This is a genomic window from Polyangium jinanense (assembly GCF_028435265.1).
GTDB classification, from domain to species: Bacteria; Myxococcota_A; Polyangia; order Polyangiales; family Polyangiaceae; genus Polyangium; species Polyangium jinanense.
Window position 1 is genome coordinate 1 of the sequence record NZ_JAGTJK010000032.1, and the last position, 57,671, is coordinate 57,671.

General features: G+C 68.5%; 38 protein-coding genes and 1 pseudogene (1 of these 39 running past the window's edge). 14 read left to right on the top strand and 25 right to left on the bottom strand.

All coding sequences use genetic code 11. The features are described from left to right. Positions 1 to 107 precede the first annotated feature (107 nt). A complete protein-coding gene (gene serA / locus KEG38_RS37370) occupies positions 108 to 1,355 on the bottom strand; it encodes a phosphoglycerate dehydrogenase (protein ID WP_272425197.1) in 1,248 nt (415 codons plus the stop codon). Between the two features lie 152 nt (positions 1,356 to 1,507). Between serA and KEG38_RS37375 the strand changes: the two genes are divergently transcribed. After that, a complete protein-coding gene (locus KEG38_RS37375) occupies positions 1,508 to 2,128 on the top strand; it encodes a hypothetical protein (protein ID WP_272425198.1) in 621 nt (206 codons plus the stop codon). Between the two features lie 195 nt (positions 2,129 to 2,323). Here KEG38_RS37375 and KEG38_RS37380 read toward each other — a convergent pair whose 3' ends face one another. The 7 genes from KEG38_RS37380 to KEG38_RS37410 form a co-directional block, all read right to left on the bottom strand. Continuing rightward, positions 2,324 to 4,276: an OmpA family protein gene (locus KEG38_RS37380; protein ID WP_272425199.1), complete on the bottom strand. Its 1,953-nt coding sequence runs from the start codon at positions 4,274 to 4,276 to the stop codon at positions 2,324 to 2,326. Continuing rightward, entirely contained in the window at positions 4,273 to 6,273 is a 2,001-nt protein-coding gene (gene traA / locus KEG38_RS37385) for an outer membrane exchange protein TraA family protein (protein WP_272425200.1), read from the bottom strand. The genes KEG38_RS37380 and traA overlap by 4 nt, the downstream gene beginning before the upstream one ends. Positions 6,274 to 6,465: 192 nt before the next feature. Next, positions 6,466 to 8,277, bottom strand: coding sequence for an acyl-CoA dehydrogenase (locus KEG38_RS37390; protein WP_272425201.1), 1,812 nt, complete (start codon positions 8,275 to 8,277; stop codon positions 6,466 to 6,468). A 33-nt stretch (positions 8,278 to 8,310) separates the two neighbouring features. Further along, entirely contained in the window at positions 8,311 to 9,414 is a 1,104-nt protein-coding gene (locus KEG38_RS37395; RefSeq protein ID WP_272425203.1) for a terpene synthase family protein, read from the bottom strand. 22 nt (positions 9,415 to 9,436) lie between these two features. Then, on the bottom strand, positions 9,437 to 9,877 hold the full coding sequence (locus KEG38_RS37400) for a SpoIIAA family protein (protein WP_272425204.1): 441 nt from the start codon (positions 9,875 to 9,877) through the stop codon (positions 9,437 to 9,439). Positions 9,878 to 10,220: 343 nt separating this feature from the next. After that, positions 10,221 to 10,721: a hypothetical protein gene (locus tag KEG38_RS37405; protein ID WP_272425206.1), complete on the bottom strand. Its 501-nt coding sequence runs from the start codon at positions 10,719 to 10,721 to the stop codon at positions 10,221 to 10,223. 48 nt (positions 10,722 to 10,769) lie between these two features. After that, complete coding sequence (locus KEG38_RS37410) at positions 10,770 to 14,636, bottom strand: serine/threonine-protein kinase (RefSeq protein ID WP_272425207.1); 3,867 nt, start codon at positions 14,634 to 14,636, stop codon at positions 10,770 to 10,772. A gap of 113 nt (positions 14,637 to 14,749) precedes the next feature. Here KEG38_RS37410 and KEG38_RS37415 point away from each other — a divergent pair, with 113 nt between their 5' ends. Further along, positions 14,750 to 18,952, top strand: coding sequence for a DUF2339 domain-containing protein (locus KEG38_RS37415; RefSeq protein WP_272425209.1), 4,203 nt, complete (start codon positions 14,750 to 14,752; stop codon positions 18,950 to 18,952). A 44-nt stretch (positions 18,953 to 18,996) separates the two neighbouring features. Continuing rightward, positions 18,997 to 19,695, top strand: coding sequence for a hypothetical protein (locus KEG38_RS37420; protein WP_272425210.1), 699 nt, complete (start codon positions 18,997 to 18,999; stop codon positions 19,693 to 19,695). On the opposite strand, the gene KEG38_RS37425 is transcribed toward KEG38_RS37420, so the two are convergent. Further along, entirely contained in the window at positions 19,686 to 19,907 is a 222-nt protein-coding gene (locus KEG38_RS37425; protein WP_272425211.1) for a hypothetical protein, read from the bottom strand. The genes KEG38_RS37420 and KEG38_RS37425 overlap by 10 nt on opposite strands. 436 nt (positions 19,908 to 20,343) lie before the next feature. Next, entirely contained in the window at positions 20,344 to 21,786 is a 1,443-nt protein-coding gene (locus tag KEG38_RS37430; RefSeq protein ID WP_272425212.1) for a tetratricopeptide repeat protein, read from the bottom strand. Positions 21,787 to 22,513: 727 nt separating this feature from the next. Between KEG38_RS37430 and KEG38_RS37435 the strand changes: the two genes are divergently transcribed. Further along, positions 22,514 to 25,825: a serine/threonine-protein kinase gene (locus KEG38_RS37435; protein WP_272425213.1), complete on the top strand. Its 3,312-nt coding sequence runs from the start codon at positions 22,514 to 22,516 to the stop codon at positions 25,823 to 25,825. A 375-nt stretch (positions 25,826 to 26,200) separates the two neighbouring features. Here the strand turns inward: KEG38_RS37435 and KEG38_RS37440 are convergent, their stop codons facing one another. Beyond that, the gene (locus KEG38_RS37440; protein ID WP_272425215.1) at positions 26,201 to 26,800 is read right to left on the bottom strand and encodes a hypothetical protein; all 600 of its coding nucleotides are present in this window, start codon (positions 26,798 to 26,800) and stop codon (positions 26,201 to 26,203) included. A 117-nt stretch (positions 26,801 to 26,917) separates the two neighbouring features. Here KEG38_RS37440 and KEG38_RS37445 point away from each other — a divergent pair, with 117 nt between their 5' ends. Continuing rightward, positions 26,918 to 28,534, top strand: coding sequence for a DUF8224 domain-containing phage-derived protein (locus tag KEG38_RS37445; protein ID WP_272425216.1), 1,617 nt, complete (start codon positions 26,918 to 26,920; stop codon positions 28,532 to 28,534). A gap of 2 nt (positions 28,535 to 28,536) precedes the next feature. Here KEG38_RS37445 and KEG38_RS37450 read toward each other — a convergent pair whose 3' ends face one another. The 4 genes from KEG38_RS37450 to KEG38_RS37465 form a co-directional block, all read right to left on the bottom strand. Beyond that, the gene (locus tag KEG38_RS37450; protein ID WP_272425217.1) at positions 28,537 to 29,394 is read right to left on the bottom strand and encodes a hypothetical protein; all 858 of its coding nucleotides are present in this window, start codon (positions 29,392 to 29,394) and stop codon (positions 28,537 to 28,539) included. A gap of 10 nt (positions 29,395 to 29,404) precedes the next feature. After that, positions 29,405 to 30,781, bottom strand: a complete 1,377-nt coding sequence (locus KEG38_RS37455) for a TolB-like translocation protein (RefSeq protein WP_272425218.1) — start codon at positions 30,779 to 30,781, stop codon at positions 29,405 to 29,407. Between the two features lie 67 nt (positions 30,782 to 30,848). Next, positions 30,849 to 31,331 carry a DUF1579 domain-containing protein gene (locus tag KEG38_RS37460; RefSeq protein ID WP_272425219.1) on the bottom strand — a complete coding sequence of 161 codons (483 nt, stop codon included), beginning with the start codon at positions 31,329 to 31,331 and terminating at the stop codon, positions 30,849 to 30,851. A gap of 73 nt (positions 31,332 to 31,404) precedes the next feature. Beyond that, positions 31,405 to 31,914: a hypothetical protein gene (locus KEG38_RS37465; protein WP_272425220.1), complete on the bottom strand. Its 510-nt coding sequence runs from the start codon at positions 31,912 to 31,914 to the stop codon at positions 31,405 to 31,407. Between the two features lie 87 nt (positions 31,915 to 32,001). On the opposite strand from KEG38_RS37465, the gene KEG38_RS37470 reads away from it, so the two are divergent. The 7 genes from KEG38_RS37470 (at position 32,002) to cysS (ending at position 38,331) form a co-directional block, all read left to right on the top strand. Then, entirely contained in the window at positions 32,002 to 32,655 is a 654-nt protein-coding gene (locus KEG38_RS37470; RefSeq protein WP_272425221.1) for a methyltransferase family protein, read from the top strand. Positions 32,656 to 32,671: 16 nt separating this feature from the next. Continuing rightward, entirely contained in the window at positions 32,672 to 33,427 is a 756-nt protein-coding gene (locus tag KEG38_RS37475; protein WP_272425222.1) for a glutathione S-transferase family protein, read from the top strand. A gap of 9 nt (positions 33,428 to 33,436) precedes the next feature. Then, positions 33,437 to 33,970, top strand: coding sequence for an HD domain-containing protein (locus KEG38_RS37480; RefSeq protein WP_272425223.1), 534 nt, complete (start codon positions 33,437 to 33,439; stop codon positions 33,968 to 33,970). After that, the gene (locus KEG38_RS37485) at positions 33,945 to 34,313 is read left to right on the top strand and encodes an RNA polymerase sigma factor (protein WP_272425224.1); all 369 of its coding nucleotides are present in this window, start codon (positions 33,945 to 33,947) and stop codon (positions 34,311 to 34,313) included. Before KEG38_RS37480 ends, KEG38_RS37485 begins: the two co-directional genes overlap by 26 nt. After that, on the top strand, positions 34,310 to 35,143 hold the full coding sequence (locus KEG38_RS37490; RefSeq protein ID WP_272425225.1) for a nucleotide-binding enzyme: 834 nt from the start codon (positions 34,310 to 34,312) through the stop codon (positions 35,141 to 35,143). The genes KEG38_RS37485 and KEG38_RS37490 overlap by 4 nt, the downstream gene beginning before the upstream one ends. Before the next feature lie 43 nt (positions 35,144 to 35,186). Further along, entirely contained in the window at positions 35,187 to 36,566 is a 1,380-nt protein-coding gene (locus tag KEG38_RS37495; protein WP_272425226.1) for a cytochrome P450, read from the top strand. Positions 36,567 to 36,888: 322 nt separating this feature from the next. Next, positions 36,889 to 38,331, top strand: a complete 1,443-nt coding sequence (gene cysS / locus KEG38_RS37500) for a cysteine--tRNA ligase (protein ID WP_272425227.1) — start codon at positions 36,889 to 36,891, stop codon at positions 38,329 to 38,331. A gap of 45 nt (positions 38,332 to 38,376) precedes the next feature. On the opposite strand, the gene KEG38_RS37505 is transcribed toward cysS, so the two are convergent. The 7 genes and pseudogenes from KEG38_RS37505 to KEG38_RS37530 form a co-directional block, all read right to left on the bottom strand. Continuing rightward, a complete protein-coding gene (locus tag KEG38_RS37505; RefSeq protein ID WP_272425229.1) occupies positions 38,377 to 38,538 on the bottom strand; it encodes a hypothetical protein in 162 nt (53 codons plus the stop codon). Continuing rightward, positions 38,535 to 40,649 (bottom strand): patatin-like phospholipase family protein, encoded by a 2,115-nt coding sequence (locus KEG38_RS37510; RefSeq protein ID WP_272425231.1) that lies wholly within the window; start codon positions 40,647 to 40,649, stop codon positions 38,535 to 38,537. The genes KEG38_RS37505 and KEG38_RS37510 overlap by 4 nt, the downstream gene beginning before the upstream one ends. Positions 40,650 to 40,660: 11 nt before the next feature. Then, a complete protein-coding gene (locus tag KEG38_RS37515; RefSeq protein ID WP_272425233.1) occupies positions 40,661 to 42,280 on the bottom strand; it encodes an SIR2 family protein in 1,620 nt (539 codons plus the stop codon). After that, complete coding sequence (locus KEG38_RS37520) at positions 42,277 to 46,173, bottom strand: serine/threonine-protein kinase (RefSeq protein WP_272425235.1); 3,897 nt, start codon at positions 46,171 to 46,173, stop codon at positions 42,277 to 42,279. Before KEG38_RS37520 ends, KEG38_RS37515 begins: the two co-directional genes overlap by 4 nt. Positions 46,174 to 46,248: 75 nt before the next feature. Next, positions 46,249 to 48,474 carry a COR domain-containing protein gene (locus KEG38_RS37525; RefSeq protein ID WP_272425237.1) on the bottom strand — a complete coding sequence of 742 codons (2,226 nt, stop codon included), beginning with the start codon at positions 48,472 to 48,474 and terminating at the stop codon, positions 46,249 to 46,251. A 345-nt stretch (positions 48,475 to 48,819) separates the two neighbouring features. Then, positions 48,820 to 49,095, bottom strand: a pseudogene (locus tag KEG38_RS56165) (hypothetical protein); the annotation flags it as partial. Positions 49,096 to 49,556: 461 nt separating this feature from the next. Further along, positions 49,557 to 49,973 carry a hypothetical protein gene (locus tag KEG38_RS37530; RefSeq protein ID WP_272425238.1) on the bottom strand — a complete coding sequence of 139 codons (417 nt, stop codon included), beginning with the start codon at positions 49,971 to 49,973 and terminating at the stop codon, positions 49,557 to 49,559. Between the two features lie 39 nt (positions 49,974 to 50,012). On the opposite strand from KEG38_RS37530, the gene KEG38_RS37535 reads away from it, so the two are divergent. Then, complete coding sequence (locus KEG38_RS37535) at positions 50,013 to 50,459, top strand: hypothetical protein (protein ID WP_272425239.1); 447 nt, start codon at positions 50,013 to 50,015, stop codon at positions 50,457 to 50,459. A 47-nt stretch (positions 50,460 to 50,506) separates the two neighbouring features. Here KEG38_RS37535 and KEG38_RS37540 read toward each other — a convergent pair whose 3' ends face one another. After that, on the bottom strand, positions 50,507 to 52,099 hold the full coding sequence (locus tag KEG38_RS37540; RefSeq protein WP_272425240.1) for an EGF domain-containing protein: 1,593 nt from the start codon (positions 52,097 to 52,099) through the stop codon (positions 50,507 to 50,509). Next, positions 52,093 to 53,661 (bottom strand): hypothetical protein, encoded by a 1,569-nt coding sequence (locus KEG38_RS37545; RefSeq protein ID WP_272425241.1) that lies wholly within the window; start codon positions 53,659 to 53,661, stop codon positions 52,093 to 52,095. The genes KEG38_RS37540 and KEG38_RS37545 overlap by 7 nt, the downstream gene beginning before the upstream one ends. A 371-nt stretch (positions 53,662 to 54,032) precedes the next feature. On the opposite strand from KEG38_RS37545, the gene KEG38_RS37550 reads away from it, so the two are divergent. Then, entirely contained in the window at positions 54,033 to 57,245 is a 3,213-nt protein-coding gene (locus tag KEG38_RS37550) for an LVIVD repeat-containing protein (protein WP_272425242.1), read from the top strand. A 351-nt stretch (positions 57,246 to 57,596) separates the two neighbouring features. Here KEG38_RS37550 and KEG38_RS37555 read toward each other — a convergent pair whose 3' ends face one another. Further along, positions 57,597 to 57,671: the final stretch of a DoxX family protein gene (locus KEG38_RS37555; RefSeq protein WP_272425243.1), read on the bottom strand. It continues 333 nt past the right edge of the window; only the last 75 of its 408 coding nucleotides appear in the window; the start codon falls outside the window, past its right edge; its stop codon occupies positions 57,597 to 57,599.

Here is a 57,671-nt window from a genome sequence, read left to right on the forward strand (position 1 = left end):
ACTGCGCATCGCGCAGTTCTTCCACCCCGAGTCCAGGGCTTGCCCTGGTTCGGGTCGAGGGGCGAATAGCCCCCGCGGGGTCCGGGGCAGCGCCCCGGCTCCACGGTTCAGTACACGACGCGCGTCCGGATGTTCGAGGGCAGGGCCTCGATCCGGCGGCTCACCTCGGCGGAGACGTCCTGCTCGAGGTCCATGATGAGGTAACCAATCGCGCCTTCGGTTGCCAGGAACTGGCTGTCGATGTTCGCGTTGAGATCGGCGACGACGCGGTTCACGTCGCGGAGCACGCCGGGCTCGTTCCTGTGCACGTTCAGGATGCGGTGCGTGCCCTTCACGGGCGGGAGCTCGACCTGCGGGAAGTTCACCGAGCCCGTCGTCGCTCCCATTGCCGCGAATTTGCTGAGCACCGCTGCGACCTCGCGCCCGATGGCCTCCTGCGCCTCCTCCGTCGAGCCGCCGATGTGCGGCGTGAGCAGGACGTTCGGCAAGCCCTGGAGATCGGTCTTGAACTGATCCGTGTTCGACTCGGGCTCCTCGGGGTAGACGTCGATCGCCGCACCCGCGAGATGCCCGCTCTTCAGCGCCGCGACGAGCGCCGCGATGTCCACGACGGTGCCGCGGCTCGCGTTGAGGAGGTAGCTGCCCTTGCGCATCTTTGCGAGCTCGGCCGCGCCGATCATGTTGCGCGTCTCCGGGGTCTCGGGGACGTGCAGCGACACGAAGTCGGACTCGGCGAGCAGAGCCGCGAGCGAGGGGACCGAGCGGTTGTTGCCCATCGGCAGGCGCGCGGCGATGTCGTGGTAGAGCACGCGCATGCCGACGGCCTCCGCGAGCACGCCGAGCTGACGGCCGATGTGCCCGTAGCCGATGATACCGAGGACCTTGCCGCGGACCTCGTAGCAATGCGCGGCGACCTTCTTCCACACGCCGGCGTGGACCTCGCGCGAGCGGTCGCCGAGCTGGCGGGCGAGGAGGATGATCTCGCCGATCATCAGCTCGGCGACGCTGCGCGTGTTGCTGAACGGCGCGTTGAAGACGGGGACGCCGCGGGCGTTGGCGGCGACGAGGTCGACCTGGTTCGTGCCGATGCAGAAGCAGCCGACGGAGAGCAGGTCGCGCGCGTTTTCGAGGACACGGGCCGTGATCCGGGTCTTGCTGCGGATGCCGAGGAGCTGCACGCCCGGCAGGGCCGCGATGAGCTCGTCTTCCTTGAGCGCGCTGCTCTTCCGGGTGATGGCGTAAGAGCGCCCCTCGCGGAAGGTGTTGAACGTCTCCGTGGCGCTCGGGTGGATGTTCTCGAGCAGGAGGACCTGGATCGTGTCGCGGGGGAGCTCGGCCGGGGCAGGCATGGTCATGGCGCGTCCTCGTTCGGGGGCGCCATCTCTACCCCATGGGCGGGCGCAGGCCAGCCGGAAAACCGTCCGACCTCGGACGGACGTTCACGCCGTGTCTTTTGCCTCGACGCGACGTTTGCACGACGCGCATAGAAACTGGTAAGAAAATAGCCATGCAACGTGTCGTTCTCTTCTCGGCCGCGACGGCCGCGATCTTTGTTGCCTGCGCGGCTCCTCCGCGTTTCCAGGACATGCGCACGCCGTCCGGCGAGTTCTGCACGGACATGCCCATCTTCGCGGGCAAGACCCAGCCCGACAGGGAGTTCCACCGCCTGGAGCCGGTGCAGAGCGAGCCCGGGGCGCGCACCGAGCCCGAGCGCCTGCGGTCGCTCCGCAAGGCCGCCTGCATGGCTGGCGGCGACGCCGTGATCGAGGCGATCGAGGAGGAGATTCGCCTGCCCGACGCCTCGTACGGCAAGGTCGCCACGGGGACGGCGATCGTCTGGATCCGGCGCGAAGGCGTCTCGTCCAAGCCGCTCGATCTCGGCGCCAAGACCGAGGCGGACAAGGCCCAGGAACCGGTGCCCGCGGCCGATCCGAACCCGCCGAAGGAGGCGACGCCGCTGAACACGGCGGTCGAGGTGAAGTCGCCGCCGCCGCAGCCGACCGCAGCGGCGACGACGGCGCCGACGCCCACGGCCGCGGCGACGACGACGCCGGCGCCGACGCCCACGACGTCGTCGACGTCGACGACGAAGACGAAGACCACGACGAAGACCACGACGAAGAAGTAGCCCGCCGCGGGGCGTTCCGAGACGAGGTCGCGCGCGAGTCCTCCGCGAGGGGAGGATCGCCCGCGGCCTCGTCTCGTTTGTGCACCAAAGGAAATCGCGGCGGCCGCGGAGACGCGGCGCGCGATGCGTGAGGATGTAGGGGAGGGCGGGGGAGGCGCGGGCCTCGCTCCGTTCGTCGGAGCGAGGCCTCGGGGATCAGCGCGGCGCGGTGGGCTTCGCGGGCGCGGGTGCGGCGCCGGGCTTCTGTGTGGTGGGCGCGGGCGCGGCGCCGGGCTTCTGTGTGGTGGGCGCGGGCGCGGCGCCGGGCTTGGGTTTGTCCTTGCCGTCGGCCGGTTTGTCTGCAGGTTTGTCCTTGCCGTCGGCCGGTTTGTCCGCGCCTTCCTCCTTCGGCGCCTCGGGCTGCAGTTGCTCGCCGGAGCGCGGGAGGGTGCTGCCAGGAAGGGTCGGATCCTTCTTGTCGAGCACGCCGTTCCCCTTCGGCAGAATGCCGCCACTCGGCAAGGTGCTGCCGCCATTCAGCACGCCGCTCCCGTTGATCACGCCCTCTCCGTCGAGCTGCTTGTCGCCTGGCGAGAGGACCGTGTCGCCGCCGCCCACGGCCGCGCCGGGCGCGCTGCCCTGGCCCTTGATGCGGAAGACGACGCGGCGGTTCGTCGCGGTCATGAACTTGCAGTCTTCCGAGAGCTCCTCGTCCTTCCCGAGGCACTGCGAGTCGTCGTAGATGGGTTTGGTGTGACCGTACCCCTTCGCCGTGACGCGCGAGGGATCGATCCCCTTCTGGATCATGTACTCCCGGACGCTCTCGACGCGGCGCTGCGAGAGGTTGTGGTTGTACACGTCGCCCGCGCGCGCGTCCGTGTGGCCCTCGATCTCGACAGAGCGAATCTCGGGGTTGTCCCTGAGGACCGTGACGACCGCGTCGAGCACCTTCTTCGAATCGTCGAGGATGATGTCCTTGTCCGTCGCGAAGTGGACCTGATCGAGGATGACGATCTCGTCGTTCTTGACGTACGCGCCGGGACAACCGCCGCGGCCGCCCGCGATCATCGGGCACTTGTCGTCGCGATCGGGGACGCCGTCCTTGTCGGAGTCCGAGTCGGGGCAGCCCATGTTCTGCGGGACGCCGGGCAGCTCGGGGCAATGATCGGCATCTTCGATGAGGCCGTCGTGATCGGGATCCTCGCTGTCGATCTGCTTCAAGCGATCGATCTCCTGCTGCTCGCGCGACTTCGAAGGCTGCCACGTGAGGCCCGCGAACGCGCGGAAGACGGGCGCGCCGAACCCGCAGTTCGCGCCGAACGTGCCGCCGACCGTGAGCCCGAAGCCGCTCGCCCACTGCCAGCGCATCGCCATGAGCGCCTCGGCCGGCACCTGCGAGGGGCTGTCGGGGAACTTCACGAGCGAGACGCTGCCGTACACGCCGCCGAGCACGGACCAACCCCAGCGCTGCACGACGTACATCTCCGCGCCGATGCCGAAGTTCGCCATGTCGCCGACCTTCGTCCCGGCAAACTGTCGGTCGGGCCGGAACCAGATGCCGGTGTTTGCCGTGACGAGCAGGCCGAAGTTGAAGCGGTAATCCGCGACGAGGCCCATGCCGCCGGAGACGGCGCCGTCGCCGGCGAACGCGTCCTGATCGCCCGTGGGCAGGTTCAAGTTGCCCGTGAGCGCCATGCCGAAGCCCTCTTTGATCTGGGCTTTGCGGTTCAGATACGGGATCGCAATCTTGGTGTTGAAACGAAGATCGCCGAGCGCGTTCGGCGAGATCTCACCCTCGGAGCCGAGCGGCCTCAGGTTGTCGGACATCTGCCAGGCGACGAACGGCATCGCCATCGTGATGTCGAAGACGTCGAAGAAGCCGATGCCCGCGAGGCCCGTGACCTGGAGGCGCGCGCCGACGGCGCGGATCTCCTGGCCCGTCGTGATTGCCGCGACGGCGAGCGGATCGAGGCCGATGTCCGTGTAGATGCCGAACGTCGGCGAGAGGTGGCCGACGACCTCGGACTTCTGGATCATCACGAGATCACGCGGCGCCGCGGAGGGGCGGAAGGTCTGCGCGTCGAAGCGGCCTTCTTCGGCGGCTTCTGCGAGAGCAGGCGCTGCGGCGAGCGTCGCGAGCGAGAGCAAGAACGAGATGGATCGCTTCACGGCTCACCTCGGGAGATTGAACGGAGGCGGCGGCGGCCCAGCAGGCCAAGGACGGAGAGGACGAGCAATGCGGCTCCGGGCGCGCCACCTCCATGTCGACCGGGCCTTGCAGAGCATATCGTGGCCAGTGTGCCACCGCAATCGACGCCGTCGGGCATGGGGCCGAGCGCGCACTCCTTCGCCGTCTCGGCCTCGTTCCAGCGGCAGTGGTCGCTGCCGAGGCAGTCGACATTGGTCTTGCACGAGGGCGTGCACGTGTTCGTGGAGAGGTTGCAGGTGCCGCCGCAGGGGCAGTGCGAGTCGGCGTAACAAGCGACGCAGCTCTCGCCGTTGCAATAAGGCGTGTCGGCGGCGCACGTGATCATGCAGCCCGCGGTGACCGAGCAGGTGTGGGTCGTCGTGTCGCAGGTGGAGCCGTCGCCGCATTGCGAGTCGTCGACGCAGCGCACGCACGCGGCGACGGCCGCATTCTGGCCGAAGCAGAAGGGCGTGTTGCCGCCACAGCTGTCGCAGCGCAGGCCGCAACGTTTGTCGCGGGTGCAGGGGGTGCAGGTGCCGCTCAAGCAGAAGGCGCCTTCGCCGCAATCCATGTCGTGGCGGCACTCGGCGCACGCGGTGCCGACCGGGCCGGGCAAGCAGAACGGATACCGCGGCTGGGCGGTGCCGTTGACGACGATGGTCTCGAGCGCGGTGCAGTTGACGCAGCCGTCGCCGCAACACGTCGGCGAGTTGTTCTCGGGGAGCGTGCCCTGGCAGCGGCCGACGGAGAGGTTGCAGATGCCGCCGCCGCACTCGGCGTCGGTCGTGCACTCGACGCAGCTCGGGTTGCCGTTCGGCTCGAGCGGGGCGCACTTCATCTGCTGACCGCTCGCGCCGTCCGGACAGCAGTTGCAGGAGGCGCCGGCGCACTCGGCGCTCGTCGAGCAAGGCTCACACTTGTTCTCGATGCAGGCCGCGCCCTTGGGGCAGTCGGAGCTGTCGTTGCACTCGTCGCAGGTCTTCGTGTCGGGGTTGCAGGTGAAGCCGCCCTCGCAGTCCGCGTCGGTATCGCATGCGCCGCACTGGACGTTGCCGTTGATGTTCACGCAGAAGGGCGTGTCGCCGCCGCACTGCACGCAGCTCGGGCCGCAGAGATTGTCGGTGTCGCAGGGGGCGCAGAGCGCGGCCTCGTTGCAGTAGTACCCCGGGTCGCAGCCGTTGTTGCCGGGCTGGTTGATGAACTCGCGCTTGCACTGCTTGCAGACGCCGAGGTCCGGGAACGCGGGGGTGCCGCTGAGCGTCTGGAAAAACATGGTCGAGGGGAAGAGCGTGAAGCCCGCGTCGTTGAGCTTCACGATCGGCGGCGCGTTCGCGGGACGCTCGAAGTCAGCGAAGTTGCCGATGAAGTAAGACATCTCGAGTGCGGCGTGCTCGGTGATCTCGACGAAGAGGATCTCGATCGGATAGAGACCGGCCTTCTGGAAGGTGACCTGGTTCGTCAGGCGGTACGTCGGCGCGCCGAACGCCGGAGGACGGAACACCACGGAGTAGCCGGCGGCGCTGCTGTCGTAGATCGTCAGGCTGACGGCATCGTCCGCGTAAAACCCGAAATGGATCGGCTGATTGACCCACTCCGCGGGGACGTTGAGGAAGCCACGCATGCGGCTGCCGAACGACGTCGTGGTGTCGTTCACGAAGAAGTCGCAGCCGCCGGTCTTGCACCCCTGATCGAGCGCGGCATCGAGGAAGTCGCCGTAGCTCAGCGCCTGGTTCGAGGCGTTGTTGTTGGACAGGTCGAGCAGCGTACGGATGGTCTGCTCGACACGATCGACCGCGTGCGCCTCGATGAACGAGTTGACCGCGCCGTTGTAGTTGTCCGGGTTGAGCAGGCCGAAATCGGCGGTGGAGTTCGTCGAGATCGCAGAAGCCGCGCAGAGGCCCGTGCCGAGGCCGGGCAGCGGGTCCGACACGCCTTCCGGGATCGTGACCGGCGCGGCGCTCGCGACCCGAGGAGCCATCGCGGCGAGGAGGGCGACTGAAGCAAGGAGGATTCGTCTGAGTTCCATGGCACCGTCGGCCTTCGCGCCGCACTCCGCGGCACTGCCGCGGACACTACCATGGGCCGCGTGATCCAGACAAGATCCCGGGCTCACCCGAGAGCCCGAGGACGGCCCGGGGCTCACGTACCGTCGTCGTCGAATTCCTGCACGTCAGAACCACTCCGGTCGTACGCGTTCGTATGAATCTTCGCCGGAGCGGCAGAGCTGGGCGAGGTAGCCGACGCGCGGGAGCTCGGTACGAATCCAGTACTGGGCCGCCGACGCGATGCCCTCGTAGAAATCGTGATCCTGCGGGCGATCCGCGCGGTTTTTTTGCGCCGTGGCCGCGAGGCGGAGCCACGTCCAGCCGATGACCATGGTGGACGCGAGGTCGAGGTAATCGGCGCTGTGCAGGAGCATGCCTCGGACGTCACCCTGCGCGCCGAGGGCACCGAGGTGGAGCGTGACCTGCCGCATGGCCATCGCCGCGCCCTCGACGCGCTGGACGAGATCGGGGTTCACGGCCGCGTCCCGCGCGCCGTCGCAGGTGGCCGCGATCTCTTCGAGCAGCGCGCCGAACGCCGCGCCACCCGCGGCCGGGACCTTGCGGCCGAGCAGGTCGAGCGACTGGATGCCCGTCGTGCCCTCATGAATGCTGTTGAGCTTCTGGTCGCGGAGCCACGCCTCGGGCAGGTACTCGCTCGTGTAGCCGTAGCCGCCGAGGACCTGCACGGCGAGCGCGTTGGCCTCGAAGCCACGCTCGGCCGGGAAGCTCTTGGCGATGGGCGTGAGCAGGTCGAGGAGCATGGCGGCGCGCGCGCGGGAGCTCTCGTCCTGGGCATGCTCGGCGAGATCGGAGAGGCGGGCCGTGAGGCCGAGGAGGGCGAGGCTGCCCCACGCGATGGCCTTCTGGCGGAGGAGCATGCGGCGGACGTCGGCGTGCTCGATGATGGGGATCTGCGGGGCGCGCGGGTCCTTGTCGCCGAGCTTGCGGCCCTGGGGCCGGGTCTTGGCGTATTCGAGCGATTCGTGGAACGCGACCGAGGCGGTGGCAGCGCCATTCATGCCGACCATGAGTCGGGCCTCGTTCATCATCTGGAACATGTACGAAATGCCGCGGTGAGGCTCGCCGACGAGGTAACCGTGGCAATCGCCGGCCTCGCCGAAATTGAGGGCGAGGCTCGGCAGGCCGCGCCAGCCGATCTTGTGGATCACGCCCGCGACCTCGACGTCGTTCGGGACGAGCGCGCCGCGCTCGGGGCGAAGCTTGGGGATCGCAAAGAGGCTGACGCCTTTGATGCCGGGCGGCGCGCCGTCGATGCGGGCGAGCGTCAAGTGGACGATGTTCTCGGTGAGGTCGTGATCGCCGCCCGAGATGAAAATCTTCGAGCCCTTGAGGAGGTAATGGCCGCGCTCCGTGGGCGTGGCGCGGGTCTCGACGTCGCTCAGGCTGCTGCCGGCCTGGGGCTCGGTGAGGGCCATGGTGCCGGTCCACTCGCCCCGATAAAGGGGCCCCATGAAGCGCTCCTTGAGCTCGTCCGAGCCGAAGGATTCGAGGAGGCGCGCCGCGCCCGTGGTGAGGCCGATATAACCGTACGCCGAGAGGTTCGCCGCCATGAGATAACTCGTGGCGAGGCTCGCGACGGTGAGCGGAAGCATCTGGCCGTGCGCCTCGGGCGGGCGCGTGGCCGAGAGGACGCCGAGCTCGACGAGGCGCGGATAGATGTCGTGCATGGCGCGGTGGACGCGCACGTGGCCATTTTCGAGGCGCGGCGGGGCCTCGTCCATCGGCTTGTAGGCCGGGAAGAGGAGCTCGCGCGCGAGCCTGCGCGCCGTGCCGAGGTAGATGCCCACGGTCTCGCGCGTGTGCTCGGCAAAATCGGGAAGGGCGAGCAGGCCTTCGAGGTCGAGCACCTCGAAGAGGAGGAAGTCGACGAATCGATCGCTGACGAGGGGGTTCGTGGACGTGGAGGTCGCAGGCATCGCGACGCACGTGATGCCAGCCGCGAAGGGGCGTCAAGGGTGCGGAGCGTAAGCGGACGCGGCCTTTGCGGCGGCGCGCGGGGCGAGCGACGTGGGCACGATGAACGAGGGATCGATCGGCGTGCCATTCACGAGCATCTTGAACGCGGCGTAGCGCGGGGCGCGCGACTCCCAGAGCGTGAAGCCGAGGGAGGCGTGCCGCAGGTCCTGGACCCAGGTCGCGATGTGCGCGTCCCAGTTCGCGCCGAAGCTCGGGAGCGCGCGGGCGATGCGATCGAACTCGGCGATGGCCTCGTCGTGATCGCAGATGATGCGGCGCACGGCCTCCATCATGGAGAGCCCGCGCTCCTCGCGCAGCGCGAGGATGACGTTGACGTAGCCCGAAGCCCAGTCCTTGCCGAGGCTCCAGATCTCGTTGCCGAGGCCGACGATCTTGCCGGAAAGGGTCTTCAAGGCGATCGCGGTCTCGTGCGCGTGGAAGTCGGGCGGGAGCTCGACGCCGCGCGCGTATTCGAGGAGGTAGCCCGTCGCGGCCATTCCGATCGTGTCGATGCGCGAGCGGAGGGCTTCTTCGTACGAGACGCGGGCGAGCCCCGCGCGGCGCTGCTTCGAGGTGCGCGCTTCTTTCAGCGCGGCCGTGCTCCAGGTGTCCATGGCCTCGCAGACGGTCTCCATCCAGCCGGGGCTCATGGTCTCGGCGAGCTCGCGCAGCAGGGCCGACCAGGTGGCGCCGAAGAGGGTGGTGACGCCGGAGGCGCTCGGCTCGAGGACGGCCGGGCCGCGGAACGGGAAGGTGCGCTCGCGGCCCTCGACGTCGACGTCGTCCCAGAGCAGCCAGAGCGAGAGGTACTTGGCGAGGAGCAAGAGCTCGCGCGGCTCCGCGAGCGGGAACGGCATGCCCGCATAATCGGCCGGCGCGAAGGTGCGGACGATCCAGATCGATCGCTCGCCGAAGCCGAGCTCGCGGAACCACGCGAGCGTCTCTTCTTCGATCCGCGCCGCGTGCACGTTCACGAGCGGATCCGGCCACCAGTGGCGCGGGATCCCGAGCGCGAGGTCGGGCGCGCGAGGCGCCGTGATTTCTCTGGCAGGACAAACCGTGATGGTCTCGTCGGGCCGTTCGATCGCTGCAAGCATGACCGCTCTCCCCGAAAAGCGCTCAAGCGCTGCGTTGCATCAGCTCTTTTCGTTTGACATCGGAAAGCCAGGCGCGCGCGTCCATTTCGTGCTCGAAGAACTTGATCTGCCCGCGCAGATCCACGTGGAGCAATCGAATGGCCTTCGTGATCATCGAGACGACCACGCGGAGGTGGAAATCGGCGCCGAACACGGCGGTGGCGCGCGGGTTCAGGGCCAGCATGCCGCCAACGGCGTGGCGCCGGACGAGCTCCGTCACCTGTCCCGTACGAGACAGATCCACGAGCAAATCGACGGACTTCCGCTGCCGCACCGTCTCCTCGAGCGCGGCGTTCATCCGCGCGACGACGTCGGCGTCGAGGTCCCCGACATAGGTCACGAAGCATGTATCCGGCGGCTCGAAGCACATCCGGCTGGAACCAATGTCGTATCGAATCCCTTGTTCCTGCGTGGCTTGAAGCACGTGAGAGCCTTTCGACAACCAGGCAAAGCGTCTAGGTCGCCCACCCCCGCGGGTGCACGCGCCATGCCGGGTAGCGTCGTCGATCAGGACATCAGGAAATCAAGAGACGGACGGGAAATTCGGTGCGAGGCGATTGTCGCCGTGCATGCATTGCATGCGAGCAAGATTCCGTCGGGCGGCGTGGGTACGGCATGCACACCCCATCCAGCCGCGACGTCCCGGAGAGACGGGCATTTTCGGGCATTTGGGTTCGTCCCGGGGCGCGACGTCCCGGGTGCAAGGGCATTTCGAGGTGCGGCGGAGACGTAGAGACGAATTCACCAATCGGAGGGCGGAGCGACGTTCAGAACGTCCACTGGAGCGCGCCGCCGCGCGGAGAGATGAACACCTTCGGGCGCGCCCACGACGGTTCGTCCGGGACCTTTCGCCCGCCAACCGCGGCGATCGGGATGCCGATCAACATGCCGAGTCCGCCGCCGATGAGCAGGCCGAGCGAGGCAGAACGTTTCTCTTCGGCGGGGCAGTTCGTGCATTCGGTCTCCGGGAGATCCGCCCGGATCACGAGGCCCGTGACGATGCCGAGCAGGCCCACGCCGGCGAGGATCGTCCCGACGTAAAACGCCGGCGGGCTCGCCATTTTCGTCGGACCTTCGGAGAGCTCCCTCTGCTCGATCGTGTACGTCGTGGGCCCCGGGCGCGGGGGCGGCGGCGCAGGCGGCGGCGGCGGGAGGTCCTCGGCGGTCTCGCTGGGCACCCAGCCTGGCGGTTCGCCTCCGCGCGCAGCCGGCGAGGCGAGGGAGACGAGGGCAAAAGCAAGGGGTAGGGGCAAGAGATTTCGGCGCATACCACGAAGGTACCGGGCGCCAGTGCGGACGCAATGCGGGCGCCGTTTCTAGACGCCGCACCAAGCCTTCCAGAGGTCGAGGAGCCGCGTGTGCAGCGGGACGGCCTCCAGGAAGGTGCGTGCGTAAGCCGGGTCCGGGATGCGCGCGACGCGGGCGAGGAGCTCGGCGCGGGCGTCTTCGATCGCGGCGCGGGCCTCGCCGTGCTTGCCAGCGGCCCAGAGCGCCTCGGCCCGCGTGAGCAGGATGCGCGCGTGGGCGCTCGTGTGTTTCATGTCGATCTCGGCCGTCCTTGCGAGTGCGCTTCGGCTGAGCTCGAGGGCGCTCTCGAGGCGGCCCTCGGCGAGCGCGACCGCGGCATGGCCCGCGAGCGACCAGATCTGCCCGAGCGGGAGGATCTCGACGAGGGGCGCGACGGCCGTGAGGAGGCGCCGAACCGCGTCGAGGTCGCCGCGACGCAGGTGCGCTTCGAGCACGAAGTACTGCACGCTCACGCCGATCACACCCTCGCTGTGCGCGGCGGCCTCGTCCGCGACGGCCGTGCCGAGCGTGATGGTCTCTTCGAGCCGGCCACGTTCGAGGAAGAGCGCAGCGCGGAAACAGCCGGCGAGGAGCGCGGAGACGCTGTCGGCCGGCGCGGCCGCGAGGGCGAGATCAAATTCGCGTTCCGCCTCGTCGTACGCGCCGAGCAGGACGAGGTCGAGGCCCACGTGGGCGCGGAGCAGCGGCAAGAAGCGGCGATCGTCCGAGACCATGAAGTTCGCGATGGCCTCGCGCTCGATGCCGAGCGCGATGTACGGATCCTGCTCGGCAACCCTGTGCCAGTAGCCGCGGGCGTAGCCGAAGCAGCCGGCGACGGACGGATCGCGGGCGAAGAAGGGGCCGAAGACTTGCTCCATGCGGTGCAAGAAGCGCTCGGCCATGGCGCGCTGGCCCATGACGAGCTGCGAGATGACGGCGGAGCTGTAGGCGAACGAGACCGCGGGGACGGCGTCCTCGACGGGCTCCATGCGGTAGAGCTCGTCCATGAGCGAGGCGAGAGCGTCCTTCTTGCGCAGGAGCAAAGCGCTGCCCAGGGCGGCCCCGAGCGCGCGGGCGTACTCCTTGGTGCCGGGCCTCGCGCTGTCGAGCGCCTCCATGGCCGCCTCGTAGGCCGTCGCGGAGGAGCTCGTCCAGTTCAACGCGTCGGCGCGGATCGCGCGGAGCTGGGCCACGACGTCCGCGCGCGGGCTCGCCACGAGGCCACGCTCCGTGAAGCTCACGGCAGCGGAAAAATCTCCGGCCGAGAGCGCGAGCTCGGCCGCGGCCGCGAAGAACTCGGCCGAGCGCTCCTTGTCGCCGGAGCTCTCGAAGTGATCGGCGAGGATCGTCGGATCCGTCTCGCCCGACGCGAGCAGCCACTCGGCGGCGAGCGCGTGGCCACGGCGGCGATCACGCTCGGTGAGCATCGCGTACGAGCCCTCGCGCACGAGCGCGTGGCGGAAGGCATACTCCTCCTCGCCGAGGAAGCGGCTCTCGCGGCGGCGCACGATGAGCTCGCGCTCGCAGAGGCGATCGAGCAAGCCGACGCGGCCGTTCGGCATGGACGCGTCGCCGATGAGCGCGGCGACGCCGCCCCACCAGAACGACTGGCCGAAGACGCTGGCCGCGCGGAGGACACGCCGCGCCTCGGGGTCGAGCGACATGAGGCGCGCCTCGACCATGCCGAGCACGGTCTCGGGCAGATCACTGCCGCGGCCCTCGGCCACGGCGCGGATGAGCTCTTCGAGGTAGAAGGCGTTGCCCGAGGCGCGATCGACGAGGCGCTGGATCTCCTCCTCGGAGATGATTTCACCCAGGAAATGCTGGACGAGCCGCTCGGCCGCGCGGCGCCCGAGTTCGCCGAGGCGCACTTCGAGCAGCTCCCGATCGGCCCAGATCTTCGGGAAGAGATCGTGCAGCTCCGGCCTCGCGAGCGCGAGCACGGCGAAGCGGCGCTCGCCCTGCATCGCGAGGGCCGCGTCGACGAGCTTGATCGAGGCGCGATCGCCCCAGTGCAGATCCTCGAGGACGACGACGAGCGGGCGCACGACCGAGAGCGCCTCCACGAAGTCGAGCCACGCTTCGCGGATGCGATCGGCCATGAGCGCGGCGTTCTGGCGCGCGGCGCGGAGGTCGGGACGGTCGTCGCTGGCGGGCGCGCCGACCATCTCGCCGAGGAACGCCGTGACGCGGGGGAGATCATCGCCGGCGAGGTACGTCGCGATCAGCGCTTCGAGCTTGTGCCTGCGCGAGGCGACGGGCTCGCCGATGCCGATCTGGGCCATCGTGCGGATGGCGGAGCCGAGGATGGAGAAGGCCGAGCCCGCGCCGATCGGATCGCCGCGGCCGATGGCGACCGCGGGCTCCACGGCGCCGCGGCGGAGTTGCTCGACGAGCTCGTGCCGCAGGCGTGACTTGCCCATGCCCGGGAGGCCGAGCACGAGGGCGACGCGTGGCTTGCCTTCGTCGAGGCCCTCTTCGAGGAAGTCGCGCACGCTGCGGAGCTCGCGTTCGCGGCCGAGGTAGGGACTCGGCTTGCCGAGCAGCGTGCGCGTGCCCGAGCCGACTTCGCGCTCGCCGCGGAGGAAGATGCCGTCCGCGCCCGCGCTCACGTCGAAGCGCACGTCGAGCAGGGCCTGCGTCGAGGCGTCGATCCGCACGGCGCCGGCCTCTTCGCCGAGGTCGAGCAGCGCGGCGGCGCGTTTCGAGATCGAGCCGAGCGCGAGCCCTTGCGAGGTCTCCTCGCGCCCGGTGACGAGCACGATGCGGGCCTCGGGGGCGAGGGTGCGCAGGCGGAGCGCGGCGCGGGCCGCGCGGGCGGCTTGATCGGTGGGGTTGCCGCGACCGACGAGGCCGATGAGCAGCGCGCCGCCTTCGATCTCCTCCACGCGGGCGCCGAGCGGCGCGATCTCCTGCTCGATGGCCGCGATGCGGTCGCGCGGCAAAAACCGCGACGGCGCCTCCTTGCCATCGGGCAGCGAGGGCGGGAGCGCGGCGACGATGCTGAGGAGCTGCCGTTCGCTGTCGGTGATGACCTCCGCCGACGTCGCGTGGACAACCGTGGCGTTGCCTTCCATGGGCCCGAGCGAGAGCAGCGCGCGCGCGACCGCGCTTGCGTCGGAGGGCCGGCTCTGCACGTCCTTCGCGAGCATCCGGGCCACGAGATCGTCGAGGGCCTCGGGCACGTCGGGACGGAGGTCACGCACGCGCGGGGCCTCGGTGAGCAGGAGGCTTGCCAGGATCGCGAACGCGTGCTCGCCATCGAATGCGGGCTGCCCGGTGAGGCACTCGAAGAGCACGGTGCCCAGGGAGAACACGTCCGCGCGCGCGTCGACGCCGGCCTTGTCGGCGCGCGCTTGCTCGGGCGCCATGTAGCCCGGCGTGCCCACGATGGTCCCTGTGAGGGTCAAGCGGCCGCGCCCTCGGTCTCGCGCCACGCCGAAGTCGAGCACTTTTACGCGATCGATCTCGCCGCGCTCGAGGAAGAGGTTGCTCGGCTTGATGTCGCGGTGCACGACGCCGCGCGCGTGGGCCGTGGCGAGGGCGTCGGCGACCCGCACGGCGAGGGTGATGCACTCTTCGAGGCGCAGACCTTTGCGGCCGAGGCGCGCGGCGAGGCTCTCGCCTTCGAGCCACTCCATGGCGAGCCAGGGGGCGCCCGTGTCGGCGACGCCGTGGTCGACATAACGCACGATGTGCGGGTGGCCGAGGGTCTCGAGCACGCGGGCTTCTTGCGCGAGCCGTTCGGCGTTCGAGCGCTCCGACGCACGGAGGAGCTTCACGGCGACGACGTTTCCGGTCTGGAGATCCTCGGCGCGATACACTTCCCCCATGCCGCCCACGCCGGCCAGGCGCTCGACACGGAAGCGCTCACCGATGATGTCCCCAGGGCGCATGCGCGAACTTGGATTCTGACCCGGGAGCCTCCGGGATCCAAGCGGAGGCTCGTGAAGCGCGTGTGAAGGTGACCGTGGACCCGCGCGCGCCGGGGGCGTGGTAGGGACATTTCATGGAGGCGCTCCTCGTCCTGCTCGGCCTGGGCTTGGTGGGGTTGTTCCTGGCCACACCGATCCTCGCGTTGCTCCTGGCCACGCAGGCGAAGGCGCGCGTGAAGGACCTCGAAGAGAGGCTCGACGCACGGGAGGCGCGCGTCGCGGAGCTGGAGAGGCGGCTCGCGCGGGTGGAAACGGTCGAGCACCGGGTCGCAGCCCACCCGTCAGAACTGCCGGACGCCTTGCGAGAAGCCGCAGCCCACCCGTCAGGACTGACGGATGCCTCGCGGGAAGCCGCAGCCCACCCGTCAGAACTGACGGATGCCTTGCGGGAAGCCGCAGCCCACCCGTCAGAACTAACGGACGCCTTGCGGGAAGCCGCAGCCCACCCGTCAGGACTGACGGATGCCTCGCGGGAAGCCGCAGCCCACCCGTCAGGACTGACGGATGCCTCGCGGGAAGCCGCCTCCGCTCCTGCTCCCGCCTCCGCACCTCCCACGGAGCCCGCGCCCTCCCTCGAAGAACAACTCGGCCTCACATGGCTCACGCGTATCGGCGCAGCGGCCTTCCTCCTCGGCGCCCTGTTCTTCTTCAAGTACGCCGTCGACAACGCCTGGATCGGGCCTACTGGCCGCGTCGTTCTAGGCGCCGTCCTCGGCGTCGTGCTCCTCGCCTCCGCGGAGCTTCTCCGGCCGAAGACCCGCCCGGCCTTTGTGCACGCCCTCTCCGGCATCGGCCTCGCCACGCTCGTCGCGTCGCTCTGGGCGAGCGTCGCGCTTTACCAGCTCGCCCCGCCGGTCGCGGCGTTCGTCGCCGTGGCCCTCGTGCTCGCGCTCGGCGCTGGGCTTTCGCTCCGCCATCGCGCGGAATCGCTGCTCGTCCTCGTCCTCGTCGCCGGCCTCGCCAACCCCGTCGTGCTCTCGACCGGACAGGACCGACCCGCGGCGCTCTTCGGCTACCTGCTCCTCCTCGGCTTCATGGCCCTCGGGGTCGCGCTGCGCGGCGGCTTCCGCCTCGTGCCCGCGCTCGTCGTGCCGGGATCGGCCGCGCTTTTCCTCGGCTGGTACGCGAAATACTTTGACATCCACGGTTCGGCGCCCGCGTGGAGCGACGTGCCGCCCGAAGCGCGCCTCGGGCCCTATCACAGTCTGACCGCGCGTCTCGCGCCGCTCGTCTTCGTTGGACTCGCGTCCGCGCAGTGGTCGGCCGTCGCGCTCTACCTCGACCGCCGCACGCAGCGATTGCTCGATGCGAAGCTCTTCGCGCTCGCCGCGCTCACGCTCTCGCACGCGGGGGCGGCGATGTTGCTCCACGATCACGTGTGGGTGCTCTCCGTCCTCGCGATTGGGCTCGGGATCGCGGCGATCGCGCTCCTCGGCGCGCTCCGCGCGACCGAGCTGCTCGCCGTGCCCATGGCCGCGGCGTTCGTGGTCTTCCTCGTCGTGAGCCAGGATGTCCCCGCGGATCAAAGGCTCGGGCTCGTCGCGCTCTTCGGCGGGTGGACGGCCGTGTACGTCGTGGGCTTCGTGCGCAAGGTCCTCCGACAGGATCCGCTGCCGGCCGGCGCGGCGATCGCGGGCAGCGTCGCCGCGGGGCTGTTCGTCGTGCTCGCCGCGGTGCAGCTCTTGCCCGCGAAGCCCGCGATCTTCGTCGTGCTCGTCTCGATCGGAAGCGCCGCCGCCGCCGCGCTCGCGCTGCGGGCTCGCCTCGGCGCGCTGCACCTCGCCGCCGTGGGCTTCGCGTCGCTCATGATCGCGATCGCCGCAGGAGTCGTGCGAGAGGCGGTGCCCGCGCTGCCCTTGTCTCCGGCGTTCCTCGGCGCGCTCGTGGTCTTCGGGCTCGTGCACCTCGTGGCCGTCGGGGTCGCCGCGCTCCGCGCCGCCGAGCCCGTCCGCTGGAGTTCCGTGTTGGCGGGGTCGCTCGCCACGCTTGCGTTCGTCGCGGCCACGCTCGCTTCGACGAGCGATGAGGTGCCGACGTTCCGCGCGCTGATCACGGCGGCCGCGGGCGCCGCGGATCTCGCGCTCGCCGCGTGGATCATGCGCCGAAGGCCCGAGGCGAGCGTGCGCCTGTCCGTGCTCGCGGGGCTCGCGCTCGGCCTCTTCGCAGCGGCACTCGCGTTCGGGCTCGAAGGCGCCACGATCACCGTGCTGTGGGCCGCGCTCGGCTGCGTCGCGGCGGCGATCGCGGCGCGCTCGCGAGAGTGGGGGTGGCTCGTGGTCGCGTCGCTCCTGTTCTTCGCGACCTTCGTTCGCCTCGTCGCCCTCGACGTGTGGGGCACGCACGCGCTCATGGAGCGGTTCCTCGAGACGCAGGGCAGGGAAGGGGTGCTCTCCGTGCCCTTGCTCCGGAGCCCGCGCGCCACGGGCCTCGCGGGCACGAGCCTCTCGCTGCTCGTCGCGGCGTACCTGCTCGCCGCGGGGGTCAAGCGTGCAGCGGCCGCAAACGATGAGGCGCGTGCGTCGCTCAACCTCGCCGCCGGGATCGCCGCGATCGGGGGCCATGCGCTCTGGATCGCACTCGCCGTGCTGGAGGTGCGCACTGCCGTGACCACGCTCCCCGCGCCTCCGCCCGTGCCTCTCGACGCGCCCGAGTGGGCGGCCTTTGCCGCGCGCCTCACGGCCATGCTGGAGTCTCAGCAGGGCAGGCTCGCCATGACGACCACGCTCGTGCTCTCGGTCGCGGCCGCGGCGCTGCTCGCGCTCGGCTTCGCGGCCCGCAGCGCGCTTCATCGATACCTGGGGCTCGCCTTGTTTTTCCTCGCCGTCGCCAAGCTCGTGGTCTGGGACGTCTGGAGCGTCGAGCGCATCTACCAGATCCTCCTGCTCACCGGCGTCGGCGCGCTCCTCGTCGCCGGCGGCTTTCTCTACGCGCGTTTCAGCGATCGCCTGATCGCGCTGATGCGCACGGGCAGCTCCGCGCTTGTGATCCTGCTCGTCGCCTCACGCGTGGACGCAGAGGAGCTCGCGCCGCGGCTGCTCCCGGTCGGCAAGTACGCGTCGATGCGCGCCGTGACGGGCATCGACGCCGCCGGGGATCATCGGCTCGTGGTGGACGAAGCGCTCTACCGCGCGAGCACGTCCGCCGAGCTCTTCGCGGACGTGCGTCTCGTGGACGAAGCCGGCCGCGAGGTGCCTCGGGTCGTGTCGGAGATCCCGATGCATCGGCTCGCGCCGTACGTGCCCGGCGAGCTTCTGGATCCCGCGTGGTTGCAGAGCGGCGCGGCGGTGGCGACGTTTCGGCTGCCCGCGTCGACACCGCATTGTCGGCTCCTGCTCGATGTCACCGGCGAGACGTTTCTCCGGCGCGTGCGCGTCGAGACGGGTGATAGCCGCGATGCGCTCGGCGTGGTCGCGGAGGGGCCGTACGTGTACCGGATCCGGCACGAGCGCGGCACGGTCGAGCACGTGGAGATCCCGTACCCGAAGTCCGAAGCGCGGCTCGTGCGTGTGACGCTCCTGCCCGCAGACGCGGCCGAGGCCGGCGGGCGGCTCTCGATCGCGGGGGGCTCGTTCCGCTGCCCGTCCGCGAACGACGGCGCGAATGCGTTCTCCGAGGTGCCGCTCGGCATCGAGGAGATCCGGCGCGACGAGGCGGAGCGCTCCACGATCGTCACGCTCGACGCGGGCGCGGAGGGCGTACCGATGCAGGCGATCACGCTCGACGTGGGGACGACCGAGCTCCGCCGTCGCGTCGACGTCACGGCGACGAGCTTCCGCGAGGTCTGGCCGGCCGTGGGCGGCGGCGTGCTGTATCGGATCACGCCGCGGCCGGGCGTGGTGTTGGAGTCGATGCGGCTCCCGATCGAGGAGACCCGCAAGCGGTATTTCCGCCTCCTGATCCACGACGAAGACTCGCCGCCGCTCGTGATCCGCGGCGCGCGTGGCGAGGTGCGTGCCCGCGAGATCGTCTTTCGCGCGGCGACGCCCGGCGAGCACCGGCTTTATGTCGGCGATCGGACCGCCACCGCGCCGTATTACGATCTCGCTGCGATCCTCGATCGCGCCGATCGCGCCGAGGCGCCGCGTGAAGCGAAGATGGGGCCTGTCCTGCCAAACCCTCGTTTGGGAGAAGCGGAGCGCGCGGCGCCGCTGCCATTCACGGAGCGGCACCGGGCGGTGCTCGGCGCGGGCCTCGCGGTCGTGCTGCTCGCGCTCTCGTTCTGGGCGATTCGGCTCCTCCGCAACGCGGCCGCCGCGGACGAGGGCAAACCAGGCTGATTCCAGCGCGCCCCCTACCTTTGCCGTGATACCTTCGGCCCGCCGTGCGTCGTTTTTTTCTTATCTCGCAGGGGCGTGCCCTCTCGTACGCGTTTTCCTCCTTCGGGCTCGCGGCGACGGCGTTTTCCGCGGCTCGGGGCGGGTTCTTGTCGTTCATCCTGTCCCCGCCGGGCCTGCCCGTCGTGGGCCTCGGGCTCGTCATGCTGGGCCTCTCCATCGAGGAGACCGGCACCGTGCGGCGGATCCGGCTCGGCGCGGCAATCCGCGTCCTTGCGTTCGTTCTGGTCCTCGTGGCCCTGGTCTGGGCGATCGCCGTGGGCGCGCTCGGTTCGGAGCTCGTGGTCCTCGGGTTCATGCTCTTCGGCGCCGGTGTGGCCGGCGCGGCGGTGGGATTCGTGCACGACAAGGGGGTCGTCGCGGACGTCCGCCATGATCAGCCCATTCGTCTCGAAAACATCTCCGCCGATTTCGTCTCGCTGCGCGTCCGTGGCCGTGACGTCAACGTTCCCACGTCAATCCTGCGCGGCGTGGCCCTCGCGCGGGATCTCGACGGGCGCGGCGTGTTCGTGCTCGTGCGAAGCCGCGACGACGTGGTGGGCGGTGACGAGCTCCCCTGGGTCGCGACGACGCGGGAAGGGGAGACGTTCATCCTGACAGAGCACGAGGCCGGCCTCGACGCCGAGGTCCTCGCGGCGCGCCTCACGGAAGCCGCGGCGGCGGCCTGGGAAGGTGGTTATCGCTGACGGTCGCCGCGCAACCTGCGACCCCGCAGCACGCGCGTCAAATCGACCTTGCTCCCGTTCAGGCCGGCCATCGGATCGTTGTCGTCGCGGCCCGTGCGGCCAATGTGCCAGACCTTGTTCTCGCCGCGCAGCCGTTCTTTTTGCTCCTCCACGGAGAGCTCCGAGCTCCCACCGGGATTGTCGCTGCGAACGGGGCGAATGGTCGTGCTCATCGGTGGACCTTGGGCTCGTATGATGCGGCTTCTGAAGCATCCGCTGGTTTGCAGCGGGCGTCAAGAACGTGGGCCCGTTCGTATCGAGCTGGAAGCGCCGCGCCGGGGCTTCACCCCGGGCCCGACCAGGGGCTGTCCGCCCCTGGACCCGGGGCCTGCGCAAGCGCTGGACCCGGCACGATGAACTGCGCGATGCGCAGTTCATCGCACAGGCCGAGTCAAGACCACGAGCGCTCCTGCCAATCAAGACAGCAGCGCTGGCCTTTCAGCCGGCAACGCAGTTCCCCTGGCCCCTTGGAAGAACTGCGCGATGCGCAGTTCTTCCATAAAAGGTCCAGCGCTTGCGCTGGTCCGGGTCCAGGGGCGGATAGCCCCGGTGGGGCCTGGGGCAACGCCCCAGCGCAGCGGCTTCGACCTGATCGCGCTGGCTGATTCCTCACGGGTTCGTCGCGGGCTTCGGCGCTTCCTCCTCCCCCGCGCGCGCCTCCTCCTCGGCCATTCGATTCTTTCGCTCGGCCTCCTCGGCCTTTCGCTCGGCCGCCGTCATGCTCCGATCGTGCCCCATGAAGCCCTCGATCTGCTCGATCTCCTCGATTCGCTCGCGCGCGCGCCGCGCCGCGTCCGCGTAGGTCGGATCGGTCCCGGCTTTCTGGAGGAAGACGCCGAAGAGCTCCTTGGCCTTGCGTGACGCGAGCCCAGGCTGCTCCGAGCCCGCGATCTCCGCATATTCCTGCGTGAGGATCCCCTCGTTGTAATAGGCCTCCGGCCGCTCGGGCGCGCTTTGCTTCGCCTTCGCGAGCTCGCGCTGTACCTCGGCGACCTTCTGCGTCATGTTCCCGTCGTCGATCTGGCCACGGAGCGCGTGGGCGAGTCCGATGCGCGCGTCGTAATCGTCTGGCCGCAAGGCGAGCGCCGCGCGGTACGCTCGTTCGGCCGGCGAAAAGCCGCGGAAGCGCAGGTTTACGGCGGCGAAATTCATGTGCGCCTCGAAGAACGACGGATCGATCCTCCGCGCCTCGTCGAACGAACGCGCGGCCGCCGTGAAATCCCCGAGCTCGACCTGGATCATGCCGGCCGTGTTGTGAATCGGCGCATATCGCGGATCCTTGCGAATGGCCTGCGAGCACACGAGCGCCGCGAGCTCGAGCACCTGCGTGTCGAGCTTCTTCTTGTCGAGCGAGCCACGCGTCCGCGACGCCTCGGCTTTGCGTTGGGCCGTTCCGAGGTGAATGAGCGCGAGGAGGTTGTACGCCGGCAAGGCGCGATCATCGACCGCGAGCGCGCTCTGCGCGTATTTCTTTGCGCGCTGCGCATCGGTGAGCCCGTCCGCGTCGGGCGTCTCGCGCCCTCGTTTCAGGTGCAGCACGCCGAGGTGCACGAGCGAGGTCGCGTCCTTGAACTGCGCGTCGACGACGGCGGCCCGCGTCAGCTCGGCGATCGCCGCGTCGAAGTTTTTTCCGCCCGACGCCGCGAAATCCAGGAGCGCGAGCTCGGCCCGCGCCCGGTGGAACGTGGGCTCCGCCGCGAGCGCCTTCGCGAATTGCTCGCGCGCCTCGCGATCGAGCTTGCATCGCTGGTAGGCCACGCCCGCGTTGTAATGGGCGCGGGCCCGGATCGAGGCGCTCTCGCGGCTGTCGGCGGCGGTCGTGAAATGCGCCGCGGCGGCCCTGCAGCTCGCCTCGTCGCGCGTCTGCGTGGCGTCCTGTCGGGCGAGCGCGAGCAGGCCATCGCGGAACCGGAGGGCCGTCGTGGGGGATGCGGATTCGTTCGAGGCATGCGGGAGGAGGGGATTGGGTTCGGGTGTCACGGGCGCCGTGGGAACGCTTGCGCCGCACCCCGTGAGCGCGAGCGCCGCGAGCAGCGCCGCTCCGATCGTCATGCTGCGTCTCGCGCCCGATTTCGATGCATCCCTCTGCATGTGCCGCTCCTCCGTCGTACCCACGCGGCGAAAGCGCCGGACCGTGGCCTCCGCGTGAGACGCGCTCGCCCCCGCGCGCCTTGGGGCGAGAGTCTCTTCTTGGGGCCGCCGCGCCGGGGCGCCGCCCCGGGCCCCGCGGAGGCTGTTCGCCCCTCGACCCGAACCAGGGCAAGCCCTGGACTCGGGATGGAAGAACTGCGCGTTGCGCAGTTCTTCCACGGGCCGGTGGCAAGACCAAGGACGGCGATGCCGGTCGAAATGGCTGCGCGGCTGTTTTGATTGGCAGGGTCGTAGCTGGTCTTGACTCGGCCTGTTCGATGAACTGCGCGAAACGCAGTTCATCGACCCCGGGTCCAGTGCTTGCGCTGGTCCGGGTCCCGGGGTGGATAGCCCCGGGTGGGGCCTGGGGCAACGCCCCAGCGAAGCGCCTCCCAGATGAGACCACATGATCACGGCGAGCGCGAGATCGATTGCGAGCACCACGCATGGTAGGAGGGTTTCGGGCGGCCCCGCGTGCGAATGACCGTCACGACGGTCTCCTTCCAGATGATCCTTCCTTCCGTCCCGCCTCCGCGCTCCCGCCGTCGCATCTGGTTCCGAACGACGCACTCCTGGAACAAGGTTTCACCCGGCCAAGCCGTGTGTATTTTGAACGGAACGCCGTAAAGAAGTATTCTGCCGGCTGCTGATGCTCTCCGAAGACATCCAGATCGCGCTCTCGACCCTGACGCGCCTCCACGCGACGAACCCCGAGCTCGAGGCGTCGGTGCGCGCGCACTTTCGCGCGGGAGGCGAGAGCGAGGCCGATCGACGCGCGTTGCCCCAGGACGCGCGCGCCGCTGCGCAGCTCCTCCGGCGCGAGCTCCCGGAGCTTTCGCGTTCGGCCGAGGAGATCGCCGCGCTCGCCGCGCTCTACGGCGATCCAGCCGGCGAGGTCCTGCTCTCGTTCTGCGCGGCGAGCGCGTTCCGGCGCGACGTACGCATGGCCCCGATCCTCGTGGCGCTCGCCGAGACGATCGGCCGCGATCGGATCGTCGAGGCCGCACGCGCGCGGGTCGTCGAAGGGCCGCTGCTCGACGCGCTCTCGTGCGCGCCGCTCCTCGGCGACGGGGAAGCGCTCGCGTCGGCGGAGAACGCCGAGGTGCGCGCGCGGCTGGAGATCCTGATCTGGGAGGCCGGCGCGAGCGCGCTGGAGGTTCCCGAGCTCGGGCCATGGCTCTGGGGATCACCCGAGACGTTCGAGCTCATGGTCCGCGGGCCCGCGCACGGCGCGCTGCGTGGACGCGTCCTCGCCGCGCGATGCCTCGAAATCAGCGTGCGCGGCATGCCCCGGATGGCCGATCCCGAGCTCATCGGCCGCACGCTCCAGGTGCTGCAGCCTTTGCTCCTGCATCCCGAGCCGCTCGTCTGGGTGCACGCGGCGCGCGCGCTCGGCCGCCTCACGGGCGTGATGGAAGAGCTCCAGGGCACGCTGCTCGACTGGGTGTTCGGAGAATCGGTGGTCCTCCGGCAACGCGCGACGACCGCGTTTGCCTCGCTGCCGGCCGAGCGGCTTGCGTTCCTCGCGAGCCAGCTCGTGGCCATCCTCGACTCGCGCGAGGAGGAAGCCTGGGTGCTCGCCGCGGTCGCAGCGGCGACGCCGTACCTGTTCTTCGAGCGCAAGACGCTCTGGGATCGCCTCGCCCGGCGGGTGCTCGAAGGGGACGGGGGCGCGATCGCCGCGCGCGCACTCGCGCGTGGGCTCGCGACGCTCTTTCGTCGTGGCGTGGAGGAACCCGAGATCGAGACGACGCTCCGCGCGCTCCGCGAGAAGGCGCGATACGTGCGCGCCGCGTCGATCGATGAGACGCGCCGGTGGATCGAGGTCATCGCGGTGACGGACGTCATCGACCGGGCCGAGCGAGATCCGCTCGATCTCGAGCTCGGTTTGGAGAACCTGATGCGCCTCGCCGCGCAGTACGACGACGAGGAGGCGGATGCGCGCGCCGCGCGGTTCGCGTCCTCGCTCGCGGCGACGTTCCATGAAGCGCGCCGCATCGCGCTCGGGTGGGGCCGACTTCGGCAGCGTGCGGCCGCGCTGAACGCGCTCGAATCCTCGGCGCGGGCGTTCGCGGTGCGCCTCTGGCGGCCGCTGCTCGCCACGCGGCCAACGGGCGTCCCCGTGGACGAGCCCGAGCTCGAGGAGACGTGGAAGACGTTGGCCCGTTCGCCCGCGGAGATCCTCGATCTCGTCGCGGAGCGGCGGCGCGGCGAGAAGACGGACGTGCACGAGGATCTCGCGCTCGAGGTCGTGGCAGTTCGTCTCGGCGGGTACGCGCTCGACGCTTGCGGCGAAGACGGCGATCTCGGTCCGGGTCGCGGGCCAACCGCGCACGACACCTGTCTCTGGCTGCGCAAACTGGAAGGCCTCGGAAGCGGCTCGCGCGAGTTCCCGCCCGCCCTGAAGAACGCACTGTCGGCGCTGCTCTGGCGGCTCGTGGACACGACGCGCGGCACGGCGCTCGGCGAGGTCGACGACGTCCGTTGGCTCGGCCCGTTCGCCGCGTGGTGGGCGCTCGTCATCGATCGGCCCGCGATGCTGCGTCAGCTCGCGACCTCGCTGCCGATGATGGCCCCGAGCGCGCTCGCGCGCTGCTGCGAGCAAGCCGAGGCGCTGCGCACGGCCGTCTCGTCAGCCGAGACCGACGCAGGCTGGCCGTTCCAAGCCGAGGAAGCGCTCGTCGCGCTGCACGCCGAGGACACCGAGCTTTCCCGCGCGCTCACGAAGCTCGCGATGGCGCTCGAAGACTTCAACGAGGCCGCGGGCCCGAAGCCCGACCTCGAGATCCGCTGCATCAAGCTCGTCCTCGCCGGCGATCGATTGCAGGCCGCGCTCGCGGATCCCGTGAAGGCGCTGCACGCAGCGAGCGAAGACGACGAGGACACGCTCCCGCCGCGCACGACGCAGAACGCGCCCCGCGTGGCCGCACTCGTCGCCCGCGCCATCCGCGCGCGAGAGCTCAGCATGCTCGACGTGTGGTTCGCCTCGCTCGGCCCCGTCGCATCCGCACTCCTCGAAGGCGCGGTGCGTGGCGCGATCCGCAGGACGCCGCCGCCGCCGCCAACCTCGAAGAAAAAAGAGCCCAAGCTCATCGAGGGCTACGAGCTCGTCAAGCCGCTCGGCGAGGGCGGGATCGGCTCGGTTTGGCTCGTGCGCAAGCCCGGCGCCGACCGCCTCTTCGTGCTGAAGATCCCCAAGGCCGACGCGCTCGCCAGCGCCAACGAGACCGAGCGCGCCGGCATCCTCGCGTCGTTCGTCGAGGAGGCCAACGCGCTCGCCGGGCTGTATCACCCGAACGTCGCGAACATCATCGATCGCGGCGTCTCGGAGGGCGCGCCGTTCCTCGTGCTCGAATACCTCATCGGCGCAGATCTCAAGCAATACGCCGCAGCGCGCCCGATGACGCTCTTCGAGCTCCGGCAGGTCGTGCTCGACGCCTGCGCCGGGCTCGCAGCGCTGCATGGCGCAGGCCTCGTGCATCGCGACATCAAGCCGGCCAACCTGTGGCTGCGCCTGCCGCTCGCCGGCGGGGAACGGTTCGACCCGGAGAAGCACCGCGATCCCGGGCGCGTGCCTCCGCTCTCGACCGTGGTCATCGATTTCGGCATGGTGCGGGCCATCCGCGTCCCGCCCGAGGTCGGAGGCCGCTTCGTGGCAGGCACGCCCGGCTACATCGCACCCGAGCAGGTGCTGGATCCCGTGGAGCTCGACCCGCGCTCGGACGTCTACGCGCTCGCCGGCACCATTTACAACGTAACCACGAGCCGCTCCTTTTTCGACGAGCTCACAGGCCGCGACCGCATCCTCGCGCACATGCGTCTCGATCCATTCGACGACGCCGAGCGTCTCCGCATCTTCCCCGCGTCCATCGCCAAACTCCTGCGGGCCGCCACCACGCGGGATCCCGCCGAGCGCCCATCCCCCATAGAGTTCGGTCGCGAGTTCGCAGCGGCGCTTTGAAGGGCGACGGCGTTGCGCCGGGGTTTCACCCCGGACCCCGACCAGGGGTTGTCCACCCCTGGACCCGGACCAGCGCAAGCGCTGGACCCGGGGTCGATGAACTGCGCGATGCGCAATTCATCGAACAGGCCGAGGCAAGACCCGCGACGGGCTTGCCAGCAGCACCGACGTGTATGCTCGAGGCTGGGGCAGCGCTGCTGTTTCCGCTGGCAACGCCGCTCGTGGTCTTGCCCGGGCCCGTCCGAGAAACCGCGCATCGCGCGGTTTCTCGGCCCTCGGTCCAGGCCGTGCCTGGTCCGGGGTGCAGGGGGCGGACAGCCCCCTGCTGGGGTGCGGGGCGACGCCCCGCTCCGCCCCGCTCCGCCCCGCCCCGCGTCAGTCGGCCAGGACGGAAATCGCGGCGAACAGCACTTGTCCGTTCGTTTGTGAATCGACGCGGACTTGATGCACGTTTCCGGCGCGGAATGCCTCTAGCATTTCGTCGGGGCCGAGTTGGAAGGAGCCAATCGGGTCGTCGTCGACCATGTCGTCGTCGAGCAGCTCGACGGCGAGCCGTGCGCTCCCGTCGAAGGGCACGTTTTCGAATGTCGGCGGCCCTTGGAATTGCGGGGTGAAGCTATCGGACTGGCCTGTGAGACGCACGGGCGCGCTTTCCATGGGGCCGACGATCTTTGCGCGCCCTTTCACGTCGGGTTTGTCGAGTGCCTCGTTTGCGGGTGCGGCGAGGGCTTTGGCGATCTCCACGTAGGGCACGCGCCCGCGCAGGAGATTGCCGAGGAGGTCGATCTGGCTCGGCTCGATTTGCCCTACGCCGTCCCAGATCTCGCCGCCGAGTTTGCAGGGGGCCACGGTCACGCCGTGGAGCATCACGCGTCCCGAGGCAGGCATCGATCCTGCGTAGGATTCGGCCCCGTTGGCGGCGGGGGAGGGCCCGCAGCCGAGGAGGAAGAGCGCCAAGAGGAGCGGCCACCGCATGAACCACGACGGTAGGCGGCCTTTTGGGCAGCGTCAACCGGCCGGCCGCTTTCGAGCGGCCTGGGCGCTCTCCCCTTGCAATTGGCGGAGCGCCGCGGTGTCATCAGGAGCGCGACCATGCCCGATCTTCCTTCTCCTCCGACGGCTGCGGCTCCTTCGATCGACGACCACTACGACGACCTGCTCGCCTCGATTCGCGCGCGCTTCGGAAAACGCACCAAAGACAAACCGAGCTTGTTCACCACGCGCACGCCGGCGCTTTACCAGGTCTTCCTCGACGCGGTCCCGGCCGAGCTACGGCAGACCAACACCTGCGCCGCTTGCCGGCACTTCGTGAATCGGTACGGTGGCATCGTGGTCGTCGATTCCGATGGAAGGGCGCGGTCTGCGCTCTGGGATCCGGAGACTGCGCCCGAGCCCTACACGAGCGCGATCCGGGCGCTCGCGAAGGCTGTGGCCGAGGCGCCGATCGACGGCGTTTTTCTCTCGGACGAGACGGTTTGGGGAACGCCGCAGACGGGCGCGTGGGAGCACATCGCGGTCACGCCTTCGAAGGACCTCCTCCACAAGCCCACCTTGATCAAGACGAATGCGCAGATCATGGCGGAGAAGCGCCAGGATCACGAGACGCTTCTCCGCGGGCTCGAGGCGTTCTCGATCGACGTCGTCAAGCAGGCGCACAAGCTCGTCTCCACCGAATCGCTCTATCGATCGGAGACCGTCCTCGGCGTGGCGAAATGGCTGCTCGAGCTGCACGAGACGCGTGCCGCTGCGAAAAACGCCCGCGCGCGGGAAAATCTCACCTGGCTCGCGGTCGCCCGTGCGCCGGCCGGCTTCTGCCACGTGCGCAGCAGCATGATCGGCACCTTGCTCGAAGACCTCGCGGCTGGCATGCCGTTCGCGGAGGTCAAGAGCCGGTTCGCCGCGAAGATGCACCCGCTCCAGTACCAGCGCCCGCAGGCGGCGCCGACGACCGGAAACCTCGCGCGCGCCGAGAAGATCGTGGAAGCGCTGAAGAGCGCTGGCGCGATGGAGCGGCGCTTCGCCCGGCTCGGCGACATCGAGACGTTGTGGGTTCCAAAGGAGCCCAGGCCGAAGGGGCAAAAACCGGGCGTCTTCGACCACCTCAAGCCCGCGGCGAAGCTTGCCGTCGACATGGACGTCCCGCCTGTCACCATGACGTGGGAGAAATTCGCGCGGACCGTCCTCCCCGAGGCGGAGAATATCGAGTTTTTCGTCCCGGAGACGAACCAGTCGTACATCGGGATGGTCACGGCCAAGCACGCGGACGCGCCGCCGCTCTTGCAATGGGACTTCGAGGATCGGCGAAACCGCGTCAGCTCGTACGTGTACGCGAACGGCTCGCCGCCTGCGCGCTGGAACCTGAAGCCCAACGTGTACCATCCGGTCACGGCCATCGCCTTGCAGCCTTGGATGTGGAATCCGAAAAAGATCCTCACGCACCACGGTACGGGCGTGATCTTCATCCTGAAGGACGCGCGGGATCGGGACTACAAGCAGGGCGCCGGGTTTTTCCCGAGTTACCTGCGGAGCGAATACCACGAGATTCGCGCCACGATGGAGGCGTACGCGCAGAGCGCGGTCGTCGAAGGCAAGGACACGGCCGAGGCTTGCGGGATCAGCCTGGTCAAGGGATCGACCTGGAACCTGAGTTTCCGCGTGGCCTCAAAGGGCGGCATGCGCGTCGTGTACAAGCTCGATCGCTGGGATTGAGGTCAAAAGTGCCGCGCAAAAGGCGGTGCCGGCTTCCGCCGCGGCATTCGCTCGAACTCGTGCGACCACGTCTCGACGAGCTCACCTCTCCGCAGCGCACACACCACGAGCCGCCCGTCCAGCGTCGCACCGTAGAGGTGATCTCGATCGAGCCAATCGAGCCACACGTGGTTCGAAAGCGGGATCTCCCGCCCATCGTTCCCGACGAGACCATAGTGGTTGCGATACCGCCCGACCCGCCCCTCGTCCTGGTCGAAGCCACCCTGCACGACACGCAGCACCTCGCGCGCGCCGCCGACCGGGCGCCGCTTCTGGAGCACCGCCTGGCGATGCTGGTCCCAGATGTCGCGTGGATCCCGCGGCGGTGAATCCTCGGCCTCGACAAACCCGATTCGCCGCTCGGCCGCGAGCTGCATGGCGTCGATCCTCTCGATGTTCCACGGGCAAAGGTCCGCCACATCGGCGCCATGATGCAGGTCCTGGCGAGCGTGGATCTCCGGCCGGCCGGAGGCGCGGGACGAGAAGAACATGCCCCGCGTCCAGGTCCCGGCCTCGCGCCAGGCGAGCAGACAGGTGAGCCACGGGGCGCGTGAAAGGCCGCTGAATTGATGAGGCCAATCGGGATCCCCCGGCGCTTTCATCGCGAAATAAAGCAGATAGCGTCCGTCCGGCGAGAGAGCGCAGCGTCGCGGGTAGAGCGTTCCGAAAAACATGGCCCCGGGCTCGACGTGGTGGGCGTCGAGGTCCCAAAGGTGCAGCGACCAGCACTTCTGGCGGTGTGTGATGAAGGCGAGCGCGCGCGGCGCTTCCGAGGCGCGCAGGAGGTACACACGCGGGAACGAGAGGGTTTCGCCGGCCATGCGCAGCGCCTCAGGGAACGGGGCTCCACGAGGCGCCGCCGCCGTACGCGATGAAGGCGGGGACGGCTTTCGTGTCCCGGGTGTCGACCACGACGACGCTCCGGATCGTCGGCTCGCAGCCCACGTATGGGCATAACGAGAGCGTGAAGGCGAGGTGATGATCGTCGGGCGCCCAGGTGGGCTCGAGGGCGCTGTAAAATGGGCGCGGGAAGGCGTCGGTCAGCGCGCGCTCGGCGTTGCCGTTCGCATCGAGCACGGAGATCTCGATTCGGTAATCGGCGCCGAACCCGCCTTCGCGCACGGACCATGCAGCGGCGACCTTCGTTCCTTTCGGAGAAACCTCCGGATGCAGCGAGCCCGCGACCCAGAACGAGCCGAATCCTCGAATGCCGCTGCCGTCGGGGGTCGTCGTGTAGAGCGAGGAGCGCTGGCAACAGAACGATCCCGTCGGGCTCGCCGAGAACAGCAATCGATCCCCGAGCCGCCGGGCACCGCTGAACATGTGATTGCCGGCGTCCGAGAAACTGCGGAACTTCCGCGTCGCGACGTCCACGGAGGCGAGATGCTCCGCCTCGAACACTCCCGCGACGAGGTAGAGCATATCGCCTTTCGGGGAAAACGCGGGATGACCGAGAGAATCCGGCTCGCCCACGCGATGATCCTCGCCACTCGCCACGTCGACGAGGTGCAGCTCCTCCGACAGCCCGTCGGGCGACCCGCTCGTCGCCGCGATGTAGGCGACGCGGTTGCCGTCCGAGGTGATCGCGAACGACGGCTGATAACCGTACGCGCCGGCGAACTTGCGGGTGATCGGCCGCTGGTCCGTGCCATCCGCATTCATCAGGAAGACGCGCCAGACCATCCCGTCGCGGTTGCTGAGAAACGCAATCCGGCGACCGTCCCCGAGAAACACGGGCGCCTCGTTGCGCTGTGACTTTCGCGTGAGCTGCGCCTCCGCGCCTTTCGCGAAATCATACGTGAACACATCACCCGAGCGCGTGAACGTGATGCGCCCGGACGAAAGGCCGAGATCCTTGACGAGCCCGAGCCGCGGCGGCTTCTTGTGGGCCTCGGGTCCGCCGATCCCCTGATACCCCTTCACCCAGTCGTCGAACGTGCCAATCGTTTTGCGCGGCGCCTCGGGCGGCGCTGCGGCGGCGGAAGCCTCGGGCGGTGGCAAGTACGGGGCCGCCGTGCCCTCCGCAGTCGCGGCCGCGGGCGGCGCGGGAGATGCAGAGCTCGGCGAAGGCGCGGCGGCGCTGGCCGTCGACGCCGCGGAGCTCGTCGTGGCGGCCTGCTCGTCGTGGCTCGTTGCCTGGGGCTTGCACGCGGCGAGGGGCAGCCAGATCAGGCCGAGAAATCCAACATGCGAAAACCGAAACCTCACGGCACGCCGGACGATACCAGAGTGCGCGGGGATAGGTAAGGGACGATCGCGCAATCGTCCCCTCGGCTCACTTCGTCCGCCGATAGTTCTGCCGCATGATCTCGGACCACTTCCCGTCCTGGCCCATCATCTCGGACCGGAGGACGCGCTCGTCGTTGCTCTTGATCTCGATGATGTCCTTGTACGGCGTCATCTTGCCCGGAGCGGAGAAGTCCGGGCCCTCGGTGTGGAGCGTCAGCACCTTCTCCTCCGCGTCCAGCGAGCCGTCGTGATAGACCCACAGGTATTCCATCATCGAGCCGACGAACGTCCCCACGAAGGCCTTTTTCGCGGGGTCATAGCCGAACGTCCACATCATCTGGTTCGTGGATCCGCCGGGCACCGCGCCGCGCGCCTCACAGAGAACCCAGATGTCGCCCATCGACCGCACGACCTCGGTCCCGGTGAACTTCTGGAGCTTGCCCGGCTCCATCTCCGCGTCGTGCTCGTACGTCCACTCGCCCACGAGCTTTTGCAGCCAGAGATGCTCTTTCGTCGGTTCGACCTTCATTCGTACCTCCCTTGGAGACGATGGTTCCTGGTCAAACCATGATCCGCACCCGACGTCAATGCGGGAAATGTGCTCACCGCATCAGGAACGGCGCGTGCCGCTCGAAGAAGGCAAACACGGCAGACTTCGTCACGACGAACCGCTGCCCGAACCGAGCCTCGAGCAAGCCGCGGACCTCTCCGGCCTCGCTCCGGTTCATGAGGCTGAACATCCGTGGTTTGTCCTCGTCCGCGGTGACGTACAGCTCGTGCGCCATGGCCGTGAGATGCAGGCGTATGCCGCGGACGTGCTCGCAAGGAAGCCGCTCGACACGTTTGGCTTTGCCCACGAGCTCGTCGCACCACGCCTCGGCCGACCCGCCCTTCGGTCCTCGTGGACCATACGTCGTCTCACCGATCTCGCCGACGACGTCGAGGTTCGCGCGGATCCCCGCCACGGCGCCCGCCTTCACGGCGGGCATGATGCCGAGGTCACACTGCACGATCTCCGCGGGGAAAAAGAAAAAGACCCAGTTCGAAAGGCCTCCGCGGGACGTGAGACCCGTGAGGACGATGGTTCCTTCGCTCGTGGGGTTGGGGTCCATTGGGGGAAAAGAAACAAGAAAGGGAGGGACTGTCAATGTCATTTCGCTTGACGTGCCGTCGATGGATCCCCAAGCCTAGGCCCGCTCATGCAACCCGCGTTCGTCGCTCTGGTTCTATTCGTCGTTTATATGACCGTCGCCTTCGGGCTCCGGACCTTGCAGCACCTCCGGACGACCGGATCGTCCGGCTTCCAGGGCATTTCCGGCAGGCCCGGCTCGGCCTCGTGGTTCGGAGGCGTGCTCTTCGTGCTCGCCCTCGTCCTCGGGGCGCTCGCGCCGGTGCTGGAGCTCGCCGGCGTCGTGCGGAGCCTCGTGGCGCTCCCGCCGTGGGCGTTCTGGTGCGCCGTCGCCCTGGCCGCCGTCGGGACGCTGGCCACGTATGCCTCGCAGGTCGCGATGGGGAAGTCGTGGCGCATCGGCGTCCGGGAAGCGGAGCGTACGGAGCTCGTGAGCGACGGGCCCTTCCGGATCGTTCGAAACCCCATCTTCTCGTGCATGCTCGTCACGGGGACGGGGCTCGCGTTGATCCTGCCGAACGTGCTCTCGCTCGTCTCCCTGATCTGCCTTTTCGTGGCCGTGGAGCTCCAGGTGCGTGTCGTCGAGGAACCTTACCTCCACCGGACGCACGGCGAGCGATACGCTGAATACTGTCTCCGCGTGGGTCGGTTCGTTCCGGGCCTCGGGCTGCGTCGTTTTGCCGCAAGCGCAATTCGTTCGCTCGACGTCCCGCCCAACCTGTAGGATGCTCGGCATCCCAATGGAAAACAAAAAGACCCGGCTCTACAGCATCTCGTTCTCCCCCTGGTCCGAGAAGGCCCGCTGGGCGCTCGACCATCACCGCATCTCGTACGAGGAAGTCGAGCACTACCCCTTCGCGGGCGAGCTCCGGCTGCGCATCCTCCTCCGCAAACCGACGGGGCGCGTCACCGTCCCGATCCTCGACGATCGCGGCGCCCTCCTCACCGATTCGTTCGACATCGCCCGTCACGCGGACGCCGTCGGCGCGGGGCCGAAGCTCTTCCCCGCGGGCCGGGAGGCCGAGGTCGAGGCCTGGAACCGCCGCAGCGAGACGACACTCGCGGCGCTCCGGGCGATGATGATGCTCAAGTTCGTCGACGATCCGACGTTCGGAAGGGCCGCCCTGCCGCGCGGGACCCCGGAGGCGATCGTGCCGCTGCTCATGCCGATCGGCCGCGGCGCGATGCAGCTCTTCGTCGCGAAGTATCGAATGCGCGACGGCGCGGAGGCCCACCGCGCGGTGGCCGAGGAGGGGCTCGAGACGCTCGACAAGGCGCTCGCCGAAGGGCAGAAGTATCTGCTCGGCGACACGTTTTCCTATGCGGACATCGCGATGGCGCTCGTGCTCCAGGTTGTGAGCCCGGTCGACAAGCGGTTCATGCCCACGGGCCCCGGCGGTCGCGCGGGCTGGAGCAACCCGGACCTCGCCGAGCGGTATGCTCGTCTCGTCAAGTGGCGCGACGAGCTCTACGAAAACCATCGCCGGTGGGTGTGACCGTGTCCCGTGGGTGAGCGGCGTGATCACCAGCGCCGCGCCCCGGTGATGTACGACGAGCTCCTCCCACTGCTACTCGCCCTCGACGGAATACGCCAGAACCCCGCGTATCACCCCGAGGGCTGCGCTCTCTACCATTCCCTTCAGGTCTTTGATCTCGCGCGCGCCGCATGCGCCGACCGCGCGCTCTGGGCCGCGGCGCTCTTGCACGACGTGGGAAAGGCGATATCCTCGCCTGACCACGACGCGCTGGGCGCCGATCTGCTCGACGGCCTCGTCTCGCCCCGCATCGTCAGGCTCGTGCGCCACCACCTCGACCTTTTGCACGACCCTGGGCCCACCAAGCGCCGCCTACGCGGGACCGCCGCGCTCGCCGATCTCCAGCGCCTGCGCCGCTGGGACGTCCTCGGTCGCTCCCCTCACGCCACCGTGATGTCACCCGAAGACGCGCTGTCGATTCTCCTCGACGGCCGAGATCTCTCCCTCCTCGACCCCGGCGGCGAGCCCGCCCCCATCCATGACCCACGAAAGGAGCTGTTCTGACGGCAAAAGGCACCGCGCCCGCTTGGTCGCGAGCCTCGATCACATCGACGCGTCTCGTCACCTCTATCACGACGACGAGGTTTCCGAGGCGCGCCTCCGCCTCCACGACGCCGTGCGCGACGCCGTCGCAACGGTCTTGACGGACAAACAGCGCGAGGTCGTCGAGGCGTATTTTTTCGAAGGCCTGTCCCAGGGCGAGATCGCACGCCGTCTCGGCGTCACGCAGCAGGTCGTGCAAAAACGTATCTATGGCGCCGGGCGCGGCGGCCGCACCGTCGGCGGCGCGCTTCGCAAGCTCCGTGACGCCCTCGCGCCGCTCGTGGCGCGTCCTTTCCCCACATGAGCAGCGAACGAACCGGAGGGCTCCGCGGCAGGATCGCCACGGAAGCCGCGCGCCTCATGTACGAGGAGGGCGTCAAGCAATACTTCACGGCCAAACGGATGGCAGCAAGGCGTCTGCTCGGCCGTGCGGGCGGGAAAAACCTGCGGTATCGGCCCCAGGACTTGCCCTCGAACGGCGAGATCCGCGACGCGCTGCTCGCCATGGCCGAGCTCGCCGAGGGCGAACGGCGCACGCGCCGGCTTTTCGCCATGCGTGTCGTCGCCCTCCGCGTGATGCGCGCCCTCGGCCCCTTCGAGCCGCGCCTCATCGGATCGGTCAGCACGGGGCACATCCGCCGCGGCAGCGACATCGACATCCAGGTCTTCACCGACGACGAGGACGCGTTCGAGCGCCACCTCGCGGGCCTCGGGTGGGGCTTCGAGCGGGAGCGGGTGAGCATCTTCAAGTTCGGCCAGATCCGCGAATACGTGCACCATCACGTCGCAGACGTTTTCCCGGTGGAGCTCACGGTCTACGAGAGGCGCGAATTGCGGTTTCGACCTCGCAGCAGCACCGACGGTCAGCCCATTCAGCGCGTCAAGATCCCGGCGCTCGAAGCGCTCCTCCGCGCGGAGCACCCCGAGGCGTGGGCGCAATACGAGGCCGACGGGACCGTCTTCGATCTCGACGAGATTCTCGCCGAGGAAGAGGACGAGGATGCGCCGCTACCGGGGCCATTCGACGGGCTGCTCGATGAGGAGCCCGCCGAGGCGGCGTGGCCGGAAGGCGCGGAGGACGAGCCGGACGAGGATTACGATCCGCTCCCAGGTTTCGAAGCGTACTCCGATTGACAGCGCCTCTCGGCCCGGTTATGGCTCGGCGGGAGGGGATTGCATGCATACGCTGCCGCCCGGACCCGAGCACCTCGGCCTGATCGACACGCTTCGCTCGAGCTTCGGGGCTCCGGCCCCCGTCATTCGCCGCCTCGCCGCGCAGCATGGGGATCCCTTTCGCGTCGGCACCTTCAACGGGCCGATCACGTTCATTGGCAACCCCGCGGCGATCCGCGCCATTTACACGGCCGATCCCGAGACGTTCGAGCCGTTCGCGGTCGAGGTGACCGAGCCCATCTTCGGGCGGACATCGGTCGTGGTCTCGACCGGGCCGCGCCATCGCCGGGATCGCAAGCTGCTCGCGCCCCCGTTCGCGCCGGCCGCCGCGAAATCGTACGCAACCGTCGTGGCCGAGGTCGCGCGGGAGGAGGCCTCGCGGTGGATGCCGTGCCAGCCGTTCTCGATGCTCGAGGCCATGCAATCCATCGCGCTCGACGTGGTCATCCGCGTGGTGTTCGGCGTGAAGGGCGAGGCGCGGATCCGCGACGTCCGCGCGGCCGTGCTCGATCTCATTCACGCGATGAATCCGCTCGTCCTCATCATGCCGGCGATCCGGCGCCCCTTCGGCGGATTCGGCCCCTGGGCGCGCATGCTCCGGGCCACGGCGGCGCTCGACGCGCTCTTGTCCGAGGAGATCCGCGCCTTGCGCGCTTCGCGTGAAGACCGGTCCGACGTGCTCGGGCTCATGCTGAAAGCGCGTTATGAAGGCGGCGAAGGGCTCAGCGATCAGGAGATCCTCGATCAGCTCCGCGCTTTGCTTTTTGCAGGGCACGAAACCACGGCCGTCACCCTGGCCTGGGCCTTTTCTTGGCTCCACCGCGAGCCCGACACGCTCGCGCGGGCGCTCGCCGAGATGGACGCCCTCGGGCCCGAGGCGCCTGCCGAAAAATTCCTCGGCTTGCCTTACCTGGAGGCCGTCTGCCTGGAGACGCTGCGTATCGTGCCGCCTGTGGTCAGCGTCGGGCGCGTGCCTCGAAAGCCGTTTGCCCTCCTCGATTACACCATTCCCCCGGGCGAACCGCTCGTCCCCTCTCCGCTCCTCGTGCACGGACGCGAGGATCTTTATCCCGAGCCTGCGCGATTCCGCCCCACGCGTTTTTTGGAGCGGGATTTTTCCCCGTTCGAGTTCATCCCGTTCGGCGGGGGATCCCGTCGCTGTCTGGGGGCGACACTGGCGATGGTGGAAATGAAGGTCGTGCTCGCCGTCCTCTTGCGCGAATATCACTTGCGGCTCGCGAGCGCGGCCCCGATCGAGCACGTGCACCGGGGCATCACGATGGGGCCGCGGGGCCAGGTGCCGATGATCATGGAAGGGCGTCGGGTGGAACGGCGGCCGAGCGCAGGCGACGCTTGCCTCGGCCGCGGTTCCGCGGTAACGTAGAGCCCTCATGCGAAGCTCTCGGCGCACGTACCCGCTCGCTGCCCTCGCACTCCGTTGCGACGGCCGCTGTTGTCGTCGCTGAAAAGCGTTCCTGAGAGATAGGCCTACGAGAGGCACGCGCGCGCCGTCGCGCTGGGCGGACATCCGCCCGTGGATCCGGCGCGCCTCTGCGCCCTCGTGGCCGCGGGAGCGCCGCACGAGGGCATAACGCCAAAGCTCGCGCGCCGAAGGGGCGCCATGCATGCGGGCCATTTCGGCGTGATGCGCGCGCGGGGCGCTGCCGCTTTGGTTTCGTACGTCGATGCCCAGAGGAGGATGTTCCATGGCGATCCAGACTTTCGATACGCTCTCGCGACAGAAACAGGCGGCTTTTCCGGACACGCAGCAGCGCGTCGGCATGTACCTGTGCGGCCCCACCGTGTACGGCGACGCGCACCTCGGCAATGCGAAGACCGCCGTTGCATTCGACGTCGTCCGGCGATGGATCGAATACCGCGGCCACCGCGTGCGATTCGTCTCGAACGTCACCGACGTCGGTCATATCACCGAGGACGCGCTCGACGAAGGTCGCGATCGTATCGCCGAACGCGCGGCGCTCGAGCGGGTCGAGCCGATGGAGATCGCGGATCGGTATTTCTGGAAATACTTCGACGAGATGGGCCGGCTCAACGTGCGCAGGCCCGACGTCACGCCGCGCGCGAGTGGCCACATCCCGCAGCAGATCGAGCTCGTGGAGGAGCTCCTCTCGCGCGGCCTCGCCTACGTCGCGGACGGGTCGGTGTACTTTCGGGTCGCGGCGTTTCCCGGCTATGGAAAGCTCTCGCGGCGGGTGATCGACGAGCTGGCCATCGGGACACGGGATCTCGTGCGCGGGAACAAATCCGATCCGCGTGATTTCGCCATGTGGAAGAAGGCCGACCCGTCCCACGTGCAGCGCTGGAAGTCGCCCTGGGGCGAGGGGTTTCCGGGCTGGCACCTCGAATGCTCGGCCATGGGCTTGCAATACCTCGGCGAGGGCTTCGACATCCACGCGGGCGGGCTCGATTTGCAGTTCCCGCACCACGAGGCCGAGATCGCCCAGGCCGAGGGCGCGGGCCGACGCTTCGCGCGGCTCTGGATGCACGGGAACATGCTGACTGTGAACGGAGAAAAGATGTCCCGCTCGAAGGGCAATTTCACCACGCTCGCGGACTTTTACGCGAAGCACGATCCGCTCCTCCTGCGGTTTCTCTTCGTGCAGAGCCATTACCGGGCGACGGCCGAGGTATCGGCGGAGACGCTCCAGGCGGCGACCTCGGGCCTCCGTCGGCTGCGGGACCTCCGGCGCGAGCTCGCGCGGCGCGCCGGGGGAGGGCCTCCAGGCCATGCCGAGGCGCTCGAAGCGCGCCTCGCCGCGGCGCGTGCTGCCTTCGAGGCGGCCATGGACGACGATTTCGACACGCCCGCCGCCCTCGCGACCCTCTTCGTGCTGGCCCGCGATCTCCAGGCCGCGCTCGCGGGTCCCGTGCCGCAGGGCACGATCCTCCACGCGCTCGAGCTCGTGTCGTCGCTCGGCGAGGGCGTGCTCGGGCTCCTGCCGGAGGAGCGCGACGCGCCGGATGCGGAGCGCTTCGACCGGGTGATTGCATTGCTCCTCGAGGAGCGTGCGCGCCACCGCGCCGGCCGCGATTATGCCCGGGCCGACGCGCTGCGCGCGGGGCTCGCGGCGGCGGGTATCGAGATCGAAGACGGGCCCGACGGGGCGCGGTGGACGATATCTACATGAGAGGCGGATTCGTGGTGGCAGGCGCGGGAATCAGATCGCGCGGCGTCACGCCGTCTGCGACGTGGCGGCCCGGCGCTCGTCCCACCACGCCCGGAGCGCAGTGGCCTCCGCGCCGACGGTCGTTTTGGCCGCGTCTTCGAGGCCTTTTCGCTCCTCGGGCGTCAGGTACCAGCTCAGGGCCGCGTCGCCCGAGAACTCGAACGTCACCTGCTGGAAAAAACTCCCCCGAACCGTTTGTCGAGGTGGAAACGCCGCGCCACGGCCTCCACCTGCTCGTCGTTGCGGAAGCGCATCACGCTCTCCCGCGCCGAGAGCACCGCCGAAATCGGGGACGTCATGCCTTCGAGGGCCCGCGCGATCCGGGCGCTGAAATCGTTGCCCGCGGTCTCCGGCCGCTCGATGCCGTCGCGGATCTGCACGAGCAGGATACCGCTCACGTTCTCTTCGATCCAGCTCGTCCGGAGCAGCTCGTCCAACCAACAACACGCGAGGTTCACGCCATAGTTGTCCCAGTAGCCCGCGTCCACGACGCGCCTGCGGGGCACGGTCGGCAGCACGGCGGCGGGGGACACGAACGGGAAGGAGGCGCTCATGCGGGCCGCCGTCGCGAGGCGCAAGGTGTCCCTCGATTGCACCGGAAAGAGCCGCCCGAGCTCGTACCCGGAGCGCGCGTACACGACGCGCTGGCCCTCCTCTCCGATCGCCGGCCCGTGCTGGACGAGGAGCGCGTCGAGGCAGAGATTCGAGATCAGCAAGCGTTTCCCGTCCTCGACGAGCATCGGGCTCCATACGAGCGAAGGGCGCCACCCGGCCCTTTCGTCGGGCCCGAGCAGGGAGAGCTTCGTGCCGAGGGACGGCATGTTCTCCACGAACGCGTTTTCGAGCGCCGTGCCCCGGTCGTGGAGCTCTCGTTCGCCCAGGGGTTTCGTCCACTCCCAGATACGCGCGGGCAGCTCGCTGAACACGAGCGCCGCGGCCACGCGCGACAGGCACTCCTTGGCCACGTTGGCGACGAGCCAGTCCGATCCCTCGGCGTCCGGGGCGGCTTCTCCCGCCGTTGCTTCTTTGTGATACTCGGACGAACCCGCAGTGATCGTCGGGCCTTCGAGGGTCGCCACCCAGTACGATGCGCCCACCATGCCGCCGGAGGCGCCGCTGATCATGCGGACGTGATAAGGAAATTCTCGACGCTCCGAGAGATCGAGCTGTCTTTCGAGCTCGCGGAGGACGGCCGCGGTCCAAACCGCCGCGCGGATCCCGCCGCCGCTCGTGCAGACCAGCACGAGGGGCCGCTTCCGGCCGCTCTCGTCCGTCCAGCGGAACTCGGCCATGGACCGCGGCAAAAGGCCCGATCCGCTCGCGCCGGTCGCCTCGTAGTCCGCGAGGTGTGTATGCCCGGCCGCCTTGCACCCGCGCTCGCAAGGCTCTTGTTCGAGGGCCGGATAGACGTCCTTCAAATCGGCGAACCTGGCCCGATATCGTTTCCGGCCGAGCACGTAGAGCAAAAGGACGGCTCCGCCGACCAGCAGCATGGAATGCCACTTTTCGAGCCAGTACACGAAAAAGCCATCGATCGCGCCGAGCAGCGCGAAGAGGACGCAGAGGCCCGCGGCCGCGGGAATCTTCCTCGCCGGGAGGCAGCTCGCCACGACGTACATCCCAGCGAGGAGCGCGAAAAACGCCGTCGCGTACACATGCTCGTGGAGCATCTCTCGGGGCGCGTCCGCTCGAAAGTCCGCAGACAGGCAATGGCCGATGCCGTGGATGCACGGCCTGATGCGCTCACCGATGCCCTGAACACGCGAAAGGATCGCGCCGTTCGTCCCGCCGAAAATGAAGCCCAGCGTGAGGACGAGGCCGAGCTCCGCTCCCAGCAGCGTATAAACGGACGTCCCGAGACGTTCGAAGATCCGCTTGGGGTCGCTCCACGGGACCCCGTTCCATTTGTAGAGGACGCGGGAAACGACGGAAGCGACGACGACCATCGCCAGCACGCCCCAGAGCGCGCCGAGGTAATTCAGGACGTCGAGGGGAATGCCGTGCCCGCGAGAGCGATGAAGCTCGTCGGGCGAGACCAGGTAGCTCACGTAAAAGAGCTCGCTCGCGAGCAGCGCCATGGAGAGCCCGATGGCGAACTGGGCCTTGCGGGATTGTCCACGGAACAGGTACGGCAGGCCAAACGCTCGCCCGAGATCGTAAAAGAGCATCCCGAGGACCACGACCAGGGCCCCGAGCAGGAGCAGGTGCCTCGAAAAATCGAAGACGACCTGGATCACCCACGGCGGCGCGGCGATGAGCTTGCAAAAGGCTTCCGTCATGGATCGTTTCGTCAGGGCGTTCGCGGCCACCCGAGCCGGTGCAAAAGCGCCTCCAGGTGTTTCCACGCCGGCGCCGATTTCACGCTCGGGTCCCGATCGACCTCGTCGAGGAATCGCTGCAGCTTGTCAGCGAGCCCGCGCTCGGTATCACTCAACGCGCCCTCGAAGCGCGGGTGCAAGAGGTACGCAGTCGTCCCCGTCCGGGCGAGCAAGCTGTCGAGGAAGAGCTCCAGCCGCCGTGCAGCCTCGGCCCATGCCTTGTCGCTCTCCTCATTTCGCCCGGCCGGGGGCGGCGTCGATTGCATGTTCACCCAGTCGAGATCGTTCCCCCAGAGGCTTTGCTCGAGCGGCGACCAGAACAGCGAGAGCGCCGTGCCGAACCGACCGACGGGCGAGCTCGCGTCCGCCTTCGCGGGCACACGCGCGCGCCGGACGGCATCCGCGATCCGGTGGAAATTGTCGTCACGCAGGGAGAAACCAATGAACAGCATGTGACGCATCAGGAGCAGCGCCTGCACGATCCCCGCGAGCGCCTGCCGGCGGAGGTCGTATCGCATGTAATCCTCGCGCGTCAGGACGATGTTGTCGGGATCCGTGACGCACCCGTGCATCTTGAGCACCCAGCGCGAAGCCCCGGAATGGGGCTCGTGGGGCAGCACCGAGACCGTCATCCCGGCCGCGTTCGAGGCGCGCTCGAACAGCGTATCGTAGTTCGTCGTGATGACCTCTCGCGCGGGGAGCGCGGCGAGCAGCGCATGCGACAGGGCATACCCGTGGACACGGGCAAATGCATCCGCGATTCGCGCCCCCAGGATGCGCTTGCTCGCCTGCGGCTGCATGCCCGTCTCCATGCGCAGCTCGATGGCGCGGGCCTGATCGAGCGCGCCGAGTTCCTTCAAGGCGCCGAGCTCCTCCTCGTTCATCCCGGCATCCCGAGCGAGATCCCGGATCAAACCTCCCCAATCCGGCAGGCCGGCATTCTTGCTCACGCCCGCGCCGATGAAGAGCACGAGATCGCCGTTCGCGGCCACGTGCGCGAGACGCTCCCCCGTGCGCCATAGCTGTTCATCGAGATCGGGCCAGGCCGAGGGATCCGCACCGCGTTGCGCCTGCGCGGACGCATACGTGAGTTCGTCGTTGCTCACGAGCGCGATGTCCACGTCCTTCGCAATGGCCAGCCGCTGCAGGACCGGGACGAGCGCGCGCACGATGTCCCCGGTCCAGTGCCGCTTGCCGCCGTACCGCGTGCCGATGACGGGCAGCGCGAGCAGATGCTTGGCCCGCCCATTGCGCGGAGGCGACCCGTTCGCGCGCAGGTCGTCCGTCACGCGCTCGATGAACTCCTCGGCGCCCGCGACGAACCACGAGACGTCCGTGCTCGGGACGGCCCCGACGTTGCCGACCCACGGGCGTGGTAGGTGGTCTTCCCATTCGACCACCTTGAGCACGCGTTGCGTTCCGCGCCGCCATTCCTCTGTCGGCTGGGCCCAGCGCAAGGACCCACCCTGGAGATGGCTGAACGAACGTGTCCAGCTCCGCGACGGCATCGCGTCGATGTCGCAGGGCACGAGCCACGCGTCGCAGGAGAGCAGCGTGAGATCGCCGTGCACGATGAAGAGGTGACCGCTCATTTTCGTCTCCACTCGCGGGCGAGCGCGAACACACGAACGTTATCCTTTTTGGCGAGGTAACGCGAGCGGCTCGTGGGGTCGTGGATGTTCTCGGCGCGAAGCGTGATCTGCCTCCGCGTCTCGTCGAGGGCGTCCCTGCCGGCCGCGGGGTCCCCGGCGGCGAACAATGTCTCGGCGACGGCGAGGCGGAAGGGGACGTCGAAATAGCCGGCCCCGTCGAGCGCGAGAAACGATGGCAGGCGCTTTTCCACGGTCGCGAGGGCCTCGTCCACGCGGCCGCAGGCGACGAGCGCGCGCAGGTGTGTGCCTCCGTGCCAGTACATGAGCATGCTTCCCGCGTCTCCCACGGCGGTGACGGCCCGCCGCGCGTGCGCCTCGGCGAGCGACGCCTGGCCCCGAGAGAGCGCGATTTCCGCAAGGACACGAAAGCTGGCAGCCTCGTAGAACGCACCCACGTGGGCGCCGAGCGCCCTCCGCGCGAACGCCTCGCTCTCTTCCAGGCGCGACGGGCCGTCCCATTCGAGCAAGGTCTCGCTCATATAAAATGCCGCGTTCGCGATCTGATACCCGTCCTGGATTCGCTCGGCGATGGAGAGGGCCTCTCGCGTATACGCCTCGGCGGCATCCCGATCGCCCATCTCCCGCGCCGCGAGGCCGTGGAGGACGTGCGCCATGCAGAGCTCGTGAAATACTCTCCCCTCGGCGAGCACCTCCACACCCCGGGCGGCGAGCGCTCGGTTCTGCTCCAGATAGGGCTCCACGTACATCGCGGCGAGTGCCTGCCACATGAGCGCGAGGCCGCGCGCCCGGGGTTCTTCGAGCGCCGGGAGCTGCCCGAGGCGCGCGCGGGTCTTTCGACGTACCTCGATGAGCGTGACCGGAAAAAGCGCCGTGGCGATGTAGAGCAAATTGGCGGTCGCACACACGAATGCGGGGAGCGCGTCGGGAGGAGGCTCGACCTGACACACATCCTCCGCGAGCTTGAAGAAAGGATCGAGGGCCTTCATCTGCGGCAAGGCGTGGATCATCCGCTCCGCCGTCCGGCACCACCACGAGCTCCCTTTCGGCAGGATCGAGAGCGCTTCGAGCCCCGGCGAGGTCGACTCCGGCCACACCCCCAGGCCGAATTTTGCGATAGCGAGGACCGCGAGGAGCTCCCCGCGGAGAAGGCCCTCCGCCCCGCAGGCGAGCCCTTTCGACGCGCGTTGCGCCGCTTCCCGGAGATCGTTCCGCCCGAGCGACTCCGCGGCCGCATTTGCGTAAAACCGCGCGGCCCGCGCGAGGTCTCCGCCTTCCTCCGCGTGCCCCGCGAGCGCCATGGCGTCGGCCTCGCCTGCGCCTTCGAGCCATGCACCCGCCGCGAGATGCGCGGTGTTCCGATCCGCCTCCGTCACGAGCCCATACGCCGCGTCCTTCACGAGCGCGTGGCGGAAGCCCATCTGGATTTCCCGTGGAAATCGGCTTTCCTTGTGCCGCTCGACGAGCTCCTCCTCCACGAGCCGCGCGAGCCACCCGTCCACGTCGTCGCGCGCCCCCCACGCCGCGATGATTCGACGTACCGCGCCTGCCCAGAACATCTCGCCCACGACGCTCGCCGCGCGGAGCAGCCGCCGCTCCGGCGACGATAGTTTCGACAATCGCGCCTGGAGCATGGCCACGACCGTCTCCGGCGCTTCGCTCATCTTGCCTTCCGCCGCGGCCCGGATGAGCTCCTCCAGGAACAACGCATTGCCCTCGGAGAGGTTTCCCATGCGCTCGACCATTTCGGGGCTGATGGCATTGCCGAGCACGCTCTTGATGAGCCGCTCGATCGCCCGCCGGCCGAGCGGCCGCAATGACATTTGATGCATCCGCGAGGGGGCCATGGTTGGCAGCAGCGCGCGCGTCTCGGGCCGGCCCAGGCAAAACACGAACAGGGGCATCTCGCCGTCGCTGCGCAGCACGCTCCGCACGAGCTTCACCGTCAGCGCGTCGCCCCAGTGCAGATCCTCGAGGACCAGGATCACGGGCTGCGCCGTGCACGCGGACGCCATCCACGCGGAGAATGCTTGCCCGATCTGCTCCTCCATCACCTGCGCGTCGTTTCGCGCGGCGAGCAGCGGCGGGCTCGTCTCGGCAGGGAAGGGGACGCCGCAAAGCTCGCCGAGGAACTCGCCGACGCGCCGCCGGTTTTCCGCGTCCACGTGCGCGCAGAGCCGCTCGATCACGACCTCTCGCGCGCGCTCGGGATCCTCGATCGCGTCGAGCCCCGCATGTTTCCGCAATGCGTCCCGCAAGACCCCGTACGGCGAGCCCGCGGTCAGCGGATCGCCGTGGCCCACGAGGAGCAACGCCTCGGGGTACGTCGCGCGAATCCGGCGCGCGAGCTCGCCGAAGAGCCGCGATTTGCCCGTCCCCGGCGGCCCGAGCAAGAGCATTCCTTGCGGCTCACCGTCCTCGAGCGCCCGCCCGAGCAGGCCTTCGAGCGCCATCAGCTCGACCTCGCGCCCGACGCACGGCGTCGGTTTGCCGAGCAGCAATCGCCCGGCGCCCTCGTCCGGGCGCTCCGCGAGCAAGAGCGTCCCGTTCGCCTTGTCCCGGGTGACGAACCGCGTATCGAGCAGCGCGGCCGTGACCGTGTCGAGCCAGACGCCCTCCTCGGTCGCGTGGCTCTGGTCTTCGAGCAGCTTCATGGCTCGCGTGACGGCCTCGTTCATGCGTGCCCTTCGCCGCATGGATGCGCGGCCCGTCACCACGCCGATTCGCGCATCGGGCCAGAGCTCGCGCAGACAGAGCGCGCCGCGCGCGGCGATGCGCGCCTGGTCCGTGACCATTCCGCGTGACGTGATGGACGCGAGGATCGAGCCCTCCGCGAGCTCCTCCAGATCGAACCTGAGGAGCGGCAGCGCCCGCCGCGCCGCCTCCATGCGGTCCTTCTCCGTCGGCGGAGCCTCGCCCGGATCGCCGCTCTCCGAAGGGCCGAACGTCGCGAGCACGACCGTCACGAGCGTCTGCTCGCCCGCCTCCCGCGGCGCCGCCGGGCCGTGCAGCGATACGGGCAGGGTTTGCTCCGCTGTGACCGCAGGCAGCGCGGAGACGAGGGTTCGCAGCGCCGCGCCGTCCCTCGGACGCCGCTCGGCGTTTCGGTTCAGCATTCGAAGGAGAAGGTCCTCCCATTCTTGCGGGACGGCGGGGTGCAGGGCGCGCACCGGGGTGGGCTCGTCGTAAAGAATGCGCGCGAGCACGCCCGCGACATGTTCCGCGTCGAAGGCGGGCCGCCCCGTGAGGCATTCGTAGAAGATGCACCCGAGGGAAAACACGTCCGTCGCCGGCCCGATTCTCCCGCCGTCGGTGAGCTGCTCCGGCGCCATGTATTGCGGCGTTCCCACGTGCGTGCCCGTGGCCGTGATCGGCTTCGTCGGCCGGAGCGGCCGCGCGATGCCGAAATCGAGCAGCACCACGTCCGCGCTCGCCCCGCCGCGCAGGAACAAATTCGCGGGTTTTACGTCGCGGTGCACGATCCCCTCGGCGTGCACCGCCGCGAGCGCCTCCGCCGCGCACGCGAGCACGGCGAGCGCGTCCTCCGCCGCGAGCGGGCCTCGCTGAAGCACGCGGTGGAGATCCTCGCCGTCGAGCCATTGCATCGCGAGATACGCGTGCCCGGCATCGAGGAGCCCGCGCGCGACGTAACGCACGATGCGCGGGTGCTTGACCCGCGCTAGCATCGCCGCCTCGCGCTCGAAGCGGGAGGGGGTGTCCTTGGCGTCCGTCGGCAGCGGGATCAGCTTGAGCGCCACCGCCGCGCCCTCCGAACGGTCGATCGCGCGGTAGACGGTGCCCATTGCGCTCCGCGCGACGAGGTACTCGACCTCGAACCGTCCGGCGACAAGCTCCCCCGCCGACAGGATACGCATCCTGGGCCCCTCCCACCGTACCTACGCGCTACGTAGCCTACTGGACGCGCAGAGCCGATGGAAGGGTCAACGTTCTCAGACCCGATACGCGGCGGCGTGCTTGTCGCAAAGCCAGAGGTAATGGCCCTCGGGGGTGAGCACCTTGCGCAGACCGCCCCAGGCTTTTCGAGGATCCAGGTCGTCGAGCAGGCTGCGCACGATCCGGAGTGTGGCCCCGTCGACGCGCTCCAGGCGGTCGTCTTCGTGGCGATCGCGGAGCGAGAGGGAATCGTCTTCCTCGCCCTCGATCTCCGGGAGCTTCTTCACGAGCTCCTGCATGAGTTTGATGTCGTTCGCGAACATCTTCTGGTACTGCTCCGGGGCGAATCCCGCGGCTGCGCCGATGAGCGGGGCCGTATACTTCAGGATCGAGGTCACCTTCTCGATGTAAGGCGCGATCCTCCCGAGCCATTTCGGCGAAAGCCGTGTCTTGTATCGCCCACTTTCCACCGTGAGGTGCGCCTCCCCGGGCGCCTCGCAGACGAGGTGCAGCTCCACGGTCTGCCCGAGCAATCTTTGCTTCCAGGCCCCGCCCCGATCGGGCCGGAGCACGAAGAGCGAGGGGCAATGCGTCTCCTCGAGACCCCGCATCGCCTGGAATGATCGCAGGAGATCGCGCTGTACGATCTCGGTCAGAGCGCGGATGTGTGTCAGGTGCTCGTCCTGCTTCGCGGTCATCACGTCGAGTTTGCGCATCACCTCGTCGAGGGTCGAGGCTGTCAGGCCGAAAAGCATCTCACGGATGTCCACGTCGGGGTTCTCGATGTCGCCCCCGAAGGCCACGGGGCATTGAATGAGCATGCGTTTTCGTTCGAGCGCCTTCTGAAGCTGCTCGAACTGGAATTCGTGGGTGCAGGGCAAACCATCGTGCCCGGGGCAGGGGATGAACCGCTCCACCCTGAGGCCGGGAAAGCGTTTCAGCGTGAACTCAAGGCCGTCGCGTAGCAATGTAAAGAACCCGTGCGGGGCAGGGCCTCGGACGGTGAGGTGGAGGCAACGCCCCTCGGGGAAGGCCTGCACGAGAGCGAGGTGGTCCTCGGGGCCGTCCGTGAAAAGGGCGCCTTGGCGAAAATGGATACGCGTCGTGAAGCGATGCGTGCGGGCGATGAACCAGGTCGGGATGCCTGCGGGCAGCGTCGCGTCGACCTGGAAACGCATCGAGACCTCGCGTTGGCCCAAGCGCTCATCGAATTGGCGTTGCAGTTCGGGCGGGGCGTCGTGGGAAAGGCGCTCGACGACGATGCTGACCTCGCGGTTGTCGAGGGTACGGTAGGAGAGGTCGAATTGCTCCATCAGACGCAGGAGATGGTCCTGCAGGTGCTGCGGGATGTCCCTCGACCAAAGTCGATCCATCTCGGCGTGTGTGAAGATGCCGCGGCGCTCGATGACGTCGCTCGATTCGAGCACGCGGCTGATCGCCTCGGTGGCCCAGTGGGGGTCGAGCAGGACGATGTCTTGGAGCTCGGGGTTGTCCTGAAAGAACAGGATGTCGCCCAGCTCGTGCAGCCAGGTGGCGAGAATCTTGTGGCGGTCCTCCTCGACACCGTGGGCCTTCATCGTCGCCCAGAGATCTTGGGGAATGATGTGATTCTTGTCGATTGCGCGAATAGCGTTCGCTGCATTGAGCCACGTGCGAGGCCAGCTCTCGCCCATCAGGGGGAGATTCGCAGCGTGCTCGGCGATCGCGTGGAAGAGTGCCTCGATGCCCGAGGAAGTCTTGTTGCTGACGGCGTATTGTTCCACGACCTGCGGGTATCGCTGGCGGATGTCGCGGAGCGGCAGATCGGCCGAGCGTTCGTCGACGTGCGTGGCGACGAGCAGAATGGGGGACTCGGGGGCACGCGCACGGATGGTGTCGAGCCAGTAATAGAGGCGGCCTTGCTCGTGGCCGTGGCGCGCGTTCCAGACGAGCAAAAAAATGGACCGGTTCGTGAGGAAGAACTGGTGCGTCGCGTGATAGATCTGCTGGCCGCCGAAGTCCCAGGTCGAGAGATCCATGGCTACGCCCTTCTCCGTCGGGTGCGGGACCTGCAGGGGGCGGACGGCGATGCCGTGGGTCGTCAATTCATTTGGGTTGAAAGTCTCGTCGCGGAGTGCTCGGAGGAGCGAGGTCTTGCCGACGCCGCCCTGACCGACGACGAGGAGCTTGGAGATCCATTGCCGAGTGCGGCTGCGAGCTTGGTCACGGAGGTAGGCGAGGACGGCGTCTGAGCCTTGCCCCACGATCTCCGGCGGGATGCGTGAGAGAGGGCAATCTTTCACATCCAGCCTTGTGAGATTGGGAAGTTTGCCGAGCTCGACAGGTAGGTCCTCGATCGGATTCCCTCGCAGCAACAGCATTTGCAGATCTTGGAGCGCAGCGATGGCCGGGGGGACACGGCGCAATCGGTTAAATCCCAAGCAAAGTGCCCCCAGGCGCTTCAGCCGAAGAGCCCAGGGCGGGATTTCTTCCAAGGCGCAGCCGTAGAGCTCGAGTACGCAAAGGAACTCCAACGCTTCGAGGTTGGGCAATTCCACGTCGGTGAGCTCGGAACATATGAGAACGGTCAGCTCCTTGAGCGACGACACAACCCGCATGTCCCTCAACCATGGGCCTCCGAGCTCGAGGCGAGTGAGCCTGGGTAGCTCGACGAGGACGTCGGGGACGGCGCGCAGGCGCGTGCGCGTGAGGTCGAGCTCCTTGAGTTGGGACAAAACCGCGAGGTCGTCGGGCAACGCGTGAAGTGGGTTATCGCTCAGGTTGAGGCTTCGTTGGGACGTACAAGCGAGAAGCTCCTGCGGTAGATCCGTCAACTCCAAGCCCCTGAGATCCAGCTTGATACTCCCCTTTCGCGCCGCATCGATGCACCGCCTGCGCGCCTCCTCGAACCCCTTGCTCCCCATCGTGACCCTCTCCCGACCCAGCCCGACCGTACCGGAACACGCGCCATCGAGGAAGGTAGAACGCGTGGAGGCGAAGGAAGAGGGCGTCTTAGCCCTCCTCGAAGGCGTGGACGTGAAGGGTAGAGGGCGTCCTAGCCCTCCTCGAATGCGTGGACGCGAAGGGTAGAAGGCGTCCTAGCCCTCCTCGAAGGCGTGGACGCGAAGGGTAGAGGGCGTCGTAGCCTTCGTCGAAGGCGTGGACGCGAAGGGTAGAGGGCGTCGTAGCCTTCGTCGAAGGCGTGGACGCGAAGGGTAGAGGGCGTCGTAGCCTTCGTCGAAGGCGTGGACGCGAAGGGTAGAGGGCGTCGTAGCCCTTCCTCGAAGGCGTGGACGCGAAGGGTAGAGGGCGTCGTAGCCCTTCCTCGAAGGCGTGGACGCGAAGGGTAGAGGGCGTCCTAGCCTTCCTCGAAGGCGTGGACGCCTCACTCGTACCACGTCGGCACGATCTTCCGGACCTCCGGCAGCGCCGCGATCCGGCAGATCTTGTCCCACGCCGCATCCACGAGCGCCCCATGGTGCGCCACGCACTCGGCCTCTCCCGTCGGGAAGAAATACAGCGTCTCGGCCGGCACATTGCACCCCGCGCGGCCGCGCGACGATCTCGCCTCGATCGTCGGCGCGATCTCCCGCACCCGCGCGACCAGCGCCTCATGGCCCGTCGGCAAGCAAAACTCGACCGAGCCGTCGTTCATGCATCCCGTCTCCTTCGTGAATGCGATCTCGCTCGTCGGGCACGAGGAGACCAGGTTCGAAGGCGCATCGACGGGCGGATCCCCGGGCGGGGCCGCGCAACTCGCGAGTCCCAGGACGACGAGGAGAGACAGCCGCGACGTTTTCATGGCTGGCTTCCGACGGGGCGGCGGGATATCACCTTTCACGTGGAGATCTTCGTCTACAGCCGAGGCGCTGTCGAGCGGGTTGCGCCGCACGACGTCCCCCATGTGATCGTCTCGATCTCGTCAAGCGAGTCCGACCAGGCTCGAATCCCCGCGTCTCCACACTGTCGCGCTCTTCTCCGCCTCGCCTTCGCCGACGCAGACGCGAAGACGGAGTCCATTCCCGAAGCGTCCCTCTTCTCGCGCGCCCATGCCCGCGCGATCTGGGACCTCGTGGAAGCGCACCTCCCGCACATCGAGCGCCTCATCGTCCATTGCGACGCCGGGATGTGCCGCTCGCCGGCCGTCGCCGCCGCCATCTCCAAGGTGCTCACCGGCGACGACGCCGAGTATTTTCGCCGGTATCGGCCGAACATGCGGGTGTATCGGACAATGCTAGAGACCTACCACGACGCGAGAGCCGACGAGGCCGCCGGGGGCGACACGTAAAGCGGAGGAACCCCTGGCCAACGGCCCCGCCGGCTCGCGTCCTTTCCCTACTGCAGCATGATCGTGTCGCTCACCGGTGGCCAGACCGTGCCCTTCGCGTCCGCGAATTCGACGTAAACGGTCTTCGTGCCGCTGCCGGGGTCGAGCATCCAGGTCGTGGTGGGGGTGAATGCCTGCCACGCGCTCCAGTTCATGTTGTCATTCGAGAAGCGCACCTGCACGTCGCCCACCACCACGCTGGCGCCGTCCATCACCGCGCCGTATTGGCCGAGCCAGAACTCCGTGTCCTGCCCGCCGTCTTCCACGTACACATAGCGGAGCCCCGGCCCGTAGCCGGTGAACGTCTGCCCCACGAGCTGCCAGGCGTTGTTCGCGGTGGACATCGTCCCGCCCGGATTGAAGGAGGCGAGGACCGTGTTGTCGCCCGCCACGAGCTCCACCTTGAAATAGTAGGAGTCACCGTAGTTCGGCCCAAAGCCCTGGAACCATTCCCCGACGGTGATGGGAGGCGCCGCGTCGAGATCCGCCTGCGAGAATCCGAGCATCGTCAGATCCAGGACCTGGCTGCGCTTGCCCAGCGAATACGACGTGATGAATGCGCTCTGACCGAACAGGTACGCGCTCGTGGTGCTCGCCCAGCCGCTGCCTCCGTTCGCCAGGATCTGCCATCCCGAGAGGTCCCCAGTCTCGGCGCCGGGGTTCGTGAGATGATTGCCAGGCGGCTGGAGATACAGGGTGACCGAGGTCGACGCGGTCAGCCCGGCGCCGGCCTCGATCGACACCTCCCCCGGGGCGCCCATGCCGACGGGCGTGCACGTGAGGCCATTGCCGATATAACCGCTCTTGCACGCGCAGCCATACGCGCCCGGCGTGTTCTGGCAGTCCGCGTTCACGTCGCAGTCCGTCATGCCGAGCTGGCATTCGTCGATGTCGTCGCAGGTGACGCCATCCCCCGTGTAGCCCTCGTTGCACGTGCACGTATGCGCCTCAGGCGTGTTCTCGCACGTGGCATTCGGGTCGCACCCGCCGCCATCCACGCACTCGTCGCCGTGGGTGCACGTCTTGCCATTGCCGATATAGCCCGGGTCGCACTTGCATGCATACCCGCCGGGGATGTTTGTGCACGTGGCGTGCGGGTCGCAGGCCGTCATCCCGAGCTGGCACTCGTTGATGTCGGTGCACGTCTTGCCGTCGCCGGAAAACCCGGGCTTGCAGGTGCAGGAATACGACCCATTCGTGTTCTGGCAGTTGGCGTTGGGATCACAGGACGCGGCCTGCTGGCACTCGTCGAGCTCGATGCACGTCGTGCCGTCCCCGAAATAGCCGGTCTTGCACGTGCACGTGTACGCGCCAGGCGTGTTCTCGCATGCCGCATGGGAATCGCACGTGGCGCTGCCGTTCGTGCATTCGTCGATGTCGGTGCACGTCTCGCCGTCGCCCGTGAAGCCCTCGTTGCAGGTGCAGACCGGCCCGGCTTCCGCGTCGGCGCAGGTCGCGTGCGCGTCGCAATCGACCGTGAGGCAACTGGGCGGCTCATCCCCTGCGCCGCCCCCGCCATCCCGCGCCACGCCTGCCGCGCACCCGCCGAGCGCCGCCGCCATCACAAGCAAACCCGAGGCCATCTTCCATTGCGTCAGCATGACCGGTCTCCTTTCCTCGCCGTCCGCCGCCTCGCCGCAGCGAGGACCAGAGCCATACCCGCGAATGCGATCTCACGGCCGCCGACGTCCCCCACCATGCGGCAGCCGCAATTGCTCTTGCTTCCCGTGCCACCGTTGTCGCCGCTGCCGCCCTGGCCCGTGCCGCCTCCCGTCGCGCTGGTGCCCCCGCTGCCGCCGTGGCCTGGGCCGCCGCCTACCTCGAAGCTGGCGCCGGTCGAGCCCCCAGAACCCCCGACGCCGCCCTCCACGTCCTTGCATTGGCCAAGCTGGCACGCCTGGCCCGCGGGGCAGATCGTGCCCATGCAGCTATCGACGCAGGCGCCGGCCTCGCAATGCGCCCCCTCGGCGCAGATCACGCCGAGGCACGCCGGATCGAGGCAGAGGCCACTGGAAACATCGCACGCCTTCCCCGCGACGCAGGGCAGGCATTCGCATTTGGCCACGCAAACACCGGTGTCGCAGACCTGATTGTCGCCGCAGGTCACGCCCGCGCACGGATCGACGCACGTGCCCACGCGGCAGACCTGGGCGTGCGGGCAAACGACGGAATCGCAGGGCCCCTTGCAGGCGCCGCCAACGCATACCTTGCCAGCCGGACAGGTCACCTCCTTGCAGGCCGGCTCGACGCAATACCCGGCGCTGTTGCACACGAGGCCGGTCGTACAATCGAACTCGCCGCCGGAGCATGCCTCCACGCAGGTGCCCTTGTCGCAGACGTAGCCATCCTGGCAGAGGTCGCCCTCGTCCGCCGTGCCATTGCAGTCGTCATCGAACCCGTTGCACTTCTCCGGCACGGCCGGCGAAAGCTCCTGGCAGGTCGTGCCCGCCGCCGTGCACTGGGTGACGCCCGAGGCGCAGATACCGGGCTTGCCGGTGTCGCAGGGTTGCCCCCCGCCCGCGCAGGTGACGCCGGTGACGAAGTAGACGGCGTCATTGAAGTCGCCATCGTTGTTGAAGGAGAACGCGCTGGTCGAGCCGTCCTCGAAGCCGATGTAGAAGGCGTTGGCCGCCTTCTTCGAGGGGTAGATCAGCGCCGTGATCCAGGGCGCCGGCGGGTTGCAGCTGGTGCAGACCTGGTTCCAGGCGGGATTGGAGTAATGGGTCTGGGTGCAGAACTCGTTGGGATCGCCTACCAGGGCGAACCCGACGAGGCCGCCCTTGTAGCCCGGATCGTTCTTGATGTCCGTGCCGCTGAACGACGTCCCCACGGGGGCGCCGCCCGGAATGATGACGTGGAGGTCGGCCGCGGTGGGCGGCAGACCGGTCTCGTTGTACCAGGCGAAATCCAGGGGGCAATCGGCCCCGTGCAGCATGAAGGTGGCCGTGAAGCCACACAACGGCGAGAAGGTGTTGGGCGTGGCGGCGGCATCCACTTGCCAGTCGATCGGCTCGCCCTGGTTCGCGAAGAACGTGCTGAGCTGTATCGGGTCGGCGGAGGCCTTGGGCACCGTGCTCCCGTCCGGTTCCTTCACCGCAGCGGCGGCGGTGGAGGTGGCGAGGACGAGGGCGAACGACAAGGGAAAGATCCTGTTCGGTCGCATCGTGTTCCTTGGGGCTGCGCGCGGGCGCGCGTGCGAGCGGCAGCGCTGCTGGGGAATCGGGCAGATTCTCGCCGGGATCGATGCGGCTTTTCGTTTGATCCGCAATGGATCCCGCGGGTGTGGTTGGCACGCGGAACGCAATCCTAGTACGAGGAACGGAAATGGGTCAACGGCTCCGTCTCGACATGCTTTTTCAGGGACACCGGATGGTCGGAACGGCTCCGATTGCCGACCTCGCCGGCGGAGGTGGCGGAGGTGGCGGAGACCTGCTCTCCGAGCGGTGCGTGTTGACACCTCCCGTGATGTCGATGTCATGGTGGGGCCATCGCCCCTCCATTCCATGGGATGGGCGGAGACAGGAGACTACGAACATGAGGACCTTCACGCAAGACGGCCGAGTCGCGCGCGCTGCGCGGTATTCGGCCGCGCTGCTGCTTCTGGTCGGGCAGGGATGCACGACCAGCACGGAGAAACCTTCGGAAGAAACGGAGACGGCTGAGGCCACGGCGAAGATCCAGGGGCCGACGTCCTTCCTTTCCGGCGATCCGCTTCCATACGTCTGGCCATGGGGCGAAGAGGAAGAAGAGGAGGAAGAAGAGGAAGAGGAGCAGGCCTTCGCGGCAAAGGGCGCGCTCGATGCGCCGAGCACGACGAACGCGCCGGGCGACATCTACGAGGTGCTCGGCGACGGGTACGTGCTCGACCTGAACCCCTGGCGCGGCCTGCTAGTCATCGACGTGCACGACCCGGACGACCCGCGCATCGTGGGTCGCCTGCCAATTGCGGGGAGCGTGGTCCAGATGCACGTGAGCGGCGATCGCGCACTCGTGCTCCTGGACGGCGGGCACGATTATCGACCCGATCCGGCGCGAATCGCCATGCAGGGCAGCACGAACGCGGCCATTCTGGAGGTCGACATCAGCGATCGTGAGCACCCCGAGGTCCTCTCGCGGACCGCGCTCTCGGGCAGCGTCAAGGCCAGCCGCTTCGAGAGCGGCGCGAATGGGGGCGTGCTCTACGTGGGCACCACCGAGTACGGCTTCTTCCCCGTTCCAGGGACGGGGTACTCCGAGGGGCGACATCAGACCTACATCAAGCGATTCGCGCTGACGAGCAACGGGCTCTCCCACACGAGCACCGTCGGCTTCCCCGGTACCCTGCGGGGCCTCGCACTCCAGAGCGGCGCGCTGGTCGCGGTGCACAACGCGAGGGTCGTCCAGGATCCGGCGAATCACGTCAGCATCATCGACATCGGGGCGGGCGGCACGCTGAGCCTGCGTGGCAAGGTCATCACGCCGGAGGGCCTTCTCAACGAGGCCCAGGTGGATCTGCGCGGCTCGACGCTCCGCGTGTTTTCAGGGCCGCAATTCGACAGCGAGACGCAGGGCGTGCACCTGCAGACGTGGAACGCGTCGGGACCGGGAAACCCCACGCTGATCGAGCAGACGGACTTCGCGCCCGGCCAGGCCATTCACGGCGCGTTCTTCACCGACGACAAGGCGTACATCTCGACCACGCTCGAGGAGAATGGGACCCTTCACGCGTTCTCCGTCGACGCGGCGGGGCACGTGGCGGCGCTCGGGGCGTCGTCCCAGCCAGGCCTGGAGGACCATTTCCGCTCGGTCTTCGGGGGCAGCCGCCTGGTCAGCGCCGGTCGGACCGGCACGTGGTATTACCACGTCGCGGTCAGCCTCTACGACACGAACAGCTCCAATCCGCTGCTCGCGCGCGCCGCCGTGGACCCGGCCACCACCAACTGGCAGGGGGAAGCAGAGCTCGCCGCCAATACGCGCGCGTTCGCCGTGGCCGAGAACGCGGTGAACGTGCAGGCGCCGAGCGGCGAGACCGAGACGGGGCTCGCGCTCGTGGCGTATAACAGCGGCGACTGGGGCAACGTCCCCTATACCGCCGGCGTGCAGCTCTTCACGTTCTCGGGCAGCACGGTCACGCGCCGCGGGCTCCTCCCGCTGAACAGCCGCATGCTCCGCGGGTTCCCGACCTCGGGCACCGGCGCCGCGGGCCTGACCGCGACCGAGTTCGGCCTGTACGACCGCAGCGACGTCGACAATCCTACGACGCGTGGGCATCTCTTCCTCGCGCCGAATTACGTCGGCATCTACCGCTACGGCAATTACCGGGTGCGCGTGCAGAACCCGGAGGACACGACCTACTGGTCGAAGCCCACCGTGAAGGCGCGCGTCGAGGTCATCTCCGGATCGGGAGACGCGCAATACGCGAAGACGCTCGCGAGCATCGAGGTGCCGCCGAACGCGTATTATTACAAGGTCGGCCATCTCTTGACCGCAGTGCGGATCTCGAACTGGCAAGAGTACACGATCACCACCATCGACCTTTCCAATCCGCTGCACCCGAAGTCGCTGGGCGATTTCGTGGCCACCGGGCTGCCGTTCTCCGGGAACGGGGAGCCGGGCATTTACGCGACGCACGCGTCGCTCAGCTTCGTGGCCATCCCCCCTGACGCGACGTACACGACCGTCGGCGACGTCGATAGTTGCTGGTATTACCCGATCGACCAGTACACGAATTGCTACGGCGAGGAGGGCTGCACGTACTGGACGGGCCGCATGCATTGCCAGGCGCCCCTCGGCACGGGACAATTCGCCTGCGACGGCGGCTTCGTGCAATGCACCGACCACGTCGGCGCCGACCCCACCTGCGTGCTCGCCGATTTCGAGACGGCGCAGCCGTACATCAACGGCTACTGCGAGCAAGGGACCGCATATCGCGAGTCGCGGAACGCCCGCGTCGGCGTGCTCGATCTCTCGGATCCGGCGCACCCCGTGGTGCGTCCGACCATCACGTTCGGAGCCGACGAAGAATACGTCAGCAGGTTCTCGGACGGCGAGGACCTCTACATCACGACGAAGACGCCGGCCACGAAGCCGGGCGATCCCCGGCCGCACGCAAGATATTTCGTCGAGAAGATCGACCTCGGGCAGCCGGGGCAGCCAGTCGTATCGAAGATCAACGTGCCCGGGCAGGTCGTCGGGGTCGACGATGACGAGCTCATCACGCGCGATCCGGTCTGGGGCGACGCGTTCCTGGAGTCGGCCGTGGCCCGGGTGGAGCTCGACGACGGCCTCGCCGAGCTGAAGAATTATCAGCGATTCCCCGGCCGCGAGGTGCATTCCGTCGTCGCGGACGAGGACGGCCGGCCCACTGTGACGCACAGCCTCGCCTGGAAGCCTTATTGGCCGTTGCCCCTCGGGCAGCCGTGGGATGCGAGGAGCAAAGTCACACTCTTGAAGCCGGCTCCGGGCTCCGGCGTGCGCGGGTACAACGTGCGCGCGCAATCCCTCATTCAATCATGGATGGGGCTCAAGGGGGCCCGTGGGGACAATCTCTTCTTCAACGTCCCCGGCGGCGTGCTCACAGTGGCGGCCAAGCCCAATCACCTGAAGGCGCTAAGCTTCTTCTACATCCCGCAAGGCACGTTCTCCGAATACTGGCCGGAGCCGCAGCCCACCCTGCTCGTCGACGGCGACGACGTCCTCTTCGCCGCCGGACGTCGAGGCCTCTTGCAGGCAGACGAAGACGACGTGAATCTGCCCGGAAGCCAGTAGCGCTTCCGTCACGGCGCGAGGCCTGGTCTCATCGCGAGGCGTCGCGCCGGGGCGCTGCCCCGGGCCCCGCGGGGGCTGTTCGCCCCTCGACCCGAACCAGGGCAAGCCCTGGACCTCAGGGGGAAGAACTGCGCGATGCGCAGTTCTTCCCACAGGCCGGTGGCAAGACCAGAGACGGCGTTGCCAGTCACGGCGGTCTTGGTTGGCAGGGCCTTCGCTGGTCTTGACCTGCCTGTTCGATGAACTGCGCATCGCGCAGTTCATCGACCCCGGGTCCAGCGCTTGCGCTGGTCCGGGTCCAGGGGCGGATAGCCCCTGGTGGGGCCTGGGGCAACGCCTCAGCGCAGCGCCTCAATTCGATGTTTTCGGCGGCGCCGCGAATGCGGCTCGAATGACGTCGGGCCGACGCAGGCCGTAGCCCACCCA

Bases quoted from the DNA above. Each gene is read 5' to 3' on its own strand.
- cysS (WP_272425227.1), top strand. From the start codon at position 36,889: ATGGCGATCCAGACTTTCGATACGCTCTCGCGACAGAAACAGGCGGCT.
- KEG38_RS37540 (WP_272425240.1), bottom strand. From the start codon at position 52,099: ATGCTGACGCAATGGAAGATGGCCTCGGGTTTGCTTGTGATGGCGGCG.
- KEG38_RS37460 (WP_272425219.1), bottom strand. From the start codon at position 31,331: ATGAAGGTCGAACCGACGAAAGAGCATCTCTGGCTGCAAAAGCTCGTG.
- KEG38_RS37435 (WP_272425213.1), top strand. From the start codon at position 22,514: ATGCTCTCCGAAGACATCCAGATCGCGCTCTCGACCCTGACGCGCCTC.
- KEG38_RS37375 (WP_272425198.1), top strand. From the start codon at position 1,508: ATGCAACGTGTCGTTCTCTTCTCGGCCGCGACGGCCGCGATCTTTGTT.
- KEG38_RS37550 (WP_272425242.1), top strand. From the start codon at position 54,033: ATGAGGACCTTCACGCAAGACGGCCGAGTCGCGCGCGCTGCGCGGTAT.
- KEG38_RS37450 (WP_272425217.1), bottom strand. From the start codon at position 29,394: ATGGCCGGCGAAACCCTCTCGTTCCCGCGTGTGTACCTCCTGCGCGCC.
- KEG38_RS37495 (WP_272425226.1), top strand. From the start codon at position 35,187: ATGCATACGCTGCCGCCCGGACCCGAGCACCTCGGCCTGATCGACACG.
- KEG38_RS37425 (WP_272425211.1), bottom strand. From the start codon at position 19,907: ATGAGCACGACCATTCGCCCCGTTCGCAGCGACAATCCCGGTGGGAGC.
- KEG38_RS37445 (WP_272425216.1), top strand. From the start codon at position 26,918: ATGCCCGATCTTCCTTCTCCTCCGACGGCTGCGGCTCCTTCGATCGAC.
- KEG38_RS37475 (WP_272425222.1), top strand. From the start codon at position 32,672: ATGGAAAACAAAAAGACCCGGCTCTACAGCATCTCGTTCTCCCCCTGG.
- KEG38_RS37395 (WP_272425203.1), bottom strand. From the start codon at position 9,414: ATGCTTGCAGCGATCGAACGGCCCGACGAGACCATCACGGTTTGTCCT.
- KEG38_RS37510 (WP_272425231.1), bottom strand. From the start codon at position 40,649: ATGACGGAAGCCTTTTGCAAGCTCATCGCCGCGCCGCCGTGGGTGATC.
- KEG38_RS37390 (WP_272425201.1), bottom strand. From the start codon at position 8,277: ATGCCTGCGACCTCCACGTCCACGAACCCCCTCGTCAGCGATCGATTC.
- KEG38_RS37545 (WP_272425241.1), bottom strand. From the start codon at position 53,661: ATGCGACCGAACAGGATCTTTCCCTTGTCGTTCGCCCTCGTCCTCGCC.
- traA (WP_272425200.1), bottom strand. From the start codon at position 6,273: ATGGCTCCTCGGGTCGCGAGCGCCGCGCCGGTCACGATCCCGGAAGGC.
- KEG38_RS37520 (WP_272425235.1), bottom strand. From the start codon at position 46,173: ATGCGTATCCTGTCGGCGGGGGAGCTTGTCGCCGGACGGTTCGAGGTC.
- KEG38_RS37490 (WP_272425225.1), top strand. From the start codon at position 34,310: ATGAGCAGCGAACGAACCGGAGGGCTCCGCGGCAGGATCGCCACGGAA.
- KEG38_RS37470 (WP_272425221.1), top strand. From the start codon at position 32,002: ATGCAACCCGCGTTCGTCGCTCTGGTTCTATTCGTCGTTTATATGACC.
- KEG38_RS37485 (WP_272425224.1), top strand. From the start codon at position 33,945: ATGACCCACGAAAGGAGCTGTTCTGACGGCAAAAGGCACCGCGCCCGC.
- KEG38_RS37430 (WP_272425212.1), bottom strand. From the start codon at position 21,786: ATGACGATCGGAGCGGCGCTGCTCGCGGCGCTCGCGCTCACGGGGTGC.
- KEG38_RS37415 (WP_272425209.1), top strand. From the start codon at position 14,750: ATGGAGGCGCTCCTCGTCCTGCTCGGCCTGGGCTTGGTGGGGTTGTTC.
- KEG38_RS37465 (WP_272425220.1), bottom strand. From the start codon at position 31,914: ATGGACCCCAACCCCACGAGCGAAGGAACCATCGTCCTCACGGGTCTC.
- KEG38_RS37440 (WP_272425215.1), bottom strand. From the start codon at position 26,800: ATGCGGTGGCCGCTCCTCTTGGCGCTCTTCCTCCTCGGCTGCGGGCCC.
- KEG38_RS37405 (WP_272425206.1), bottom strand. From the start codon at position 10,721: ATGCGCCGAAATCTCTTGCCCCTACCCCTTGCTTTTGCCCTCGTCTCC.
- KEG38_RS37410 (WP_272425207.1), bottom strand. From the start codon at position 14,636: ATGCGCCCTGGGGACATCATCGGTGAGCGCTTCCGTGTCGAGCGCCTG.
- KEG38_RS37515 (WP_272425233.1), bottom strand. From the start codon at position 42,280: ATGAGCGGTCACCTCTTCATCGTGCACGGCGATCTCACGCTGCTCTCC.
- KEG38_RS37530 (WP_272425238.1), bottom strand. From the start codon at position 49,973: ATGAAAACGTCGCGGCTGTCTCTCCTCGTCGTCCTGGGACTCGCGAGT.
- serA (WP_272425197.1), bottom strand. From the start codon at position 1,355: ATGACCATGCCTGCCCCGGCCGAGCTCCCCCGCGACACGATCCAGGTC.